35 protein-coding genes and 1 pseudogene are annotated in these 48646 nt (G+C 74.5%); 23 read left to right on the top strand and 13 right to left on the bottom strand.

The annotated features are described in order from the left end of the window. Positions 1-27: 27 nt before the first annotated feature. Together ACFRAR_RS14100 and ACFRAR_RS14095 are read right to left on the bottom strand one after the other, a co-directional pair. Positions 28-702 (bottom strand): Crp/Fnr family transcriptional regulator, encoded by a 675-nt coding sequence (locus ACFRAR_RS14100; RefSeq protein WP_030288117.1) that lies wholly within the window; start codon positions 700-702, stop codon positions 28-30. A 284-nt stretch (positions 703-986) separates the two neighbouring features. Then, positions 987-1775, bottom strand: a complete 789-nt coding sequence (locus ACFRAR_RS14095) for an alpha/beta fold hydrolase (RefSeq protein WP_380698176.1) — start codon at positions 1773-1775, stop codon at positions 987-989. A 282-nt stretch (positions 1776-2057) separates the two neighbouring features. Here ACFRAR_RS14095 and ACFRAR_RS14090 point away from each other — a divergent pair, with 282 nt between their 5' ends. Further along, on the top strand, positions 2058-3242 hold the full coding sequence (locus ACFRAR_RS14090; protein WP_380698174.1) for a sensor histidine kinase: 1185 nt from the start codon (positions 2058-2060) through the stop codon (positions 3240-3242). Between the two features lie 69 nt (positions 3243-3311). Here the strand turns inward: ACFRAR_RS14090 and ACFRAR_RS14085 are convergent, their stop codons facing one another. Both ACFRAR_RS14085 and ACFRAR_RS14080 read right to left on the bottom strand, forming a co-directional pair. Next, the gene (locus tag ACFRAR_RS14085) at positions 3312-5840 is read right to left on the bottom strand and encodes an ABC transporter permease (protein WP_380698186.1); all 2529 of its coding nucleotides are present in this window, start codon (positions 5838-5840) and stop codon (positions 3312-3314) included. A 171-nt stretch (positions 5841-6011) separates the two neighbouring features. Further along, on the bottom strand, positions 6012-6626 hold the full coding sequence (locus tag ACFRAR_RS14080; protein ID WP_380698172.1) for a response regulator: 615 nt from the start codon (positions 6624-6626) through the stop codon (positions 6012-6014). 123 nt (positions 6627-6749) lie between these two features. On the opposite strand from ACFRAR_RS14080, the gene nth reads away from it, so the two are divergent. The 4 genes from nth to ACFRAR_RS14060 all read left to right on the top strand — a co-directional run bounded on the left by nth (position 6750) and on the right by ACFRAR_RS14060 (position 10530). Continuing rightward, the gene (gene nth / locus ACFRAR_RS14075) at positions 6750-7628 is read left to right on the top strand and encodes an endonuclease III (protein WP_380698170.1); all 879 of its coding nucleotides are present in this window, start codon (positions 6750-6752) and stop codon (positions 7626-7628) included. Beyond that, entirely contained in the window at positions 7625-8371 is a 747-nt protein-coding gene (locus ACFRAR_RS14070; RefSeq protein ID WP_380698168.1) for an NUDIX hydrolase, read from the top strand. The genes nth and ACFRAR_RS14070 overlap by 4 nt, the downstream gene beginning before the upstream one ends. A 46-nt stretch (positions 8372-8417) precedes the next feature. Then, the gene (locus tag ACFRAR_RS14065; RefSeq protein ID WP_380698166.1) at positions 8418-9605 is read left to right on the top strand and encodes a MarP family serine protease; all 1188 of its coding nucleotides are present in this window, start codon (positions 8418-8420) and stop codon (positions 9603-9605) included. Between the two features lie 223 nt (positions 9606-9828). Further along, a complete protein-coding gene (locus tag ACFRAR_RS14060) occupies positions 9829-10530 on the top strand; it encodes a metal-dependent hydrolase (RefSeq protein ID WP_380698164.1) in 702 nt (233 codons plus the stop codon). A gap of 150 nt (positions 10531-10680) precedes the next feature. On the opposite strand, the gene ACFRAR_RS14055 is transcribed toward ACFRAR_RS14060, so the two are convergent. The 7 genes from ACFRAR_RS14055 to ACFRAR_RS14025 form a co-directional block, all read right to left on the bottom strand. Continuing rightward, positions 10681-10890 carry a hypothetical protein gene (locus ACFRAR_RS14055; protein ID WP_380698162.1) on the bottom strand — a complete coding sequence of 70 codons (210 nt, stop codon included), beginning with the start codon at positions 10888-10890 and terminating at the stop codon, positions 10681-10683. Between the two features lie 176 nt (positions 10891-11066). Beyond that, on the bottom strand, positions 11067-12209 hold the full coding sequence (locus ACFRAR_RS14050) for an alpha/beta fold hydrolase (RefSeq protein WP_380698160.1): 1143 nt from the start codon (positions 12207-12209) through the stop codon (positions 11067-11069). Between the two features lie 136 nt (positions 12210-12345). Continuing rightward, the gene (locus tag ACFRAR_RS14045; RefSeq protein ID WP_380698158.1) at positions 12346-12822 is read right to left on the bottom strand and encodes a phage holin family protein; all 477 of its coding nucleotides are present in this window, start codon (positions 12820-12822) and stop codon (positions 12346-12348) included. A gap of 281 nt (positions 12823-13103) precedes the next feature. Further along, a complete protein-coding gene (nhaA, locus tag ACFRAR_RS14040; protein ID WP_380698156.1) occupies positions 13104-14501 on the bottom strand; it encodes a Na+/H+ antiporter NhaA in 1398 nt (465 codons plus the stop codon). Positions 14502-14872: 371 nt separating this feature from the next. After that, positions 14873-16831, bottom strand: a complete 1959-nt coding sequence (gene acs / locus ACFRAR_RS14035; protein ID WP_380698154.1) for an acetate--CoA ligase — start codon at positions 16829-16831, stop codon at positions 14873-14875. Positions 16832-17073: 242 nt separating this feature from the next. Continuing rightward, positions 17074-19506: a SulP family inorganic anion transporter gene (locus ACFRAR_RS14030; RefSeq protein WP_380698152.1), complete on the bottom strand. Its 2433-nt coding sequence runs from the start codon at positions 19504-19506 to the stop codon at positions 17074-17076. Between the two features lie 494 nt (positions 19507-20000). Beyond that, on the bottom strand, positions 20001-21008 hold the full coding sequence (locus ACFRAR_RS14025; protein ID WP_380698150.1) for an ATP-binding protein: 1008 nt from the start codon (positions 21006-21008) through the stop codon (positions 20001-20003). A 221-nt stretch (positions 21009-21229) separates the two neighbouring features. On the opposite strand from ACFRAR_RS14025, the gene ACFRAR_RS14020 reads away from it, so the two are divergent. Then, on the top strand, positions 21230-22120 hold the full coding sequence (locus ACFRAR_RS14020; protein ID WP_380698148.1) for an oxidoreductase: 891 nt from the start codon (positions 21230-21232) through the stop codon (positions 22118-22120). 401 nt (positions 22121-22521) lie between these two features. Here ACFRAR_RS14020 and ACFRAR_RS14015 read toward each other — a convergent pair whose 3' ends face one another. Continuing rightward, positions 22522-23367 carry an HAD family hydrolase gene (locus ACFRAR_RS14015; RefSeq protein WP_380698184.1) on the bottom strand — a complete coding sequence of 282 codons (846 nt, stop codon included), beginning with the start codon at positions 23365-23367 and terminating at the stop codon, positions 22522-22524. Between the two features lie 779 nt (positions 23368-24146). Between ACFRAR_RS14015 and ssd the strand changes: the two genes are divergently transcribed. From ssd to ACFRAR_RS13980, 7 genes are all read left to right on the top strand, one after another. Next, a complete protein-coding gene (gene ssd / locus ACFRAR_RS14010) occupies positions 24147-25271 on the top strand; it encodes a septum site-determining protein Ssd (RefSeq protein ID WP_380698146.1) in 1125 nt (374 codons plus the stop codon). After that, entirely contained in the window at positions 25271-26608 is a 1338-nt protein-coding gene (locus tag ACFRAR_RS14005; RefSeq protein ID WP_380698144.1) for a TadA family conjugal transfer-associated ATPase, read from the top strand. The genes ssd and ACFRAR_RS14005 overlap by 1 nt, the downstream gene beginning before the upstream one ends. Before the next feature lie 148 nt (positions 26609-26756). Next, the gene (locus ACFRAR_RS14000) at positions 26757-27800 is read left to right on the top strand and encodes a type II secretion system F family protein (RefSeq protein WP_380698142.1); all 1044 of its coding nucleotides are present in this window, start codon (positions 26757-26759) and stop codon (positions 27798-27800) included. A 140-nt stretch (positions 27801-27940) separates the two neighbouring features. Next, positions 27941-28573: a type II secretion system F family protein gene (locus ACFRAR_RS13995; protein ID WP_380698140.1), complete on the top strand. Its 633-nt coding sequence runs from the start codon at positions 27941-27943 to the stop codon at positions 28571-28573. A gap of 41 nt (positions 28574-28614) precedes the next feature. Continuing rightward, on the top strand, positions 28615-28887 hold the full coding sequence (locus tag ACFRAR_RS13990; RefSeq protein WP_380698138.1) for a DUF4244 domain-containing protein: 273 nt from the start codon (positions 28615-28617) through the stop codon (positions 28885-28887). A gap of 160 nt (positions 28888-29047) precedes the next feature. Next, on the top strand, positions 29048-29410 hold the full coding sequence (locus ACFRAR_RS13985) for a TadE family type IV pilus minor pilin (protein ID WP_380698136.1): 363 nt from the start codon (positions 29048-29050) through the stop codon (positions 29408-29410). Next, positions 29398-29955 carry an Rv3654c family TadE-like protein gene (locus tag ACFRAR_RS13980; RefSeq protein ID WP_380698134.1) on the top strand — a complete coding sequence of 186 codons (558 nt, stop codon included), beginning with the start codon at positions 29398-29400 and terminating at the stop codon, positions 29953-29955. The genes ACFRAR_RS13985 and ACFRAR_RS13980 overlap by 13 nt, the downstream gene beginning before the upstream one ends. A gap of 54 nt (positions 29956-30009) precedes the next feature. Here ACFRAR_RS13980 and ACFRAR_RS13975 read toward each other — a convergent pair whose 3' ends face one another. Further along, a complete protein-coding gene (locus ACFRAR_RS13975; RefSeq protein WP_380698132.1) occupies positions 30010-32424 on the bottom strand; it encodes a DEAD/DEAH box helicase in 2415 nt (804 codons plus the stop codon). A gap of 222 nt (positions 32425-32646) precedes the next feature. Between ACFRAR_RS13975 and bldG the strand changes: the two genes are divergently transcribed. The 10 genes and pseudogenes from bldG to ACFRAR_RS13925 form a co-directional block, all read left to right on the top strand. Further along, positions 32647-32988 carry an anti-sigma factor antagonist BldG gene (bldG, locus tag ACFRAR_RS13970; RefSeq protein WP_030240921.1) on the top strand — a complete coding sequence of 114 codons (342 nt, stop codon included), beginning with the start codon at positions 32647-32649 and terminating at the stop codon, positions 32986-32988. Positions 32989-33147: 159 nt separating this feature from the next. After that, positions 33148-33567 (top strand): ATP-binding protein, encoded by a 420-nt coding sequence (locus ACFRAR_RS13965; protein WP_380698130.1) that lies wholly within the window; start codon positions 33148-33150, stop codon positions 33565-33567. Between the two features lie 390 nt (positions 33568-33957). Then, positions 33958-34743, top strand: a complete 786-nt coding sequence (locus ACFRAR_RS13960) for a small secreted protein (RefSeq protein ID WP_380698128.1) — start codon at positions 33958-33960, stop codon at positions 34741-34743. Positions 34744-35404: 661 nt separating this feature from the next. Beyond that, positions 35405-36937 carry a methyltransferase gene (locus tag ACFRAR_RS13955; protein WP_380698126.1) on the top strand — a complete coding sequence of 511 codons (1533 nt, stop codon included), beginning with the start codon at positions 35405-35407 and terminating at the stop codon, positions 36935-36937. Positions 36938-37191: 254 nt separating this feature from the next. Beyond that, positions 37192-37650, top strand: coding sequence for a DUF3592 domain-containing protein (locus ACFRAR_RS13950; RefSeq protein WP_380698124.1), 459 nt, complete (start codon positions 37192-37194; stop codon positions 37648-37650). Between the two features lie 476 nt (positions 37651-38126). Next, positions 38127-40994: a type I DNA topoisomerase gene (gene topA / locus ACFRAR_RS13945; protein ID WP_380698122.1), complete on the top strand. Its 2868-nt coding sequence runs from the start codon at positions 38127-38129 to the stop codon at positions 40992-40994. Between the two features lie 192 nt (positions 40995-41186). After that, positions 41187-44744 (top strand): dTMP kinase, encoded by a 3558-nt coding sequence (gene tmk, locus ACFRAR_RS13940; protein WP_380698120.1) that lies wholly within the window; start codon positions 41187-41189, stop codon positions 44742-44744. A 241-nt stretch (positions 44745-44985) separates the two neighbouring features. Next, complete coding sequence (locus tag ACFRAR_RS13935; protein WP_380698182.1) at positions 44986-46197, top strand: DNA polymerase III subunit delta'; 1212 nt, start codon at positions 44986-44988, stop codon at positions 46195-46197. A gap of 318 nt (positions 46198-46515) precedes the next feature. Beyond that, complete coding sequence (locus ACFRAR_RS13930; protein WP_380698118.1) at positions 46516-47712, top strand: hypothetical protein; 1197 nt, start codon at positions 46516-46518, stop codon at positions 47710-47712. Between the two features lie 160 nt (positions 47713-47872). Then, positions 47873-48646 (top strand): annotated as a pseudogene (locus ACFRAR_RS13925) (hypothetical protein); the annotation flags it as partial.

Genomic DNA, 48646 nt, shown 5'->3' with positions numbered 1-48646 from the left:
GGACGGGCCCTTCGGCGTTCGCGGACGTCAGCGCGAGCGGCGCGACAGCCGCTCGACGTCCAGCAGGACCACCGCGCGTGCCTCCAGCTTCAGCCAGCCGCGGCCGGCGAAGTCGGCGAGCGCCTTGTTGACCGTCTCGCGGGAGGCGCCGACCAGCTGGGCCAGCTCCTCCTGGGTGAGGTCGTGGGCGACGTGGATGCCCTCCTCGGACTGCACGCCGAAGCGGCGGGAGAGGTCCAGCAGGGCCTTGGCGACGCGACCGGGCACGTCGGAGAAGACCAGGTCGGACATCACGTCGTTGGTCCGGCGCAGGCGGCGGGCGATGGCCCGCAGCAGTGCGATGGAGACCTCCGGGCGGGCGTGCAGCCAGGGCTGGAGGTCGCCGTGGCCGAGGCCGAGCAGCTTGACCTCGGTCAGCGCGCTGGCGGTCGCGGTGCGCGGGCCCGGGTCGAAGAGCGACAGTTCGCCGATCATCTCGCTGGGGCCGAGCACGGCCAGCATGTTCTCGCGGCCGTCCGGCGAGGCGCGGTGCAGCTTGACCTTGCCCTCCGCGACGACGTACAGCCGGTCGCCCGGGTCGCCCTCGTGGAACAGCGACTCCCCCCGGGCGAGGGTGACCTCGGTCATGGAAGCGCGCAGCTCGCCGGCCTGTTCGTCGTCGAGTGCCGCGAAGAGTGCGGCGCGCCGCAGAACGTCGTCCACGTGCTTCCTCCTTCTCGGCCGTTCGGCGGGTGGGCCGTCCGGCGCAAGTTCCGATCAGTGTTCTGCGTCACCAAGCATGGCGCATGTCGCTCCGATCATATGAGGAGGGGGTGTGTCGAGGTGTGCCGTGCGGGGCCATTCGTACCGGCGGGGCACCGGGCGGGGCCGGTGGCGGGAGGCCGTGACCGCCTACCGGTCGAACCCCTGTGCGTTCCGATCGAACGGGGAACCGCCCGCCGCGGTACGGGCGCGCGGGACGGTGTGGCGGTGCCCGTGGACGCCCGTCAGACGTAGAACTTCAGCAGCTCCGGGGCCAGCACCTCGGCCGCCACCTCGTGGGTCTGGCCGTCCAGCGTCCGGTACTCGGCGCCCGGCACGGCCGCCGCCACCGCGCGGGCCGGGGCCCGCAGGGTCTCCGGGCTGGCGCCGCCGTCCAGGACCAGGGTCGGCACCGCGACCGTGGCCAGCAGATCGACCGGGACGGCCGCGCCGGAACGGTCGCCGAGCGCCGCCGCGTCGTACGCCAGGGTCGGCGCGACCGCCTCGAACGCCGGCCACATCGGCGCGCCGCGCATCCCGGCCACCATCTCGGCCGGCGCCCCGGCGAACACCATGAGGGCGGCGACCGCGTCCCCGTGCCGCCCTTCGGCCAGCGCCGCCGTCAGCTCGGCGACGTACGCGTCGAAGCGCTCGCGCCGCGCCTCCCCGGTGCTGAACGGCACCTCGTAGACGGCGAGCCGGGAGATTCCGACGTTCGTGGCGGCGGCCCGCAGGGCGAGCGCGCCGCCCGAGGAGACGGCGAGGACGTGGGCCGAGCCGCCCGCGGCCGCGATGACCGCGGCCAGGTCCTCGATCTCGCGCTCCACCGCGAACGGCGCGGTGTCCCCGCTGCCGCCGCGCCCGCGCCGGTCGTAGGTCCACACGGTGTGGTGCGCCGCCAGCTGCTCGGCGATCGCGGCGCCCGGCCCCATGCCGCGGTGGCACAGTGCGCCGTCGACCAGGACGACCGCCGGGCCGGAGCCGGTCACGGAGCAGGCGAGGACGGTGCCGTCGGCGGAGACCACGGTGTTCATGGGTGTTCCTTTTGTCGTGCGAGCCGGTCACAGGGGTAGACCGGGGTTCGCCGCGGAACTCATCGCTCCGGCCGGAACGTCTTTCCCGGACCGCTGATGCCCGGACCGCTGATGCCCGGACCGCGGATGCCTGGATGCCCGGATGCCCGGATGCCCGGGGCGGAGGTGCGGGCGGAGCGTCAACAGGGCGTCCGCGAAGGGAAACTATGCTCATCGCACGGGTGTACGGGGGCGGCTCGCGCTCCGTGCGCCGCGGGCCGATTCGTCTACCGGGAGCTCCCCTTGGGCCACAGCGCGGACCGGACCGGCGGCGATCGCTCCCGCTCGAAGCGTTCGTCCGGTCCCGAGGACCCCCTCGCCCGGCTCACCAGGGGCATCGTGGTGACGGTCGCCGCCGCCTTCTTCGCCGCCTCGGTGGTGGCGACGGTACGCAACCACGACGGCCTGGCCTACCAACTGCCCGCCGTGGCCGTGCTGGTGGCCCTGCTCGGCTTCCAGATCGGGCATGCCGGCCCGTGGCGCCTGGCGCGGCGGTGGTGGCCGTGGAGCCTGGTGGCCCACGGGGTGCTCACCTACCTTCCGTTCCCACTCTTCGGCGGGGCCTGGGTGGGCCTCCCCGGCTCGTTCGCCGGATCGGTGCTGCTGACCGTCGCGCGGCCGCGCTCCTGGCTGCTGTCCGCCGTGCTGGTGGCCGTCCAGTACCCGCTCTGCGCGGCCCTGGGAGGGACCCCGGGCCAGTGCCTCAACGCGTCGGTGTCCACCGCCGTGGGCGCCGCCGTGGTCTACGGGGTGGCCCGACTCGCCGATCTGATCGCCGAGTTGAGGGCGGCCCGGACCGAGCTGGCCGAACTCGCGGTGGACCGGGAACGGCTGCGCTTCGCGCGCGACCTGCACGACCTGCTCGGCTACAGCCTCTCGGTGGCGGCGCTGAAGTGCCAGCTCGCCGAGCGGCTGGCCGGGGAGGATCCGGAGCTCGCGCGGGCCGAGATGGCCGAGGTGCACGCGCTGGTGCGGCAGGCGATGACGGACGCCCGCCGCGCCTCCAGCGGCGACCTCCGGATGTCCCTGGCGCGGGAGGCCCGTTCGGCGGTCTCGGCGCTGCGGGCGGCCGGGATCGGCGTCGAGGCCGAACTGGACTGCGGGGCGCTGCCGCCCGAGCTCGACGCGGTGCTGGCCACCGTGCTGCGCGAGGCGGTCGCCAACCTGCTGCGGCACAGCGCGGCCCGGCGCTGCGAAGTCCGGGTGAGCCGGGACGGCCTCGGCGCGGTGCGGCTGGTGGTCTCCAACGACGGTGCTCCGGAGGCTACTTCGCGCGAGCCGGACGGCGGGCGCGGCATCGGGAACCTCACCGGGCGACTGCGGGCCGTCGGCGGCCGGCTGACCGCCGAGCGGGACGAGGCCGGCTGGTTCCACCTGTGCGCCGTCGTCGGGCCCGGGGCCGCCCAGGAGGCCGCTCGCGCCGCCTGACCTGGCCGAGGGGTCGGGGTCGGAGGGCGGGGGCTGGGAGTCGGGGTCGGCCGAGGAGCCGGGGTCCGGCTACTCGGGCACCCCCATCGCCTCGACCGGGCTCCGCCGCAGCGCCAGCCGGGCGGTCAGCAGGACGGTGCCGACCCCCAGCAGCGCCGCCCCGCCCAGCACCGCCGCCACCCAGCTCCCGGGCGGCTCGGGCCAGGCCGTGCCGGTGAGCGCGATGCTGACCGGGACCAGGACGGCGGCGGTGACGGCCGTGCCGAGGGCGAGCGCCACCGCGACCGTGATCCCGCCCTCCCAGGCCGTCATCCGCAGCACCTGGCGGCGCGTGGTCCCCACCAGCCGCAGCAGCGCGAACTCGCGCAGCCGCTCGCCGGTGGCCATCACCAGCGTGTTGACCACGGCGATCGCGGTGAACAGGCTGATCACGCCGAGCAGCAGCCGGCCGACCTCGGTGGCCGCCTCCTGCCGGTGCCGGCGCGCCGTGTCGTAGCCGGCCCGGTCGCTGGTCCGGGCCATCGGGTAGGCCGAGGCGAGGCGGTGGAGTTCCCTGCCCACCTGCCGGGGGTCGGCGCCGGGTGCGGAGCGGACCAGGACGGTCGGCGCGAGCGGGTCCGGCGTGTGGCCGGCGGCGAAGGCCGCGGGCAGCAGCGCGTCCGCGAACCGCGCGTCGCGGTCGTACACGGCGGCCACCGTCGCGGTGCCGACGGTGCCGTCCTCCCAGCCGATCCGGACGGTGGCGCCGACACCGGTCCCGAGCGCGGCGGCCGTTCGCCCGCCCAGGGCGATGCCCGTGCCGCGCAGCCCGTCCAGCGAACCGGCCGTCACACCGGGGTCGACCAGCTCCGCCAGTCCCCGCGGGTCGACGATCAGGGCGCTCACCCCGTCCTGGGCGTCGCCGGTGGATACCAGGACGGTCGTGGAGACCAGGCCGGTGGCCGCCGAGACGCCGGGCAACTTCCTTACGGTGTCGGCGAATTCCGTCGGCAGTCCGATTCCGCCGGCCTGGACCACGTGGTCGGCCAGCAGCCGCCGGCCATCCTCGGCGACAGCGGCCCGCGCCTTGACGACCGGGACGAACAGGACCGTGCCGGTGAAGGCCACCGCCAGCACCAGCGGGGTGACGGCGGCGGCGAAGCGGCGGGGCTGGGCCCGCAGCGCGGCGGCGGCGAGGAACCCGGAGACCGGGAAGAGCCGGCCCACCGGCCCGCCGATCACCACGGCGGCGACCCGGCCGATCAGCGGCCCGAGCAGGGCCACCCCGAGCAGCAGCACCAGCACCATGCTCTCGGCCGTCCCCGCCCCGCGCCGGCCGTCCGTCGATCCGGCCAGCACCGCGCCGCACCCGGCGAGCGTCACCAGCCCGAGCCCGGTGCGGAGTCGGCCGATGCCGGGCGGCGGCGCCGAGGAGTCGCGCAGCGCCCGGGTGGGCTCGATCCGGGAGGCCCGGCGCGCGGCGGCCCAGACGGCGAGCTGTGCGGTGACGAGGACGCCGCCGAGGACGACCAGCGGGGCGGTCGGCCCGACGCGCAGCGGCACGTTCGGGTCGACCACCCCGCGGCCGACCAGTTCGCCCCGCAGCAGGGCGGCGAAGCCGATCCCGGCGGGGAGGCCCACGACGGCGGCCGCGACGGTCAGCACCAGCGTCTCCAGCGCGATCATCCGCCGCACCTGCCCGGTGGTGGCACCGACCGCCCGCAGCAGCGCCAGCTCGCGCAGCCGCTGCCGGACGGAGAGGGCGAGCGCTCCCGCCACCACGAAGAACGCGACGAGCAGCGACAGCACGCCCATCGTCCCGGCCAGCGAGGAGAGGCCGTCCCCGGGCCCGGGGACACCGGAGAACTCCAGCTCTCCCCGCTCGTCGCCGGTGTGCACCAGGGGGACGGACCGGTACCCGGCGCCGTCCTGCCGCGGGACCGCGGCCAGCGCCTGCCGGGCCCGCTCGGCCAGCGTCCGGGGGTCGGCCCCCTCCTTGGCGGTGATGCCGATCGCGTCCGCGCCGGTCGTCGACCCGGCGAGCCCGGCGGCCTGCTCGGGGGCGAAGAAGAGCGCGCTCTGCCGGGCCAACTCCCGTGCCGGCTCGGCCAGTCCGGAGACGGTGTAGTCGCGCGGCGGTTCGGTGGTGGCCAGCCGTACGGTGGCGCCGGCGGTGGCTCCGGCGCGGGCGGCCGTCGCGACGTCGAGGACCACTTCGTCGGGCCCGGCCGGGGCGCGGCCGGACACCAGCCGGAACGGGGTGAGCGGGGCACTCGTCCAGGAGTGCCCGAGCGAGGGGCCGCCCCGAGGCCCGGACAGGACCTCTCCGGCGGCGGTGACCACGGCCGCCGGGAAGGAGACCTCCGGGACGGCGGCCTCAGTGCCGGGCAGCCCGGCGAGTTCGGCGGCCAGCGCTCCGGCGTCCGGGACGCGGACGCTGCCGCTGCCGATCACCACCGGGGCCGCGGCGTAGCGCTCGGTGGGGGTGCCCGTACGCAGGGCGGACTCCAGCAGCACCCCGCAGGCGACGGTCAGGACCAGGGCGCAGACGAGCGCGGTGAAGGCGCCGGCGAAGCCCGCCTTCCGTCCTCGCACCGTTCGCCAGGCCAGCTTCAACACGCGGCTCAACCCCCCGGTGGTGTGCCCTCGACGACATCGCGAGCCTAGCTCCGGGCGCACCGGCCGGAATTCACTTCGTCAGCGAAGGAAGGCCGGGACAGGCCTCGCCATGGACCGTCCACGGCCGGATCCATGCGAAACGCACGGTCCGCTCCGGGCGTCGCGCGGGCCTCAGGGTGTCGGCAGCCAGCCCATCTCCCTAGCGATCCGGATCGCGTCGACCCGGCCGCGGCCGCCGGTCTTGGCCACCGCGGCGGCCAAGTGGTTGCGCGCGGTGCCCGTCGAGACGAACAGCCGACCGGCGATCTCACTGACGGAGTCCCCCTCGGCCGCGAGCCGCAGGACCTCCGACTCCCGGGGCGTCAGCGGGTTCTCCCGGGTGTCCAGCGCGGCCAGCGCCAGCTCCGGGTCGACGACGCGCTCGCCGGCGGCCACCTTCCGGATCGCGGCGGCCAGTTCCCGGGCCGGGGCGTCCTTGCCGAGGAAGCCGAGCGCACGGGCCGAGAAGGCGGCGCGCAGGTGGGCCGGTCGCACCAGTCCGGTGAGGACCAGCGTCCGGCACCCGGGGAGTTTCGCGTACAGGTCGGCCGTCGCCCGCAGCCCGTCCAGCCCGGGCAGGTCGATGTCGATCACCGCGACGTCCGGACGGACCTCCAGGGCGGTCGGCACCACCAGGTCACCGCGTTCGACGTCGGCGACGACCTCCAGGTCCTCCTCGTACGCGAGCAGGGCCATCAGCGCGCCGCGCACCATGCTCATGTCCTCGGCCAGCAGGACCCTGATCATCCGCACTCTCCCCCTGTCCGGTGATGGTCACGGGCGGACCTCATTAGACAACAGGCCCTGCCCGCGCCGGTTTCCGTGCTTGATCGGCCCCGAGTGGTCCGCCGGTCGGCGTAGCCTTCGTGCATGGCACAGAGCAAGGTCCGGAAGGCCGCGGCGGAGCAGCCGGTGGCGAAGAAGGCGGCGGTGAAGCCGAGGAAGCCGGAATCGCACCTGGCGATGGTGCGGCGGGCCAGGCGGATCAACCGCGAGCTGGCGGAGCTGTACCCGTACGCGCATCCGGAGCTGGACTTCGAGAACCCCTTCCAACTGCTGGTGGCCACCGTGCTGTCGGCGCAGACCACCGACCTGCGGGTGAACCAGACCACCCCGGCGCTGTTCGCGAAGTACCCGACGCCGGAGGACATGGCGGCGGCGAACCCGGAGGAGCTGGAGGAGGTCATCCGGCCGACCGGCTTCTTCCGGAACAAGGCGAAGTCGCTGATCGGCCTCTCGATAGCGCTGCGCGACGAGTTCGACGGTGAGGTCCCCGGCAGGCTCGACGACCTGGTGACCCTGCCCGGCGTCGGCCGAAAGACCGCCAACGTCGTCCTCGGCAACGCCTTCGGAGTCCCCGGCATCACGGTGGACACCCACTTCGGGCGGCTGGCCCGGCGGTTCGGCTGGACCACCGAGGAGGACCCGGTGAAGGTCGAGGCGGTCGTCACCGAGATCTTCCCGAAGTCGGAGTGGACGATGCTCTCGCACCGGGTGGTCTTCCACGGCCGCCGGATCTGCCACTCCCGCAAGCCCGCCTGCGGCGCCTGCCCGATCGCGCCGCTCTGCCCCTCGTACGGCGAGGGGGAGACCGATCCGGAGAAGGCACGCAAGCTGTTGAAGTACGAGATGGGCGGTCAGCCCGGACAGCGGCTGCGGCCGCCCGCCGACTTCCCCGGCGAGGCCGCCGCCCGCGCGGACGCCGAAGCCCACCAGGGGCGGGTCGCGGACCTGGCGGTGGGCGCATGAGCGAGTCGAGCGTGGCCCGGGGCATCGAGCTGGACGGCCTGCCGGGCTGGCTGGAACCGGTCCGGGTGGCGGCCGAGCGGGTGCTGCCGGAACAGCTGAGCCGTTTCCTGCCACCGGCCGAGGGCGGTCGTCCGGCCGCCGTGCTGATGCTGTTCGGCGAGGGGCCGGACGGGCCGGACCTGCTGCTGATCGAGCGGGCCCGCTCGCTGCGCTCGCACGCCGGTCAGCCGTCCTTCCCGGGCGGTGCGCTGGACCCGGAGGACGGCGACCCGAAGGGCCCGGGCCCGATCGCGGCGGCGCTGCGCGAGGCCGAGGAGGAGACCGGTCTGGACCCGGCCGGGGTGCAGGTCTTCGCGGAGCTGCCCCGGCTGTACATCCCGGTGAGCCGCTTCGTGGTGACCCCGGTCCTCGGCTGGTGGCGCGAGGAGTCGCCGGTGCACCCGGTGGACGAGGGCGAGACCGGCGCGGTGTTCCGGGTCCCCATCGCGGAGCTGGCCGACCCGGAGAACCGGGTGCGGCTGCGCCAGCCGTCCGGGCTCCTCGGACCGGCCTTCTGGGTCGCCGGGCGGCTGGTCTGGGGTTTCACCGCCGGGGTGATCGACCGGGTGCTGCACCACAGCGGACTGGAACTGCCCTGGGACCAGACCCGGATCGTCGACCTCCCGGAGGACGCGCTGGCCCTGGTCCAGGGCGACCTCGAACACTCCCGGGCCCTACCGGGCGCGGACGCCGGCACTTCGTGACCGATCGTCGGCGCGTCCGGCCCGCGGCGCGTGGGAGGGTGTCCGAGTGAACGTCCTGGATGTGCTGCTGATCGCCGCGGCCGTGGCATTCGCCGTGTCGGGCTACCGGCAGGGCTTCGTGGTCGGAGTGCTCTCGCTGGTCGGCTTCCTCGGCGGCGGCCTGCTGGCCGTCGAGCTGCTGCCGCTGCTGCTGCTCGACCACATCGGCCCCGGCACCACGGCCTCGGTGATCGCCGTCGTGGTGGTGATCGTCCTGGCCGCGATCGGCCAGGCGATCACCGCGCACTTCGGCTGGAAGCTGCGCGGGCACATCGGGCGCCGTCCGGCCCGGGTGCTGGACGCGACCGGCGGCGCCGTGGTGAACGTCGTCTCGATGCTGCTGGTGGCCTGGCTGATCGGTTCGGCACTGGCCGGGGCCTCGCTCCCGACGGTCTCCCGGCAGGTCCGCTCCTCGTCGGTCCTCGGCGGGGTGCAGAACGCGTTGCCCAGCGACGCGCCGAACTGGTTCTCGGACTTCTCCAAGGTGCTCGCCCGCAACGGCTTCCCGCAGGTCTTCAACCCCTTCGAGCACGAGCCGATCACCCAGGTCGACAGCCCCGACCCGGCACTGGCGGCCAGCCCGGCGGTGGCGCGGGCCCGCCAGAGCCTGGTCAAGGTGGTCGGCACGGCGACCTCCTGCGGGAAGACCCTGGAGGGCAGCGGCTTCGTCTTCGCCCCGCACCGGGTGATGACCAACGCCCACGTCGTCGGCGGGGTCAGCGAGCCCACCGTGCAGATCGGCGGCGTCGGCCAGCTGTACGACGCGACGGTGGTCCGCTACGACTGGCAGCGCGACATCGCCGTCCTGGACGTGCCCAAGCTGAACGCGCCCGCGCTCTCCTTCGCGGGCGAGGCGAGGACCAACGACAGCGCGATCGTGGCCGGCTTCCCGGAGAACGGCGCCTTCAACGTCCAGCCGGCCCGCATCCGCGGCCGGATCCAGGCCAACGGTCCGGACATCTACCACCGCGGCCAGGTGGTCCGGGACGTCTACTCGGTGCGTTCGCTGGTCCGCCAGGGCAACAGCGGCGGCCCGCTGCTCACCCCGGAGGGCGAGGTGTACGGCGTGGTCTTCGCCAAGTCCCTGGACAGCGCGGACACCGGCTACGTGCTGACCGCGGCCGAGGTGCGCGAGGACGTGGAGCGGGGTGGGGCGGCTACCGGCCGGGTGGACACCCAGGGCTGCGCGCTCTGACGTCGGACCTGGGTGCGGCGGGGGCTGGCAGAGGGTGCGGCGGGGGCCTGGCGGAAGGTGCGGCGGGGGACGCGCGGGAGGCTGGTCGTCGGGCCGCGCCGGGCCGGGGCGCACGAGATCCGTCGAACCGTCAGGCCGCCCTGGTAGCCTCGGCCGCGCTCACCCGTTCGGCTCAATCGGGCGCCGTCCCGGAGTGAGCCCGACGGGAGGTCGTGGCAGTCCGATGATGGGTCACTCGCACGCGGTGAGCGGGGCGATGCTGTACGCGGCCTCGGCTCCCTTTCTGCCCCCGCTGCTGCTGCACACCACCCTGCAGCCGGCGGACATACTGATGGGCACGGTGCTGTGCGCGGGCGCGGCCCTGCTGCCGGACCTCGACCACCACGACGGCTCGATCGCCAACTTCCTCGGGCCGGTCTCCAAGGCGCTCTGCCGCTTCGTGGCCTGGGCCTCCGGCGGCCACCGGCACGCCACCCACTCGCTGCTGTTCGTCGCGCTGATGGGCGGCGGCACCTGGGCGGGCGTCACGTTCCTGGGCCGCAACTTCACCCTAGGGCTGACCTTCTTCCTGCTGGCGCTCGCGATCCGGGCCCTGCGGCTCTGCCCGCCGGGCGACGGCCCGGAGGCGTGGATCACCGTCATCGGCCTGGCCGCACTCGGCACCTTCGGCATGAACACCTGGATGCCCAACTCGCCCGGCTGGCTGCCGTACGCGGTGGGTCTGGGCACGCTGGCGCACCTGCTCGGTGACTGCCTGACCAAGAAGGGCGCGCCGCTGCTCTGGCCGCACAAGGAGCGCTACGAGATCGTGGTGATCAAGCGCAGCGGCAACAACGTCGAGACCAAGGTGCTGGTGCCGATCATGTCGGTCGCGACCTTCGTCCTGCTCTGGTTCACGGCACTGTCGCCGACGATCGTGAACTGAGCGGCCGGTGAACCGGGCGGTCGGTGAACCGGGCGGTCGGTGAGCGCCGAGTCGGTGAGTGGACCGGGTCGGTGAGCGCCGAGTCGGTGAGTGGACCGGGCCAGTGAAGACGAGCCGGCCGGAGTTCACGAGGGGATGCGGCGCGAGGCCTCAGGTCTCGCGCCGCAGTCGTGCGCCCACCCAGCGGGCGCGCCGGCCGAGGATGCGCGGGATGCCGAGGTGCCGCCGCTCCGGGTGCTGACGGCCGTCCGGTCCGTCGAAGCCGAGGTCGTCCGCCCGGTCGGGGCGGTGGGCGGAACGCTGAGGGCTGTTGTGGCGTCGGCCGCGCGGGGCGCCGCCGCTTTCGGGCATCCAACTCATACCGGAATGGATGCCCCTGGGCCGGTGGAGGTAACCGCCCGGGGCGCGCCGAAATTGGCCTATGCGGTTGTCATATGAGTTTAGTGTCAAGGGAGTTGGGACCAAAGGCCCATCCCGACGGGTCGCACGTCCGGCTCCGGGCGGCTCCCGGCGGCCCGGGGCGGCCCCGGGGTGGGTCACTCCTTGTGACGGCCGACCCAGTCCAGCAGCTCGGCGGTGAACTCCTCCGGCGCCTCCTCGTGCGGGAAGTGCCCGACCCCCGGCAGCAGCCGCCAGCGGTACGGCGCCGCCACGTACTCGCCGCCGCCGAGCGCGGTGTGCGACAGCAGCACCGGATCCGCCGCCCCCTGGACGTGCAGCGTCGGCGCGGTGATCGGCTTCTTCATCCGCCGGGCGAACTGGATGCCGTCCGGCCGGGCCAGCGAGCGCAGCAGCCAGCGGTACGGCTCGATCGAGCAGTGCGCCGTGCTGGGGATCTGGATCGCCTGCCGGTACGCGTGCACCGCGGCCTCGTCCAGGCCGTTCGGACCGGTCCAGGAGGCCAGGTAGCGGCCGACCAGCTCGGCGTCGCCGGCCACCAGCCGGCGTTCCGGTATCCACGGCCGCTGGAAGCCCAGCACGTGCTCGAAGGCGGCGAACTGCCGGCGGTCGGTCAGCAGCGCCCGGCGCAGGTCCCTCGGGTGCGCGGCGGAGACCACGGTCAGGCTCTGGATGACGGACGGGCGCATCACCGCCGCGACCCAGGCCAGTGTGCCGCCGGAGGCGTGCCCGACCAGGTGGGCCCGGCGCTCGCCGAGCGAGCGGATCACACCGGTGATGTCCAGGGCGAGGTTGCCCGGGTCGTACCCGCGCGGGGTGCGGTCGCTGCCGCCGATGCCGCGCAGGTCGAGGGCCACCGCGCGGTAGCCGGCGTCGGCGAGCGCGGTCAGCTGGTGGCGCCAGGCCCACCAGTACTCGGGCCAGCCGTGCACCAGCAGCACCAACGGGCCGGAGCCCAGCTCGGCGATGTGGAAGCGGGCGCCGTTGGCCGCGAGGTCGCGGTGCGTCCACGGGCCGGGCTGCCGGACGTCCCAGGCCTCGTCGCCCTCCGCCGGGGCTCCGCCGGAGGCCGCTTCGAGGGGTTCCCGCTCCTGGCCCTGCCCGGGCTTCCGCTCGGGTTCCCGATCAGGCTCCCGTCCGGGGGCCAGGTCGGTGCCCTCGGGGGCGGTGCCGGGGCCTTCAGGGGCGGTGCCGGGGCCTTCGGGGGTCAGACCGGCGCCGGAGTCGGGGCCGGAGGCGGCGGACGGCTGCACGGGCACGGGCTTCTGGTCGAGCGGCATACCGAGAGCGTGTCACATTCGCGCGCCGGACATGTGCCCGGCACTCGTTGTCGGCGGGTCCCCGCGCCCGCCGACGCGGGGCCGCCCGGTACGGCTGCCCGATGGCTGGCCCGGTACGGCGCCGCCGGCGTCCTGTTTACGGGATGCGGCCGAAGGCCCGGTCGATCTCCTCCTGGGTGGCCGGGCGCGGCCGGGCGTTCTTCAGCACGTCGGCCGTCTTCTGGGCGCCCTCGATGGTGCGGACCGGCTTCTCGATCTTCTTGAACGAACGCCAGGCCAGCATTCCGAGCAGCACCGCGAGCAGCAGGTAGGCACCGGCCACGATCAGGAAGGACCAGCCCAGCGACAGGCCCAGCGCGTGGATGCCGAAGGCCGCCGCGGCGCTCAGCATCGGGATGGAGAACAGCGCCACCACGCCGGCGACGATCAGCGAGATGCCGCCGGAGACGCCGCGCTTGACGTCCGCCCGGATCTCGGCCTTGGCGAGCGCGATCTCGTCGTGGACCAGCGCGGACAGGTCGGAGGTGGCCGCCGCGAACAGCTGCCCCACCGAACGCTCGCCCTCGTAGGGCGCCCGGCCGTTGCTGGACGGGTCTGCGGCTCCTGCGGGCATCAGCGGTTCTCCTCTGCGGCGGTACGGCGTGACGCCACCGCGGCTGTGCGGTTCCGGGGGCCGGTGGGGGTTCCGGAGGCGTCTGTGGGTTGTCGACAGCTCAGAATCATGCCCTTACCGGTCAGTCGGACACCACTCCGGGGCCCCGCCGGAGGGACGTGTCCCGGCAGCCGAGGTCCGCCGGCAGCCCCTCCGCGAGCTCGTCGGGAACTCGCCGGAAACCCGCGAGGACCCGGCCCGGGGCCCTCGGGCGGGCCTTCGGGCGGGGTCTGCGGGGTGGCTCAGGCGTCCCGTCCGGACCGGCGGGGGCCGGGCTCCCGGTCGGCCTCGGGGCCGGGGTGCCGGTCCTCGCCGACCTTCGCCCGCCAGGCCGGGTCGTCCGCCTGGTAGACGTCCGGGACGCCGTCCCCGTCCACGTCCCGGTCCTCCTCCTCGCACAGCGCACGGTAGTGCCGGTTGCGCAGCTTCAGCAGCACGGTGGCGACCGTCGCACATATCAGCGAGCCGAGCAGGACGGCGGTCTTGGCCCGACCGGCCAGCGTCGGGTCGTCCGGGAAGGCCAGCTCGCTGATCAGCAGCGAGACGGTGAAGCCGATGCCGGCCAGCACCGAGACGGCGACCATGTCCGCCCACTTGAGCTGCGGGTTCAGCTCGGCCCTGGTGTACCGGGCGGTCAGCCAGGTGCCGCCGAACACGCCCACCGACTTGCCGACCAGCAGTCCGATCACGATGCCGATCGGGGTGGCCTGGGTGAACACCTCGCGCAGGGTCGGACCGGATATCGCCACCCCGGCCGAGAACAGCGCGAACAGCGGGACGGCCAGGCCGGCCGAGAACGGGCGGACCAGGTGCTCGATGTGCTCGCCGGGGGAGTGCTGCTCGTCGCCCTCCCGGTGGCAGCGCAGCATCAGACCCATCGCGACACCCGCCACCGTGGCGTGGATGCCGCTCTCGTGCATCAGTGCCCAGGTGACGACGGCCAGCGGCACGAAGACGTACCACCCGTGGACGCCGCGCCGGTGCAGGAACCAGAACAGCACCAGGCCGGCGAAGGCCAGACCGAGCGCCCAGAACTTGATGCCGTGGCTGTAGAAGATCGCGATGATCAGGATCGCGATCAGGTCGTCGACCACCGCCAGGGTGAGCAGGAAGGCGCGCAGCGCTGACGGCAGGTGGCTGCCGACCACGGCCAGCACGCCGAGCGCGAAGGCGATGTCGGTGGCGGTCGGGATCGCCCAGCCGCTGGGGTGTCCGCCGCTGCCGGAGTTCACCAGGGCGAACAGGATCGCGGGCAGCGCGACCCCGCAGACGGCGGCGACCACGGGCAGCAGCGCGGCACTGGGTGTGCGCAGCTCACCCGCGACGAACTCGCGTTTGAGTTCGATCCCGGCGACGAAGAAGAAGACCGCCAGGAGGCCGTCCTTGGCCCAGGTGGCCAGGGAGAGGTCGAGGTGCAGGGGGGCGGAGGGGCCGACGGTGTAGTCGAGCACGCTCCGGTACGCGTCCGGCCAGACGTTGGCCCAGATCAGCGCGATGGCGGCGGCGCCCAGCAGCAGCATGCCGCCGACCGTCTCGGTGCGCAGGGCGTCGGTGATGAAGGTGCGCTCGGGCACGGACAGCCGGCCGAGGAATTGCCGGCGGCGGGTCGTCGGCTCGTGGACGGGCGGCTGGTCGGTCACGTGGACCTCCTGGGGCTGGGAGCGGCAACGGATGCACGGGTGGTGCAGTTGCCGACCAGACTTCCCGGCGCGCCCTGTGACGCCCGCGGTCCCTGTCAAGGGATCTTGATGCGTCCCTAACAGTCTAGCGGGAGTTCGGGTGACATCCGGATTGTCCTAATAAAGGACTTAAACCCTGCGGGCTGGTACTGCACCTCGGAGGAGCAGTGCCTTGGTGCCCGAACGGAGTCCGGTGCCCGGACGGTGCCTCGTGCCCGGACGGTGCCTCGTGCCCGGACGGTCTCTGGTGTCGGTGTCCGGATGGAGCCGAGGAGACGGCTGTGCCCCGGACGGTGACCACCGTCCGGGGCACAGCCGCTGTCTCAGCGGGTTCAGCCGTTGCCGTTGTCCGAGGACGGCAGCTGGGCCTGGATCTGGCTCATCACCGTGCTGTCGGCCAGCGTGGTGGTGTCACCGACCTCGCGGCCCTCGGCGATGTCGCGCAGCAGACGGCGCATGATCTTGCCGGAGCGGGTCTTCGGCAGCTCGCCGACCACCTTGATCTGCTTCGGCTTGGCGATCGGGCCGAGCGTGCGGCCGACGTGCGCCCGCAGCTCATCGACCAGCTCGGGGGTCTCGACGGCCCCTCCGCGCAGGATCACGAAGGCGACGATGGCCTGGCCGGTGGTGGCGTCGGTGGCGCCGACCACCGCGGACTCGGCCACTGACGGGTGGCCGACCAGGGCCGACTCCACCTCGGTGGTGGAGATGTTGTGGCCCGAGACGAGCATGACGTCGTCCACCCGGCCGAGCAGCCAGATGTCCCCGTCCTCGTCCTTCTTGGCACCGTCACCGGCGAAGTAACGGCCCTCGAAGCGCGACCAGTAGGTGTCGATGTAGCGCTGGTCGTCGCCCCAGATGGTGCGGAGCATGGACGGCCACGGCTCGGTGAGCACCAGGTAGCCGCCGGAGCCGTTCGGCACCTCGTTGCCCTCGTCGTCCATCACGGTGGCCGCGATGCCGGGCAGGGCGCGCTGGGCCGAGCCCGGCTTGGTCTCGGTGACGCCCGGCAGCGGGCTGATCATCATGGCGCCGGTCTCGGTCTGCCACCAGGTGTCCACGATCGGGCAGGTGCCGGCGCCGATGTGCTCGCGATACCAGATCCAGGCCTCGGGGTTGATCGGCTCGCCGACGCTGCCCAGCACCCGCAGCGAGGACAGGTCGAACTTCGCGGGGATGTCGTCGCCCCACTTCATGAAGGTGCGGATCGCGGTCGGCGCGGTGTAGAGGATGGTCACGCCGTACTTCTGGACGATCTCCCAGAACCGGCCCTGGTGCGGGGTGTCCGGGGTGCCCTCGTAGATGACCTGGGTGGCGCCGTTGGCGAGCGGGCCGTAGACGATGTACGAGTGTCCGGTGACCCAGCCGATGTCGGCGGTGCACCAGTAGACGTCGGTCTCCGGCTTGAGGTCGAAGACGGCGTGGTGGGTGTAGCTGGCCTGGGTGAGGTAGCCGCCCGAGGTGTGCAGGATGCCCTTGGGCTTACCGGTGGTGCCCGAGGTGTAGAGGATGAACAGCGGGTGCTCGGCGTCGTGCGCCTCGGGGGCGTGCTCGGTGGACTGGCGCGCGGTGATCTCGTGCCACCAGACGTCGCGGCCCTCGCTCCACGGGATGTCCTGCCCGGTACGGCGGATCACCAGGACGTGCTCGACGCCGTCCACCTTGGTGAGCGCCTCGTCGATGGCCGGCTTCAGGGCCGAGGGCTTGCCGCGGCGGTAGCCGCCGTCGGCGGTGATGACGAGCTTGGCCTGGGCGTCCTGGATGCGGGAGGCGACGGCGTCGGAGGAGAAGCCGCCGAAGACCACCGAGTGGGTGGCACCGATCCGGGCGCAGGCGAGCATCGCGACGACCGCCTCGGCGATCATCGGCAGGTAGACGGCGACCCGGTCGCCCTTGCGCACGCCGAGCTCCAGCAGCGCGTTGGCGGCCTGCGAGACCTCGTCCTTGAGCTGGGCGTAGGTGATCGAGCGGCCGTCGCCGGGCTCGCCCTCGAAGTGGATGGCGACCCGGTCGCCCAGGCCGTTCTCCACGTGGCGGTCGACGCAGTTGTACGCGACGTTGAGCTTGCCGTCGGCGAACCACTTGGCGAAGGGAGGGTTGGACCAGTCGAGGGTCTCGGTCGGCTCGACGGCCCAGGTGAGGCGACGGGCCTGCTCGGCCCAGAAGCCCAGACGGTCCTCGGAGGCCTGCGCGTACGCGGCCGCGGTGACGTTGGCGGCTGCGGCGAGCTCTGCCGGCGGGGCGAAGCGCCGCTCCTCCTTGAGCAGGTTGGCCAGGCTCTCGTTGCTCAACGCGCACTCCTCATCGAGTCATGATCGGGGGCGATCCCGTGCGTGGGGATTGTCCCGTGTGTCCCAGCGCACAGCTCACCAGGCGAACGGGGCAGTTGACAAGAGGCTCCTGTGAATTGGTGTAGACCTTTGACCGATGGCCGGTCGCCGGTCGGCATGTTCCGCCGCCGCGGACCGGAAGACCGCGCGAGGGTGGGTGGGCCCGTGCCCCGGCCCGCCTGACGGGGACACGGGCCCGGCTCTCAGGCGGCCAGCAGAGGGTCCTCCTCGCCACCCTCGACCGGCACCCGTTCGTCCTCATTCACCCGTTCGGCCGACACCCGGCCCGGCCGGGCGTCGGGGCCGGTCCCGTCGGGGGCGTCGGCGTTGTGTTCGGTTTTGTCGATGCGCTTCCCGCTGCGGGCCTCGACCGGGCTGAACGTCCCGGCGGCCCGGTCCAGGACGTAGGCCTGCGCCGTCGCGAAGTCGAAGTACATCCCGACCAGCCGCAGCGTGCCCGCCTCGACCCGGCGTTCCACCGCCGGGTTCGCCATCAGCTGGTCCAGCTGCTGGACCACGTTGGTGATGCAGAGTTGCTCCGCGACGTCCGCCACGGGCCGGCCGACGAACTCCGCCGGGACCCGTCGGAGCCGGTCCAGCGAGCCGCGGCCGTTGCGCAGCCAGCGGGCCAGCGGGGTGGGCGGACCGGGGAGCTCGTGCACTCCGTCCAGCAGGGCCTTCATCGCACCGCAGCCGGAGTGGCCGCAGACCGTGATCGAGCGCACCTCCAGCACCTCGACCGCGTACTGCACCGCGGCGGCCACCGAGTCGTCCGCCGCGCCGGGTTCGTGCGGCGCCGGCACCAGGTTGCCCACGTTGCGCACCGTGAACAGGTCCCCCGGGCCGCTGTTGGTGATCATGCTGGTGACCATCCTGGAGTCCGCGCAGGTCAGGAAGAGCTGGGAGGGCGCCTGCCCCTCCCGTGCCAGCCGGGCGAGCTCCGGCCTGATCAGCGGGGCGGTGTGCTGCTGGAACACCCGGACGCCGTCCAGCAGTCGGCCGTGCGGGTCCTCCTGCTGCTCGATGCAGTGGTGGCCGACCCAGGGCGTCCAGGCCCGGCAGCGGTGCGGGCCCGGTGAACTGCCCGCGCGCACCGTGCCGTCCGGGTCGAGCACCTCGTCGTCCTGGCGCCGCGTCACCATCGAGACCCGGCCGCCCGCGCCCTGGTGTCCGGCCCGCCAGGTGTACAGGGTCTCGTACGCGGCGTGGTCCAGGAAGGCGCCGTCGTGGACCACGGTGACCTCGGCCCCGGCCGGGATGCCGGCGAGTGCCCGGCCGAGCCGCGGCACGGTGGTGAAGGTGAGCGGGCCGTGCGTCCGGACGGTGACCGTGCCGTCGGGGCCGGTCGAGACGTCCACATGGGCGCGGGTCAGCCGGTAGAGGGCGAGCAGCGCGGCGGTCCCGGCGCCGATCACGACGCCCCACAGCACGCCGGCGGCCACCACGCCGAGCACGGTGATCAGGTAGACGGGGAACTCGCGGTGCCGGTGCACCTTGCGAATGTGCGCGAAGCTCACCATGTGCAGCCCGACGACCAGCACCAGTGCGGCGAGCGCGGCCAGCGGGATCCGGCGCAGTCCGCCGGTCAGCGCGAGTGCGGCCGCCAGCACCCAGACACCGTGCAGTACCGAGGCCCACCTGGTCTGGCCGCCGGCCCGCACGTTGGCGGTGCTGCGCACCGCGCCACCGGCGACCGGCAGCCCACCGACCAGCCCGCTCACCAGGTTGGCGAGGCCCTGGCCGCGCAGTTCGCGGTCGAGGTCGCCGGTCCGGCGGGACATCCGGTCGACCGCGACGGCGGACAGCAGCGACTCCACACTCGCGACGGCGGTGACGGTGAGGACGGCCGCCAGCAGTCCGAGGACCGGGCCGTGCGGAAGGGCCGGCAGAAAGGCCTGCGGCCGCCAGGCCGGCAGTTCGACGCGGGCCGGCCGCAGGTCCAGGGCGAGCACGAGGGCGGTGGCCAGTGCGACGCCGGCCAGCGGGCCCGGCACCGTGGCCAGCCGGGCGCCGAACTCGCCCGCGCGGCCCGGCAGCCGGCCCAGTCGGGGCCAGCCGATCAGGACGGCCACCGTCACCGCGCCGGCCAGCAGCGCGGGTGGGTGCGGACCGGCCAACTGCCCTGGCAGGGAAATGAGGTTGGCGATCGCTGAGCTCTGCGGCGAGCCGCCGAGGACGATGTGGAGCTGCGCGATGGCGATGGTGAGCCCGACCCCGGCCAGCATGCCGTGCACGATCGCGGGTGAGACGGCGAGTGCGGTCCGGGCCACCCGGCGTGCGCCGAGCAGGAGTTGGAACAGGCCGGCGGCGGCGGTGATGGCGCAGGTGGCCTGCCAGCCGTACTGGGCGATCAGTCCGGCGGTGACCACCGTCAGCGCTGCCGAGGGGCCGCTGACCTGGAGCGGCGTTCCGCCGAACAGCCCGACCACGATCCCGCCCACGGCCGCGGCGGCCAGACCGGCGGTGAGCGGGGCGCCGGTGGCGAGCGCGATGCCGAGGGAGAACGGTACGGCGATCAGGAAAACCACGAGGGAGGAGGAGAGGTCCTGGACCCAGCGGATCCGGTGGCCCGGGCCGGGCGGTGCGTGGTCAGTGGTGTCGGAGGCGATGGGGGCGCTGGAGATGTCGAGGGGCATTTGTCTTCCCGTCTGTCCGGGGTGGGGGCGAACGCAGTCAGGTCCGGTGGTGAGTCCGGAGGGGGCTCCGGGCGGATCGGCTGTGGCGGGGGCGCGACGGTGTGGCGGGGTGGCGTGGGCGCGGCGGGGAGTGCGGGTGTCACCGGCCGGCGTGGACCATCGGGCCCGCCGGGGCTTTGGGCGAGGTGCGGGACGTCTCGCTGAGGGCCGCCGGACGAACCATCAAGACTCGGTAAACCGAGGGTAATGAAAGCTTTGCACAGCGTGGTTGCGGGAGGGAAGTGAAAAACCCCCCGGTTCACTCCATTGGGTGGTGGCCGAACCATCGGGAATCTGCTGCCGCTCGACGGGAGGGCCGGCCCGGGCCGGCCGTCGAGCGACGGGGCCGGGCGCGGCGAACGGGCCGCGGCCTCCCCGGAATTGGGAGAGGTCGCGGCCCGTTCGGGTGCGGGGTGCGGGGTGCGGGGTGCGGGGTGCGGGGTGCGGGGTGGGGGTCAGGCGCGGGCGCCGGCCGGGGCCGCGTGCTCGCCGCCGTCCGCGAAGTCGCCCAGGACGAACTCCTCGTCCACCTGGGTCGCGAGGTCGATGCCGACCTTGGCGTTGGCCCAACTCTCCGCGTTGCGGCGGTGGAAGAGCACGGCCTGCTCGGTGTAGCGGCGTGCGTCCCGTCGTCCGTAGGAGGCGTCGGCCTCGATCCGCAGCTCCTCCAGTACGGCCCGGTTGGCCGGCTCCAGGGACCTCAGTGGCGGCTCGGCCCCCTGCTCCAGGCGGCGCACCCAGTCCGACTGGCCGAAGGTGGTGAGCAGGTCGTCGCCGACCTCGCGCCGGAGGAAGGCCAGGTCGTCCGGGCCCTGCACCTTGTTGCCGACCACGCGCAGCCGCACGCCGAAGTCGCCGGCGTAGTCCTTGTACTGGCGGTAGACGGAGACGCCCTTGCGGGTCGGTTCGGCCACCAGGAAGGTCAGGTCGAAGCGGGTGAACAGGCCGGAGGCGAAGGAGTCCGAGCCCGCGGTCATGTCGGTCACGAAGTACTCGCCGGGGCCGTCCAGCAGGTGGTTGAGCAGCAGCTCGACCGCGCCGACCTTGGAGTGGAAGCAGGCCACCCCGAGGTCCTCCTCGGTGAACGCGCCGGTCGCCAGCAGCCGGACCGAGCCCTCGTCCAGTGCGATCGGACGGGCGCAGGAGGCGTAGACCGGGTTCTCCTCGACGATCCGCAGCAGTCGCGAACCGCGGCCGGGCGGCGTGGTTTTGATCATCTCCTCGGAGGAGCGGATCAGTGGATTGCTGCCGCGCAGGTACTCCTTGATCTTCGACAGGTGTCCACCCATCGGGACCAGCTCGGCGGCCTGAGCATCGGTCAGGCCGAGGGCGGGGCCGAGGTGCTGGTTGATGTCGGCGTCCACGGCGATGACTGGCCGGCCCGAGGCTGCCAGGTGGCGGATGAACAGGGCGGACAGCGTGGTCTTCCCGCTGCCGCCCTTGCCGACGAAGGCGATCTTCATCTGGGGACTCCGACTCTCGCTCAGGGCCCTCGCTGCGGGGCCTCCTGCCCAGGGGCCGTGTGCGACGGAGGGGCCCCAGTTGGAAATCGTTATCGTCTCCGATAGTGGTCATGCTAGCCGGGGTTTGGGTTCTATCGGCGGAGGGAAATGAGGATTGCCTCTAACGGGTGATGCGGGGTTGCTGTTCCGGGAGGGGCGACCTGTTCATTACTCTCGGGTAGGTGAGCACTGGAACTGATCCCCTCGCCCCGCTGGCCCAGCTCCCCGGGGTGCCCGACGCGGTGGCCGAGGTGCGCAAGGCCGTCGACCGGCTCTACGGCCACCGGGTGATGCGCCGCCGAGCGGCCGAGGTCACCTCCGAGTCGGCACTGCGCGGCGCCCGCGCGTCGGCGGCCCTGGCCGGGGCCGACTGGCCGCTGGAGGAGGTGCGCCGCCGCACCGACTTCGGCGCCGACCCCGAATCGCGGACGGTCGGTGCGGCGCTGCGGATCGCCGCCGAGGCCGGCCAGCTGCTCAGCATCTGGCGGCACTCGCCGCTCCAGGTGCTGGCCCGGCTGCACCTGCTCGCGGTCGGCGACGGCGATCCGGCCGCCGGGCGCCCGCGGCGGGCGGGGGAGGGCGCCGAGGCGCTGTTCCCGCTGGAGCTGGAGCCGGTGGAGAGCGTCGAGGTCGACGCCGTGGACGGGCCGCTGCCCGTGCTGCCGCCCGCTCCGGGTGCGGAGGAGGTCGCGGCCCGGCTCGATCAGCTCTCCCGGCTGCTGGTGGCGCGCGCGGAGGGCCAGGGCGTGGGCACGCCGGCCCTCGTGGTGGCCTCGGTGGTGCACGGCGAACTGCTCGCGCTGCGGCCGTTCGGCACCCACAACGGGGTGATCGCACGGGCCGCCCAGCGGATCGTGCTGATCGCCGAGGGGCTCGACCCGAAGTCGATCTGCCCGGCCGAGGTCGGCCTGGCGGAGCTCGGCACCGCCACCTACCGCCGGGCCCTCGCCGGCTACCTGGCCGGCACCCCCGAGGGGATGGCGGCGTGGATCGCGCACTGCGGCCGGGCGCTGCGGCTCGGCGCGCGGGAGAGCACGGCGGTCTGCGAGGCGATGCAGCGCGGGATGGTCTGAGCGGCGGCCCGGCCCTTCCGCGCAAGCGGCCCGGACCCCTCCGCGAGGGGGCGGGCGGGCGCCGCGGACACGCGGATGCGGCGGCACCTGATCCTGCTGGGTGCCGCCGCTGGTGCAGATACCGGGTGACCATGCATGCACCGGAAGTGCCGATCAGACGGGGATCCTGCCCGTTCGTCTGGTCCGGCGGCCCGACAGCGGGTCGGCTGCATGTGGGTGCTCGGATATCTGTACGTGCGGTCCGTGGGGCCTGAACTGCGTTGTCGGTTTGACCTCTTCGGTCCTGACCGGGTCTCGCGGGCCGTGCTTCATTTGTATCGCGTTTCGGGCGAAAGGGGAACCCGAAATGAGAAGTACACGTCGATTGCCCGTTTTGGCCTGAACTGCGGCGTTGCCCGGCCTCAGGCGGCGGGGCGCCGCCGACGGGCCAGGTACCAGATCACCCCGGCGGTCAGAGCGGCCGTCCCGACCGCCACGGCGGTCAGCACCGAACCGCTCGGAGCGGAGAACTCGGGCAGTCGGCGCCGCAGTTCCACCGGCTTCTCGAAGACCAGCACCGGCCACTCCCGGGCCTGCGCCTCCTTCCGCAGCGCCCGGTCGGGGTTGACGGCCGACGGGTGGCCGACCGCCTCCAGCAGCGGCAGGTCGGTGGAGGAGTCGCTGTAGGCGTAGGACTCGGCCAGGTCGTAGCCCTCGGTCGCGGCCAACTCCCGGATGGCGGCGGCCTTGTTCTCGGCGTAGGCGTAGTACTCGATCTCGCCGGTGTAGCAGCCGTCCTCGACCTGGAGGCGGGTGGCGATCACGTGGTCCGCGCCGAGCAGCCGGCCGATCGGCTCGACCACCTCGGAGCCGGAGCTGCTGACGATCACGACGTCCCGGCCGGCCGCGTGGTGCTGCTCGATCAGCGAGGCCGCCTCGTCGTAGATGATCGGGTCGATCAGGTTGTGCAGGGTCTCGGCGACGATCTCCCGGACCTGCTGGACGTTCCAGCCCCGGGTCAGCGCGGAGAGGTACTCGCGCATCTTCTCCATCTGGTCGTGGTCCGCGCCGCCGACCAGGAAGACGAACTGGGCGTACGCGCTGCGCAGTACGGCCCGACGGTTGATCAGTCCGCCCTGGTAGAACGGGCGGCTGAAGGCCAGCGCGCTCGACTTGGCGATGATGGTCTTGTCGAGGTCGAAGAAGGCCGCTGTGCGCGGCCCGCCCGGGCGGGGGCGAACGGGGGGGCGGAGCTCGTCGGGAGCGATGGTGCCGCCCGGGGACCCGTCGGCGTGGTCGTCGGCGTTCTCGGTGGTGTCCACGGGAACCGAGGATAGAGGGAGCCGCAAAACAGCCCGCCATTCGGCGTACTCGCGGGCGTGCGGGTTTGTGTTTCTGGCCGCTCGGGTACACCATGGAAGTCACGGATCGTTCGCGACCGTGCTAACCCGGTCCGGCTCCTCCCCCCCGAGTCGGGCTGTGGATAGACGACCCCCGCTCTCCCCCCCGGCGGGGGTCGTCGCATGTCCGGGGCCATTTTCAGGGCTTGAACGCCTCTCGCGCCGGATTCGGCGCCGCCGCGTCGGCGGCTTACAGGGGGTGGCGGCATCTCGGTCACATGTTCGACATTCGTCACTCTGTGTCGCCATTCGCTCATGTCCGTCAAGGGTCGGACGGCTGGTTCCGATCGGTGGTGCGGACCCGTCCGGAAGTGCCGTCCGGACGATCGCGGGCGGCCGTCGGGAGGCCGACGGATCAGGGCGCGAGGAGTCGCCGGTTCATCTCGGTGACCCTCTTTCGTCAATTCTTCGCCGATTAGCCCCCCGCCCGGGTGAACGTTTTCGTCCACAGCCCCGAGTTATCCACAGGCAATCGGAACCCGGATGACGAAATCCGGATCTCCCCCCACCGTGATGACCGGCGGCGGTCGCCGGGCAGGGCCTCATCCCCTTCCACTCCGAGAGGTCTGTCGGGCGGCCGTCCGCCGCAACCGTCCGACGTGCGCTGCAGATCACCCCGGTGATCCGCGGCGCGGAGGGGAGACACCATGTCGACGCCGATCGCCGACCACATCACCGCCGAGGGCCCCGCGATCGCCGGGCCGCTCGTCGTCACCGAGGACGAGGGCCTCGCCGAGCACCTGCTGCGGATCTGCGCGGCGGCGGGCACCGAGCCGAGACTGGTCCGGGCCGGGCCACCGGCGCGGGAGCTCTGGGAAGGCGCCTCGCTGGTCCTGGTCGGGGACGACCAGGCCGTCCGGTGCTCCGGGCTGGGGCGGCGCGGCGGGGTGCTGCTGCTGGGGCTGGACCTCGACGACCCCGGGGTCTGGGTCAGAGCCGTCCAACTCGGGGCCGAGCACGTGCTGTTCCTGCCCGACGCCGAAGCCTGGCTGCTCGACCGGATCGCCGACGCGGCCGAGGGCGTCGGCTGCCCGGCGGTCACCGTCGCTGTGCTCGGCGGCTCCGGCGGGTCCGGAGCCTCGACGCTGGCCTGCGCGCTGGCGGTCACGGCCGCCCGGGCGGGCCGGCGGACGATGCTCATCGACGGCGACCCACTGGGCGGAGGCCTCGACATCCTGCTCGGCGGCGAGCGGGTCAGCGGGCTGCGCTGGCCGGAGCTGGCCGGCTCTCGCGGAAGGGTCAGCGGGGCCGAGCTGGCCCGGGCGCTGCCGGCGCTCAAACGGCTCTCCACGCTGTCCTGCCTGTCCTGGGACCGCGGCGACACCCTGACGGTGCCGCCGGAGGCCATGCGCAGCGTGCTGGCCGCCTCCAGGCGGCGCGGAGGGCTGGTGGTGGTCGACGTGCCCCGCCACCTCGACGCGGCCGCCGGGCAGGCGCTGGAACAGTCCGACCTGGCGCTGTTGGTGGTGGCGGCCGAGCTGCGCGCGGTGGCCGCCGCCGACCGGGTCGCGGCGGCGGCCCGGATGCGGCTCGGGGACGTCCGGGTCGTGGTGCGGCCGGTGCGGGCCGGCGGGCTCCCGGCCCGGCAGATCGTCCGCGGGCTGCGGCTGCCGCTGGCGGGTGAGCTGGATCGGGAGCCGGGCCTCGCTCCGGACGTCGTGAAGGGCGTTCCGCCCGGCAGCCGGGAGAACGGTCCGCTCGCGCGCTTCTGCGCGACCTTCCTGAACGAAGTGCTGCCGCCGGTGCCGGTGGTCGGAGGAGGTGTGTACTGATGGTCCGTCTGCGCAGAACAGTCCTCCGGGGCGGCCAGCCCGGTCCGGGCACCGGTGCCCGGGAGCAGCGGCCACTGCGGAGCGTGCCGCCGTCCGGCGGGCCGCCGAAGGCCGAGCACGGGCCCTGTCCGTACGGCCGTACGGCCCGCGAGCAGCGGTCGGCGGCCCTGGTGGACGCGGTCCGGCTGCGGCTGGCCGAGTCGGGGGCCGCCCCGACGGCCGGCTCGGTCGCGGCCGCGCTGCGGGCCACCCGCCCGCCGCTCGGCGGGGACGAGGTCCTGGACACCGTGCGCTCGCTGCGCGCCGAACTGGTGGGTGCGGGCCCGCTGGACCGGCTGCTGGCGGAGCCCGACGTCACGGACGTCCTGGTGAACGGTCCGGACGAGGTGTGGGTCGACCGTGGCGGCGGCCTGCACCGAGCCACCGGGGTCCGGTTCGCCGACGCCGGGGCGGTGCGGCGGCTGGCCCACCGGCTGGCCACCGCGGCCGGCCGGCGGTTGGACGACGCCCGACCGTGGGTGGACGCCCGGCTGCCGGACGGGACCCGGCTGCACGCCGTGCTGCCGCCGATCGCGGCCGGCTGCACGCACATCTCGCTGCGGGTGTGCCGGCCCCGGCCGTTCACGCTCGACGAGCTGGTGGCGGGCGGCGCCCTGCCACCGCAGGGTGCGGCCCTGCTCGCGGGCATCGTGAGGGCCCGGCTGTCGCTGCTCGTGTCCGGTGGGACGGGCTCGGGGAAGACGACGCTCCTGTCGGCACTTCTCGGCCTGGTCGGGCCGGAGGAGCGGATCGTGGTCGCCGAGGACTCGGCCGAGCTGCAACCGGCCCATCCGCACGTGGTCAGGCTGCAGAGCCGCCCGCCCAACCAGGAGGGGCTGGGCGAACTCACCCTGCGGGACCTCGTCCGCCAGGCACTGCGGATGCGTCCGGACCGACTGGTGATCGGCGAGGTCCGCGGGGCAGAGGTGTCGGACCTGCTGGCCGCGTTGAACACCGGGCACGAGGGTGGCTGCGGGACGGTCCATGCCAACACGGCGGCGGACGTGCCGGTCCGGCTGGAGGCCCTGGGCTCGCTCGCCGGCCTCGACCGACCGGCGTTGCACAGCCAACTGCGGGCCGCGCTCGACGTGGTGGTGCACCTGGTCCGTGATCCGGGCTCGGGGCTGCGTCGGGTGGCGGAGGTCCACACGATGGCCGGGGACCGCGACGGGCTGGCCGTGACCACGCCCGCGGTGGCCTTCCCGGCGTCCGGAGGCCTGTGTCCCGGTGCGGGCTGGGAGCGGCTGGTCGGGTTGCTGGCGGCACGCGGGGTGTCGCTCGGGTCGGGGCGGCCGTGATCGCGGTGGCGGTGGCCGGGTCGGTGGGCGCGGACGTGTGGATGGTGGAGCTGGCTTTCGTCCTGCTGCTGGGCGGGTGCGCGGCGGGAGCCCTGGTACTGCTCGGAGGCTCGGCCAGGACAGGCCGACGACAACGGAGGTGGCGTGCATGACGCAAGGTCAACTCGCGCTCTGCTGGGTGCTCGTGCTGTGCCTGGTCGCCATCGCGGCGTGGCGCGCGGTGCAGGATCAGCTGCCGGGCGGGCGGCGCTCCAGGCTGGTGTTGGCGGGAAGCGGTCCACCCGCGCGGGGGCCGAGTCCGGGTGTCGAGGCGTGGGACCGGGGGCGCCCGCCGGAGTTCCTGGCACCCGAACTGCTGCTCCTGCCGGTCGGGTTGGCGGCCGGGCGGGCCACCGCCTCGCTGGTGCCGGTGCTCGCGGCCGCGGTGGCCGTCCTGCCGCTGCGCCGGTGGCGGCTGCGGCGACGGCTGGCGGCAGAGGCCCGGCACCGGGCCGCGGCCGTGGTGGAGCTCTGCGCCGGGCTGGCGGGCGAGCTGCGGGGCGGGGCGACGCCGGAGCAGGCGCTGCACCTGGTCACCGCACGGCTCGCCGCGGATCCGGAGGGGCTGCGCAGGCTCGGTGAGGAGCCGGTGGCCCGACTAGCCGCCGGCCGCTACGGCGGGGACGTGCCCGCCGCGCTGCACCTGTTGGCCGGACTTCCGGGCGGCAGCGGCGCCGCGGCGATCGCGGCCTGTTGGCGGGTGGCGGCGGACAGCGGATCGGGGCTGGCCGCCGCGCTGGACCGGGTCGCGGAGGCGCTGCGCGGCGAGCGCGCACTCGCGGAGGAGATCGCCGGGGAGTTGGCCGGGCCGCGGACGACGATCGCCGTGCTGGCCGCGCTGCCGGGTGTCGGGCTGTTCGTCGGCTCGGCGCTGGGGGCCCGCCCGCTGGACGTCCTGCTGCACACACCGGCTGGGTTGGGCTGCCTGGCGGCGGGGGTGGCCCTGGAGGGGCTGGGCGTGCTCTGGACGGCGCGCATCGTCCGGGCGGCCGCCCGAGGTGCGCTGGAGGCGCCCGGGGGACGGGGCGAGCGGCGGTGGACGTCCGTCCGTGGGGTGTCCGCTCCTGGGTGGCGTGGGCGGAGCCGCAGCCTGTCACGGATGCGTGCTCGGGCGCTCGGCGCGGAGGCGGGAACGGGGGCGAGGGCGGGGTGACGCGGGGTGTCGAGTGGGTGGCGGCCGTCCTCCTGATGGCTGCGTCCACCGCGGTGTGGAGGTCGGTGTGCGGCCGGGTGAGGCGGCGGCGGGCATTCGCCCGGGCCTGGAAGGCGGAGGGAGGAGGCGGGCGAACGTGGATGGTGACCTTCGGTGTCGGGCGCCGACGACGGATGGTGACGGCGGTCGTCGGCGGGCTCGCGGCGGTGATGCTGGTCGGCGGTGGCACCGGGCTCGTTGTCGGGGCGCTGCTGGCAGTCGGTATCCACCGGTGGTCGGCCCGGGAGCGTTCGCCGCTGGATCGCCGGGCGGCTCGGGAGGAGGAGCTCCTGACCAGGCAACTTCCCCTGAGTGCCGAGCTGTTGGCAGCCTGCCTCGGTTCGGCGGCCTTGCCCTCGGAGGCGGTGTCGGCGGTGGGCCGCAGCGTGGGCGCGCCGATGGGGCCCCGACTGGTGGCGATCGGGGCCGAACTGGCCCTGGGCGCACCGCCGGAGCTCTGCTGGAGTCGACTGGGGGAGCAGCACCCGACGTTGGCGCCGCTGGCGCGCTGCCTGGAGCGCAGCAGCCTCGGCGGCGTCCCGGTCGCCGACCCGCTGATCGGGCTCGCGCAGGGACAGCGCGCGGCGGCCGCCCGCGCGGCGCACGCCCGGGTCCGTCGGGCGGCGGTGATCGCCACCGCGCCGCTGGGGCTCTGCTTCCTTCCGGCCTTCGTGCTGATCGGCGTGGTGCCGGTGGTCATCGGGCTCGCCAGCCGGTTCGCCCAGTCCATGTGAATGAGTGTCGGTTTCACGAACATCAGAAAGAGGAGAGATCCATGACCGCAGTGATCGTGATCAGGCCCGGTGACGGGCATCCGCTCCGGCCGCTCGCCACGGCCTGGCGCCGGAAGAGTCGTCGGGCGGCCCTCCGGGTGCGCACGGTGGCTCGGCGCCGGGGCCGCTCGGACGCCGGGATGGTCTCGGCGGAGTACGCCGTCGGGACTCTGGGAGCGTGTGCCTTCGCGTTCGCGCTGTACAAGGTGGTGACCAGCGACGGCATCACGACGGCGCTGACCGACATGCTGGTGCGGGCGCTCCATGGGACGTAGGACCGGTCGTCGGCCTCCCGGATCCGCCGCCTCGCGCGTCGTCCGTCCCGCGGTTCGGGCGGACGCGGGGCGCCCGGGGCCCGGCCCTGGTTGGGTGGTGTCGCGCGGGGCCGGCCGGGCGTGGTCGCTGCGGCCGGGTCGGCGCGGTGACGCGGGCTTCGTGACGGCGGAGACGGCGGTGGCGCTGCCGGCGCTCCTGCTGCTCGCGGCGATGCTGATCTGGGGCGTGCTCGCGGCCGCCGCGCAGATCCGTTGCGTGGACGCCGCCCGGGTCGGCGCCAGGGCAGCCGCGCGCGGGGAGCCGGATGCCGCCGAACTCGCGCGCTCGGCGGCCCCACCGGGCGCGCAGGTCCGGGTGGTGCTGGCGGCCGACACGGTGCGGGTGGACGTGGACGCGCCGTGCGCGGGGCCGGGAAGGCTCGGCGGAGTGCTCGCCGTACGGCTCGGTGCGGCGGCCGTGGCGGCGCGGGAGGACGTCCTGACGGCGGCCGTGGACGGAGGTGGTGGTCCATGGCCGTCCTGACCGGGCCGAGGGAAGCGGCGGCGCGGGTGGCGTACGCCCGTGCGGCCCGAGCGGCGGCGGGCGGGCGAGGGCCGGACGCCGGCTCGGCGACGGTCTGGCTGCTCGCCCTGGCGATGCTGGGCACGTCGGTCTTCGGTGCGACGGTCGTGGTCCGCTCGGTGGTCGCCGCCCGGCACCGGGCCGAGTCGGCGGCCGACCTCGCGGCCCTTGCCGGGGCGGGCCGGATGCTGCTGGACCTGGACGGCGGCTGCGCGCGGGCGGCCGGACTCGCCGCCGCTCAGGGTGCCGGGCTGGTGTCCTGCACGGTCGACCGGTCGGCGGACGCCGTCGAGGTGGTGGCCGAGGTGGCGGTCCGGGGGCTCCCGGCGCGTCTGCCGGTCGGCCCGGCGCGGGCGAGGGCCCGGGCCGGGCCGGTACGGGCCCCGGTCACCGGGGCCGAGGACGCCCCGGGCGGAGGGGCGGCTGATCGGGCGGGCGGCGGGCCCGGCGATGTCCCCGGCCGGGCCTCGAACGGAGCGGTGAGTGGTGCGGCGGTGGCCTCATGAGGCGGCCGGGGCTCAACCGCCCGGTCCCGAGGCCACCTCCGGCCCGCCCGATGCTTAGGGTTCGTCCGGCCTGTCCGGCCTGTCCGGCCTGTCCGGCCTGTCCGGCCTGTCCGGCCCGTCCGGTGCTTCTGGGGCCTCCGGTTCGTCCGAGGCCCCGGGCACCCCGGCCAGCAGGACGTCCAGGAGCCGGACGGCGGCGGCCTTGTCCAGCGGGTCGTTCCCATTGCCGCACTTGGGCGACTGCACACAGGACGGGCAGCCGCGCTCGCACTCGCAGGAGGCGATCGCCGTCCGGGTGGCGGTCAGCCACTGGACCGCCCGCTGGAAGCCGCGTTCGGCGAAGCCGGCCCCGCCCGGGTGGCCGTCGTAGACGAACACGGTCGGGAGCCCGGTGTCCGGGTGCAGCGGGACGGAGACACCGCCGATGTCCCACCGGTCGCAGGTGGCGAACAGCGGCAGCAGGCCGATCGAGGCGTGCTCGGCGGCGTGGGCGGCGCCGGGCAACTGGTCGAGCGGGATGTCCGCGTCGAACAACTGGTCCTCGGTGACGGTCCACCAGACCGCGCGGGTGCGCAGCGTACGGGGCGGCAGGTCGAGCTTGGTCTCACCCATGATCTCCCCGGTGGAGATCCGCTTCCGGAGGTAGCCGACCACCTGGTTGACCACCTCCACCGAGCCGAAGCAGAGCCGGCCGTCGCCCCAGTCCACGGTGGTGTCGGTGTCGAGGACGGAGATGGAGGTGATGTCCCGGGCGGCCGTGGTGTACGGCGGGTCGGCCGGTTCGACCAGGGCGACCGAGTTCTCCAGGTCGAACTCCCGGACCAGGTAGGTGCGGCCCTGGTGCAGGTGGACGGCCCCGGTGTGGACGGTGGTGTGCGCGGCAGCGGCATCCACCGTGCCGAGCAGTCGGCCGGTGTCGGCCTCGACGATCTGCACCGGGCTGCCGCCGCTTCCGCGCAGGTCCACGGCGTCGGCCGCGCGCTCGCGACGGGTCCAGTACCAGGAGCCGTCGCTGCGCCGGCGCAGCAGGCCACGCCGCTCCAGGACCGGCAGCAGTGGCGCGGTGGAGGGTCCGAACAGCTCCAGGTCGGTGTCGGTGAGCGGGAGTTCGGCGGCGGCCGCGCACAGGTGCGGGGCGAGCACGTGGGGGTTGTCGGGGTCGAGCACGGTGGCTTCGACGGGGGCCGCGAACAGCGCCTCGGGGTGGTGCACCAGGTAGGTGTCCAGCGGGTCGTCCCGGGCGATCAGGACGGCCAGCGCACCCTGGGCCTCCCGGCCCGCCCGGCCCGCCTGCTGCCAGAGCGAGGCCCGGGTGCCGGGGTACCCGGCCATCAGGACGGCGTCGAGGCCGGAGATGTCGACGCCGAGTTCGAGAGCGGAGGTGGAGGCGAGACCGAGGAGCCGACCGGTGTGCAAGTCGCGTTCCAACGCCCGGCGTTCGTCGGCGAGGTAGCCGCCGCGGTAGGCGGCCACCCGACCGGAGAGCGGTCGGCCGAGCTGGTCCTGGGCCTGGAGCGCGACGAGTTCGGCGGCCCGGCGGGAGCGGACGAAGACGACGGTGCGGGTCTCCCGTTCGACCAGGTCGGTCAGCAGGTGCGCGGCTTCGGCGGTCGCGGTGCGGCGCACGGGCGCGCCGTGCTCGCCGACGTTCTCGGTCAGCGGCGGCTCCCAGAGGCCGAAGACCATCGGTCCGCGCGGCGAGGCGTCCTCGGTGACGGCCACGGCGGGCAGACCGGTCAGTCGCCGGGCGGTCGCGGCCGGGTCGGAGGTGGTGGCGGAGGCCAGCAGGAAGGTGGGCGACGAGCCGTAGCGCGCGCAGACGCGGCGCAGCCGCCGCAGTACCTGGGCGACGTGCGAGCCGAACACGCCTCGGTAGCTGTGGCACTCGTCGACCACCACGTAACGCAGGGCCTTGAGGAAGGAGGACCAGCGGGCATGGCCGGGCAGGATGCCCCGGTGCAGCATGTCCGGGTTGGTGAGCACGTAGGAGGCGTACTGGCGGACCCACTCGCGCTCCTCGGGCGGGGTGTCGCCGTCGTACAGGGCGGCGCGGACCCGTGGTGGGGCGAGTTCGGCGGCCCGGCGGCGCTGGTCGGCGGCCAGCGCCTTGGTCGGGGCCAGGTAGAGCGCGGTGGCGCCGCGGCCGTTGCGGGCCTCGGTGCCGTCCAGCAGGTCGCTGAGCACCGGGGCGAGGTAGCCCAGCGACTTGCCCGAGGCGGTGCCTGTGGCGATCACCACAGTCTGGCCGCTTTTGGCCAGGTTCATCGCTTCTGCCTGGTGCGCCCAGGGCTGTTCCACCCCGACGGCGAGCGCCGCGGCCACGACCTCCGGACGGATCGAGTCCGGCCACGGTGAATAACGCGCAGCTCGGGCGGGAAGGTGCTCCGTATGGGTGAGCCGGTCGGCCCGCCCCCGACCGGTGGCCAGGGTTGCGAGCAGTGCCTCGGGCGGGCTGTGTCGGGGCGGCATGGGGACCCAGTGTGTCACCGGCGTGACGGAGAATCGTCGTAAGCCATCGTGCGGGCATGGTCGCAGGTGGTTGAATGTGGCCGTGACGGCCGTATGGCCGTGGGTCGCAGCGCTGAGGCTTGCCACGTGCTGGCTGGGCGCGCCCGGGCTCGCGACCATGCGGTGGCGGCCGTCCGGCCGAGGATCGCACATGACGTAGCAAGGCAAGGTGCTGGAGGTTCCGTGGACCTGTCCCTGTCGACCCGTTCAGTCGGCGATCGTACGGTCGTCGAGGTTGGCGGCGAGATCGATGTGTACACCGCCCCGAAGCTGCGGGAGCAGCTCGTCGAGCTCGTCAACGACGGCAAGTACCACCTCGTCGTCGACATGGAGGGCGTTGACTTCCTCGACTCGACCGGCCTCGGTGTGCTGGTGGGCGGTCTGAAGAGGGTGCGCGCCCACGAGGGCTCGCTGCGCCTCGTCTGCAACCAGGAGCGCATCCTGAAGATCTTCCGCATCACCGGCCTGACCAAGGTCTTCCCGATCCACACCTCGGTGGACGACGCGGTCAGCGCGACCGACTGACGCGGACGGGCCGACCCGTTCGGTCGGCCCGGCCCGTACTTTGCGTCCGGGCGCCCGGGCCCGTGTGGCCCGGCGCGTCCCCGGGCGTCTCTGGGCCGGTTCCGCCGGCCCGCAGGGGCCGGACCTCCGGCCCCGGTCGGAGCACCCCGAGGGGGAGAGATGGCAACCGTCGAACTTCGCTTCAGCGCGCTTCCCGAACACGTGCGGACGGCCCGGTTGGTCGCCGCGGCCGTCGCTAGACGGGCCGGGGTCGACGAGTCGGTGCTCGACGAGGTCCGGCTCGCGGTCGGTGAGGCCTGCTCCCGCGCGGTCGGACTGCATCAGCGCGGCGGCATCGGCGGCGCCGTCCGGGTCGCGCTGACCGACCAGGAGAAGCGTTTCCTCATCGAGGTCGAGGACGAGGCCGGCCCTGCCACCGTCCCGGCCTCCGGCGCCGCCGAGAGCGGCGAGCCGGACGAGGACACCCTCGGCCTCGCCGTGATCACCGGCCTGGTCGAGGACCTGGAGGTCACCAACGGCACCGACGGTGGCCTGATCAGGATGAGCTGGCCGGTCTCGGCCGCCTCCGTCGCGCTCTGAGACGACGCCGCTTCCGCGCTTGTCCGGGGCTGGAGTCGGGGCTGCCATTCGGCCCCGGCCGGGCGTGTGGTGACGAACATTGATTCCGGCGGTCCGCCGCTTCGGGCGGGAACGGGCCTGGGCGGGAACGGGCCTGGGCCCCGATCGGACGTCGGCACGGCGAGTCGGACGTCGTCATGGCGAGGGCGTTCCCGTGGACTGGCATCCGGCGGTCTGCCGGGCAGGCCTCGTTGCGTGGGTGGTCCCCGGGGAACCGAAGCGCTCCAGGGAGGGGCGGTCGGGGGTTCGGACGACGGGTTCGGGCAGGGGCGGGGAACCGGGAACCGGGGGACGGACACCGGCCGTGTAGGTTCGACGACCGATGACGACCGAACCGAAAGGCTTTTCCCGGTGAACAAGCGACTGCTGGCCGTACCCGCTCTCGGCGTGCTGCTCGCGTTCGGCGCCGTCGGCTGCGGCGGCGACGACGGCAACAGCAAGCAGCTGGAGTCCTGGGCGTCCAACGTCTGCGGCGCGGCCAAGGACCCGATCGCCCAGGCGCAGGCCGCGCTCGCCGACACCGGCCAGGTGAAGACCGGCGAGGCCCCTGCCGACCTCCAGAAGCGGCTCTCCACCGACATCGGGCGGCTGGCGAAGACCAACCAGGACATAGCGGCGGCCATCGACACGGCTGGGGCGCCCAAGGTGAAGGACGGCGCGCTCCTTCAGAAGGACACCGTCGACGAGCTGAAGAAGGCGGCCGGCGGCTACGTGGAGGTCCAGAAGAAGCTGGACGCGCTGCCCAACGACGATCAGGCCAAGTTCGCCGACGGGCTGCGCAGCGTGGCCGACCAGGTGCAGCAGCTGGCCTCGCTCTCCACCCAGGCGCAGAGCAAGCTCCAGAGCGGCGAACTCGGCGTGGCGATGGCCAAGCAGGAGGGCTGCAAGCCGTCCCCGACCACCGCCCCGGGTGCCCCGGCCGCCCCGACCGGTGCGGCGACCGGCGGCGCGAGCGCCCCGGCCGCGGGCGGCGCGAGCACGGCCCCGACCCCGGGAGCCACCGACACCGCGGGCGCCCCGGGGGCCACCCCGGCGCCCGGCACGACCGGGGGCACGAGCCCGGCCGCTGCCGGCGGTACCTCCGCTCCGGCCGACCCGGCCGCCACCCCGGCGACCCCCGCCCCCAGCGCGAGCTGAGCCCGGGCGGACCGCATGAGCCGAGACGCGCCCGCCCCCGGGCCGCTCTGGCCCTGTCGGGCTTCGTAGCGGCGGTTCTCTGGGGTTGTCGCCCCGAGCGTCGGCGTGCCCGGATGGTCGGTCGTGGGGCGACCTGGTGTCCCGGCCGGGTGGTGCGTCGGTACATGGGTGGTGCGTCGGTACGGCGGATGGCGGCGCCCGGGGAGTCGGTGCGCCCCTAGGGGGTTACCGCCCCGGGCGCGTGTGCCGGATGGTCGCCGCCGGGCGGCGCGGGCCGTGGGCCTGGGTGGCGGGTCGGTCGCAGCGCGGCGTTGCTCGGCCCGGGAGGAACCGCATCGGCCTCGGGGCCGCTGCTCCGAGCGGCGGCGTGCACTGTGGGCCGCGGCCGGGCGGCTCGGTGTCACGGGGATTCGGTGTTCTCGGGGCTGTCGTCCCTGCGGGGTGCGGTCTTCGTCAACGGCTGATCCTGCACGCCCTGCACGCCCTGCACGCCCTGCTCGCCCCGCCCGCCCTGCCCTGCGCCCGCCGTCGGGTGACTCGGCGGTCCGCGTGGGGAGGCGTGTGGCGGCTTTCGGGGGCGCGCGGGGTGGTGTGGGCTTCCGGTCGGCGAGCGCGGGGCGCAACGGCGGCCGGGAGGTGGGCGGCGGGGGACAATGGCGAGGTGATCAGTAGCCCCGTTCTCGACCCGACCCGCCTCGCCAAGTTCCGCGAGGCGCTGCTCGCCGCCTCGTTCACCGCCGACGGGTGCCTGGACCTGCTCGGGCCCACCGGCTATGCGGCCCTGGCCCGCAGCGAGGCGGTCCCGGCGCTGCGCGCGACCCGCGGTGGCAGCCCGCTGGAGACGCTGGTGCGGCTGTTCCTGCTCCAGCAGCCGGTCCCGTACCGGGCCGCCGCCGCCGCGCTGCCGGTGGAGGACTGCCTGGCGGACGGCTGGCTGCGCTCCGACGGCGATCTGGTGCGTGCCACGGTCGACGTCCGTCCGTACGCCAACGAGGTGGCCGGGATGCCGAGTTCGGATGCCTGGGTGGTTTCCGACCTGGGCTGCGCGGTGGGTGGCGCGGGTGGCATCGGCTCCGGTGAGACCGCGCACGGGGTGGCCCGCAAGGACCTGGTGCTGGGGGTCGGCGGTGCCTCGACGACGCTGGCGAACATCACCGTGCGTCGCCCGGTCCGGGCCGCGCTGGACCTCGGTTCGGGCTCCGGCGTGCAGGCGTTGCACGCGGCCCGGCACGCCGGGACCGTCACCGCCACCGACCTCAACCAGCGTGCCCTGCGCTTCAGCGAGTTGACCCTGGCGCTGTCCGGTTTCGACAACACCGAGGTGTCCGCCGGGAGCCTCTTCGAGCCGGTCGGGGAGCGGAAGTTCGACCTGATCGTCTCCAACCCGCCGTTCGTCATCTCGCCGTCCGGCCGGTTCACGTACCGCGACGGCGGCATGGCCGGCGACGACCTGTGCCGCAGCCTGGTCCGCTCGGCGGCCGACCACCTGGAGCCCGGCGGCTACTGTCAGTTGCTCGCCAACTGGCAGCACGTCAAGGGCGAGGACTGGCAGGAGCGGCTGGCCGGCTGGGTCGAGGGGACCGGGCTGGACGCCTGGATCGTCCAGCGCGAGGTCCAGGACGTGGCCCAGTACGCCGAGTTGTGGCTGCGTGATGGCGGTGACCACCGCGGACCCGGCGGCGACTACCAGGCCCGTTACGGCGAGTGGCTGGACGCCTTCGAGGCGGGCCGGGTCGAGGGCATCGGCATGGGCTGGATCACCCTGCGGGCGGGCGGCGCCGAGCGCCCGACCGTCCGGGTGGAGGAGTGGCCGCACCCGGTGGAGCAGCCGCTCGGTCCGCACATCGAAGCCTGGTTCGACCGGCAGGACTTCCTCCGCTCGCACGACGACGCCGGCCTGCTCGCGGCCCGCTACGTGCTGGCCGACGAGGTGGTCCAGGAGCAGGTCGGCGCACCGGGCGCGGAGGACCCGGAGCACGTGATCCTGCGGCACAACCGCGGCATGCGCCGGGCCACCAAGGTGGACACGGTGGGCGCGGGCTTCGTCGGGGTCTGCGACGGGACGCTGTCGGCGGGCGAGATCGTGGACGCCATCGCGCAGTTGCTCGGCGAGGACCGGGTGGTCCTGCGGGACCGGGTGCCGGAGTCGCTGCGGCTGCTGACCGAGCAGGGGTTCATCGACCCGGTCCGCTGAACCCGGAGCCCGGTCCGCTGGGCCCGGCCCGCTGAACCCGGAGCCCGGTCCGCTGAACCTGATCCGCTGGGTTCGGCCCGTTGAACCCGGTTCCCTGAGTCCGCCTCTCCGGGCCCGTCCCCGGCCGGGCCCGGTTCATTCGCCCGTACCTCCCGGTTCGTCCGGCCGCCGCCGGAGGGCTTCCTCCCGTTGGTCCTTCGCTGTGAGGCTCTGTCCACAGGCTGTGGACAGAGTCAGGAAGCCGGGGGCCAGGGGTGGACACGACGACGGCGATGGTGGGCGGGCTGGTACTCGCCCTCTTCGGTGGCGTGCTGCTGCTCTGGTGCGCCGCCGAAGTGCGCCTGCGCCTGCGGGTGCGCCGCCGGGGTGTGCCGGCGGTGGCCACCGTGATGGCCGAGGACGACCTGCACGGCCGGCTGGACAGTGCGCCGCTGCTCTCCTTCTCGGTGCCGCCCTCGGCCGGCGGTACCGGCATGTGCGGGATCGCGGGGCTCGTGGTCACCCGCCCGCGCGGGCACACCCCGCTGCGCCGTCCGGACCGTTTCGCGCCGGGTGCCTCGGTACGGGTCTGTTACGACCCGCAGCGCCCGAGCCGGGTGGTGCTGGCGGCGGGGGAGGCCGGTCGGCCGGCCGTCGCCGACCTGCTGTGGAGCACCCTGGGCGTGGGCTGCCTGGCGGCGGGCGCCGGCCTGCTGGCCGCGGTCGGCGGCTGAGCCCCGCGCCCCCACGGGCAGCCACCCCGACGGCGTCCGCGCCATCCCGGCAGGCCTGGCCGCCCGCCCGTGGCGGCCTTCCCGGCAGCCCACGGCGGCCCTCCCCGGGCGCCCTCCTCGGGCGCCCTCCCGGGCCGACGGGAACGCGTGCCGGAAACGCGTGCCGGGAACGCGCGCCGTCGATTCCCCGTTGACAGATCTTGAAATCCGTCATTCCATCCTTCGGAACCTGCCGAAGGCCCCCTCCGCGCGGCGCGGACCTCCGTCATCGGGTTACCGTTCGAGTGGCGTCGGTGAGCCCGGCAAGTGAAAAAGCGGGATCCGTCCGTTTGACAAGGGTGGCCGGGGTACGGTCACACTCCGCTGGTGGGGGTGCCGTGTGGCGGCAGCCCCGGGACGGTGGAGGGGTCGGGCGGAGCGCAGCCCGTGCTGCCGGCGCCGACCAGCCACATACGGACCGGGAGAGAAGAGCGAAGGTGTCCCCGAGCAGCGAGACCGCGCACGGACAGCGACTCGTCATTGTCGAGTCGCCGGCCAAGGCGAAGACGATCAAGGGCTACCTGGGCCCCGGCTACATCGTCGAGGCGAGCGTCGGGCACATCCGCGACCTGCCCAGCACCGCGGCCGAGGTGCCGGACAAGTACACCGGCGAGGTGCGCCGCCTCGGGGTGGACGTCGACCACGACTTCGCGCCGATCTACGTGGTCAACGCGGACAAGAAGTCCCAGGTCAGCAAGTTGAAGTCGCTGCTGGCGGAGTCCGACGAGCTCTTCCTCGCCACCGATGAGGACCGCGAGGGCGAGGCCATCGCGTGGCACCTCCAGCAGGTGCTCAAGCCCAAGGTGCCGGTGCACCGCATGGTGTTCCACGAGATCACCAAGTCGGCGATCCAGGAGGCCGTGGCCAACCCGCGCGAGCTCAACCAGCGCCTGGTCGACGCCCAGGAGACCCGCCGCATCCTCGACCGCCTCTACGGCTTCGAGGTCTCGCCGGTGCTGTGGAAGAAGGTCATGCCGAAGCTGTCGGCGGGCCGCGTGCAGTCCGTCGCCACCCGTCTGGTGGTCGAGCGCGAGCGGGAGCGGATGGCCTTCCGCACCGCCTCGTACTGGGACCTGGTCGGCACCTTCGGCACCGGCCGCACCCCGGCCGACGCCGCCAACCCGGAGACCTTCGGCGCCCGGCTGTCCGCCGTCGACGGCAAGCGGATCGCCAGCGGCCGCGACTTCGGCCCGGACGGCCGGCTGAAGGCCGGCAGCACGAACACCCTGCACCTGGACGAGCAGGCGGCCCGTCAGCTGGCCGCCGCCCTGGAGCAGACCGCGTTCGGCGTCCGCAGCGTCGAGTCCAAGCCCTACCGCCGCTCGCCGTACGCGCCGTTCCGCACCACCACGCTCCAGCAGGAGGCCAGCCGCAAGCTGGGCTTCGGCGCCAAGCGGACCATGCAGGTGGCCCAGAAGCTGTACGAGAACGGCTTCATCACCTATATGCGTACCGACTCCACCACGCTGTCGGACACCGCGATCGCGGCCGCCCGCGCCCAGGTCACCCAGCTGTACGGCGCGGACTACCTGCCGGACGCGCCGCGCACGTACGCCAGCAAGGTCAAGAACGCGCAGGAGGCGCACGAGGCCGTCCGCCCCTCCGGCGACCGCTTCCGCACCCCCGCCGAGACCGGTCTGACCGGTGACGACTTCAAGCTGTACGAGCTGATCTGGATGCGCACCGTCGCCTCCCAGATGAAGGACGCGGTCGGCCAGTCCGTCACCGTCAAGGTCGGCGGCACCTCCGCGGACGGCCGGGACGTCGAGTTCTCCGCCTCCGGCAAGATCATCACCTTCCACGGCTTCCTCAAGGCCTACGTCGAGGGCGCCGACGACCCGAACGCCGAGCTCGACGACCGCGAGCGCCGGCTGCCGCAGGTCGCCCAGGGCGACCCGCTGGCCGCCGAGCGGATCACCCCGGAGGGCCACGCCACCAAGCCGCCGGCCCGCTACACCGAGGCCTCGCTGGTCAAGGAGCTGGAGGACCGGGAGATCGGCCGCCCCTCCACCTACGCGTCGATCATCGACACGATCATCCAGCGCCGGTACGTCTTCAAGAAGGGGACGGCGCTCGTCCCGTCCTTCCTCTCCTTCGCCGTGGTCAACCTGCTGGAGAAGCACTTCGGCCGGCTGGTCGACTACGACTTCACCGCCAAGATGGAGGACGACCTCGACCGGATCGCCGCCGGCGAGGCGCAGTCCGTGCCGTGGCTGAAGCGCTTCTACTTCGGTGAGGGCGAGGGCCACATCGCGGGCGGTGCCGCCGAGGCCGGCAACGGCGACGGCGACCACCTGGGCGGCCTGAAGGAACTGGTCACCGACCTCGGCGCGATCGACGCCCGGGAGATCAGCTCCTTCAGGGTCAGCGACGACATCACCCTGCGGGTCGGCCGCTACGGCCCGTACGTCGAGCGCGCCTCGGCCGTCGAGGGCGAGCCCGGCCAGCGCGCCGACATCCCGGACGAGCTGCCGCCGGACGAGCTGACCGTCGAGCTGGCCGAGGAGCTGCTGGCCAAGCCCAGCGGCGACTTCGAGCTCGGCCCGGACCCGGTCGGCGGCAACACGCTGGTGGCCAAGGACGGCCGCTACGGCCCGTACGTCACCGAGATCCTGCCCGAGGGCACGCCGAAGACCGGCAAGAACGCGGTCAAGCCGCGCACCGCCTCCCTCTTCAAGACGATGTCGCTGGACACCGTCACGCTGGAGGACGCGCTGCGGCTGCTGTCGCTGCCGCGGGTGGTCGGCACCGACCCCGAGGGCGCGGAGATCACCGCGCAGAACGGCCGCTACGGTCCGTACCTCAAGCGCGGTACCGACTCCCGCTCGCTCACCAGCGAGGACCAGCTCTTCACGATCACCCTCGACGAGGCGCTGGCGATCTACGCCCAGCCCAAGCTGCGCGGCCGGGCCGCCGCCGCCCCGCCGCTCAAGGAGCTGGGCAACGACCCGGTCAGCGAGCGTCCCGTGGTGGTCAAGGACGGCCGCTTCGGCCCGTACGTGACCGACGGCGAGACCAACGCCACGCTGCGCAAGGACGACGAGGTCGAGACCATCACGCCGGAGCGCGGGTACGAGCTGCTCGCCGAGAAGCGGGCGCGCGGACCGGTGAAGAAGGTGGCCAAGAAGGCGCCGGCGAAGAAGGCCGCGGCCAAGAAGACGACCACGGCCAAGACCGCGGCGACCAAGACCGCGGCCGCGAAGAAGACCGCCGCCAAGAAGACCACCACCAAGACGGCGGTGGCGAAGAAGACGGCGGCCAAGAAGACCGCCGCGAGCAAGACCGCCGCCACCGAAGAGGGCTGATCGCGGGTCACCGCCGACGGGCCCGGGCCCCCGATCCCGGGGGTGCGGGCCCGAGGTCTGTCCGGTCCGTCCGGGGGGTGCGGGCCCGAGACCGGGGCGGTCCGTGCGGGGAACGTCACAACCCGGTGATGAGCGGGATCCGGAAGCCCGTTCGCCTCATTCCGGCCATGCGCCGCCCGCTACGCTGACCGTATGACGAGCGAGGAGCAGCCCACCCCCAGCGCCGCCCCGGCCGCCAGCGCCTGGGCGTCCGACCTGCCGGAGGTCGCGCCCGCCGGGACTCCGGCGGACCGGGCCCGGGCGCTGCTGCGGACACGTCCCTACCGGCGCCTGTGGACCACCCAGCTGATCGGCGGCACCGCCGACCGGCTCGGCCTGCTGGTGCTGCTCGCGCTCACCGTGATCGCCGTCGCCCAGGGCGGCCAGTTCGGCAGCCTGCCGCGCAGCCTCGCCTTCGCCCTGTCGGCGGTCCTCGCCGTCCGGGTGCTGGCCACCGGGCTGGTCGGGGCCGCGCTGCTCGGGCCGGTGCACCAGTTGGTCGCGGGCCGGCTGGACCGGCGCTGGACGCTGTTCGGCGCCGACGTGCTGCGCGCCCTGCTGATCGGCCTCGCGCCGTGGTGGAGCGTCTGGCTGGGCTCCGCCGCGAAGCCCTCCGGGGCCGCCACCTACGTCCTGCTCGGCACCGTCTTCGTGACCGGTGCCGCCGAGCGGGTCTGGGCGATTGCCAAGGACGCCGCCGTCCCGGCCCTGCTGCCGGCCGCCAACGCGCACCTCCCGGTCGCCGAGCGGCGCCCCGCCGCGGCCAACCTGGAGAGCGTCCGGAGCATCGACCGCTTCACCGGCTGGGTGACGGTGCCGCTCGGGGCCGTCGGCCTGGTGGCCCTCACCCTGCTCAACAACGTCGGCGCGGCGCTCGGCTCCGACTGGCTGCGCGCCCACCAGCTCACCGTCGCGGCGCTCGGCGCGGCCGGGCTGTTCGCCGCCGCGGCGGTCCGCGAGTACCTCCAGCAGCTGCCCGGCGGCCCGCTGTCCGTCGCCCCGGTCTCCCCGTTCCAGGGCCTGCGCGCCCCGACCGACGCGGCCCCCGGCCCCGCGCTGAGCAAGGGCCGCACCGGCAGCGCCCCGTACTTCACCTTCGCCGTCGCGGCCGGCTACGCCTCGATGGCGGGCATCGCCGCGCTCGCGCTGCTGACCGCCGCCGAACACCGCGCCGGGCCGATCGGCTACGGCCTGCTGGTGCTCGCCGCCGCCGGGGTGCCCGCCCTGGGCGCCCGGCTCACCCGGGCCACGCTGCCCTCGCTGTCCCGCCGCCGGCTGCTCGCGCTGGCGCTGCTCACCCAGGGCGTCGCGCTGATCCTGGCCGGGCTGGTGCTGGACTTCGTGCTGGTCCTGCTGCTGACCGCGCTGGCCGCGCTGGCCGCCGGGATCGCGGTCTCGGCCGGGCGCACCCTGCTCGCCCAGGAGGTCGAGGAGGCCCGGCTGCCGAAGGTCACCGAGCACCTGTTCGCGGTGCTCCGGGCCGTGGTCGCCGCCGCGCTGATCGGCGTCCCGCTGATCGCCGCCGGCTACGGGGACGTCGAGTACGGCACCGTCGAGCCCGGCTCCTTCACCTTCATCCACGGCGGCGCGGCCCTGGCCGTCGCCACCTCCGGGCTGCTCACGCTGGTGCTCGCCGCCGTCGTGCTGCTGCGCACCGACGACCGGCGCGGCACCTCGCCGTTCGTCCGGGACCTGGTGGACGCGGTGCGCGGCCCGGGCGGCCCGGTGCCGCACCGGGGCGCGGGCACCGGCTTCTTCATCGCCCTGGAGGGCGGCGACGGCGCCGGCAAGTCCACCCAGGCCCAGGCGCTCGCCGAGTGGATCCGCGGCAAGGGGCACGAGGTCGTGCTCACCCGTGAGCCCGGCGGCAGCCCGGTCGGCCAGCGGCTGCGCGGCCTCGTCCTGGACGTCGGCAACACCGGACTGTCGCACCGCGCCGAGGCGCTGATCTACGCGGCGGACCGTGCCGAGCACGTCGAGAACGTCATCCGGCCGGCCCTCGCCCGCGGCGCCGTGGTGATCACCGACCGGTACATGGACTCCTCCATCGCCTACCAGGGCGCCGGGCGCGACCTGGCCGCGACCGAGGTCTCCCGGATCTCCCGCTGGGCCACCGGCGGACTGCTGCCCGACCTGACCGTCGTCCTGGACGTCGACCCGACCAGGGCCCGCGAGCGCTTCACCGAGGCGCTGGACCGGCTGGAGTCCGAGCCGACCGAGTTCCACCAGCGGGTCCGGGCCGGCTTCCTCGCCCTCGCCGCCGCCGACCCGGCGCGCTACCTGGTCGTGGACGGCAGCCAGGCCCCCGGCTTCGTGACCACCGCCATCCGGCACCGGCTCGACCGCGAGCTGCCGCTCTCCGAGCAGGAGAAGGCCGCCCGCGCCGAGCGGGAGCGGCTGGAGAAGGAGGAGGCCGAGCGCCGCGCCGCCGAGGAGGCCCGCAGGAAGGCCGAGGAGGAGGCCGCCGAGCGCAAGCGGCAGGAGGTGCTGGCGCAGCTGCGGGCCGAGCAGGCGGAGCAGGAGCGGCTGGCCAAGGAGGAGGCCGAGCGGGCCGCCGCCGAGGCCCGGCGCAAGGCCGAGGAGGAGGCGCGCCGGCGGGCGGAGGCTGAAGCCGAGCGTCGCGCCGAGGAGGAGGCCAAGCTCCGCGCCGCCGAGGAGGCGCGACTGGCCGCGGAGGCCGCCGAGCGCAAGCGGATCGCCGACGAGGCGGCCGCCCAGGCCGAGCTCCAGCGGCAGCGCGAGCTCGCCCGCGAGGAGCAGCGCCGCCGGGCGGAGGAGGCGCTCCAGCGGGCCGAGGAGGCACGGCTGGCGCAGGCCGCCGCGCTCGCGGCGGCGGCCGCGGCGGCGGATTCGGCGGAGGGCCGGGCCGAGGGGCGGACGGGGACTGCGCCGGGGGCCGGGACGGGGCTCGGGGACGACGCGACCAGGGAGCTGCGGGCGGTCCGGGACATCTCGATGGACGCCTCGAAGGACACGTCGAAGGACGCCTCGGCCGGGGCCTCGAAGGGCGTCCCGACGGGTGCTCCGGAGGACGGTCCGCAGGACGAGGCACAGGGCTCGGCTTCGGCCGCGTCGGCCGCTTCGGGTGGGCTCGGGGACGAGGCGACGCGTGAGCTGTCGCCGCGGGACCGGCAGGCGGCGATCCGGGCGGCGGAGGCCATCGAGGCGCGCAGGGCCGCCGAGGCACGTCAGGCAGCCGGTGGCGCGGTGGACGAGACGGCCGTGCTGCCGGCGGTGCCGGGCCGGGCGGTCGACGAGACGGCCGTGCTGCCGAGGATCCCGGCGGAGGCCGACCGGACCGAGGTGCTGCCGCGGGTCGAGGCGGATCGCCCGGCGGGACGTACCGAGGGCCGACCCGCGCAGGGCGCGCGGCGCGCGGAGCCGGTGGACGGCACCCGCGAGCTGCCGGTGGTCGGCGCGGAGCCGGCCGCGGAGCCGCAGCTCGGCGGAGAGCGGCAGCCGGGCGCTGGGCGGCAGCGGCCGGAGTGGGCCGAGGAGACCCCGCTGGACGACCTGCCGAGCCTCACCGACACCCTGCTCGGCTCGCACGACGAGTGGGCGCGCTGGGAGCACGACGGCCCGGTCCAGGACGGTCCGGTCCAGGATGGTCCGCAGGCCGACCCGGGGCAGCGCGACGACCGTGGGGGCCACGACGGCGACGCCCGGGACAAGGGCAAGGCCAAGGGCCGCCGCTGGGGACGCCGGGGCTGACACACGCGTGGGCGGCGCCGTCGGGGCGGGTCCCCGGCGGCGCCGCCGCGTTCTGCCGGACCCGTTCCGCCGGACCGCCCGTTCGTGCGCCGGGGGCCCGGGCCTGGCCGTGACCCGGGTTGAGCCGTGACCCGGGCCGGGCCGTGACCCGGACGGAGCAGTGGGTGTCGGACCGGAGACGTATGCTCGACGGCGGGGAAGAGGCGCCACGAGCGCTGCCGTACGGAGCTTGGGAGCAGCAGTGGCCGTCTGGGACGACCTGGTGGGCCAGGATCGGGTGGTCGAGCAGCTGACCGCCGCGGCCCGGGCGGCCGGGGCGACGGTCGAGGCCGGTCGCGGGGCCGCCCCGGCGGAGGGCACGAACGCCTCCCTGATGACGCACGCCTGGCTGTTCACCGGTCCGCCCGGTGCCGGGCAGGTCACGGCCGCGCGCGCCTTCGCCGCCGCCCTCCAGTGCACCAGCCCCGACCTCGCGCTCGGCGGCACGCCGGGCTGCGGCTTCTGCGACGGCTGCCACACCGTGCTGGCCGGTAGCCACGCCGACGTGAAGTACGTCCGGACGGACGGTCTGTCGATCGGCGTCGGCGACATGCGCGACCTGGTGATGCGCGCCTCCAGCTACCCGACCGGCGGCCGCTGGTCGGTGATCCTGGTGGACGCCGCCCACCGGCTCACCGAGGCCGCCGCGAACGCGCTGCTCAAGGGCGTGGAGGAGCCCTCCCCGCGCACCGTCTGGCTGCTCTGCGCCCCCTCCGTCCAGGACGTGCTGCCGACCATCCGCTCGCGCTGCCGCCTGCTGGTGCTGCGCACCCCCTCGACCGAGGCGGTCGCCGACACCCTGGTCCGCCGTGACGGCGTCGACCCGGAGACCGCCCGGCTCGCCGCGCTCGCGGGCCAGGGCGACATCGAGCGCTCGCGCCGCCTCGCCGTCGACGACCAGGCCCGGACGCGCCGGGCGGAGGTGCTGCGCATCCCGCTGGAGGTCGGCGACATCGGAGGCTGCCTGACCGCCGCCCAGCGCCTGGTCGACACGGCCAAGGCCGATGCCGAGGCGCTCGCGGAGACCCAGGACGCCAAGGAGACCGACGACCTCAAGGCCGCCTACGGCGCCGCCGAGGGCAGTAAGGCGCCGCGCGGCATGGCCGGTGCGGTCAAGGAACTGGAGAAGCGGCAGAAGAGCCGCGCCACCCGCACCCGCCGGGAGACGCTCGGCGTCGCCCTGCTCGACCTGCTCGGCTTCTACCGGGACGTGCTCGCCATCCAGCTCGGCTCCACCGGCGTGCTCGCCAACGAGGACCAGCGGCAGGCGCTGAACCGGGTGGCCCAGGCCGGCCCGGCGGAGAGCACGCTGCGCCGGATCGAGGCGGTGCTGGCCTGCCGCACGGCGCTGGACCGCAACGTCGACCCGCTGCTCGCGGTCGAGGCGATGACGGTGGCGCTGCGCGCGGGCTGATCGTCGCCCGCCTCGTCCCGTGTTCGACCGGGCTGATCGCCGCCCGCCCCGCCTCGCCTTGTGTTCGACCGGGCTCGGTTCGCCCCGGGCTCGCTCCACCGGCGTAGCGGCGCCCCACCGGGCGACGCCCGTACGCCTCCCGGAGTCGGTGCGCCGTCCCACCTTCGAGTGAACGAGCGACACTCGCCGGGCACACCGTCGTGTGACGGTCCGCCCGTTGTGCACGCTGGGGGCCGACTGCGCCCGCTGCCGGGGCGGTCGCCTCCCGTTCGCGCCGACTTCCGGTTCGGCGCGGCCCCTCCAGAGGTGGTGCGTTCCGTGGTTCGTTCGCTCCTCGTCATCCCCCTGCTGGCCGCCGCCCTCGGCGGGATCTGGCTGGCCCGGGGCGCCCAACAGCGCTGGCGCGACCTGCGTGCCGCCCAGACCTACGAGCTGGCGGGCGACCGCTGGCCGATGCTGCTGCGGGCGGCCGGGGCGATGGTCTGCGGGGTGGGCGTCACCGCGCTGACGGTGCTCACCGCGCTCGGCGCCTTCGGCGGCCTCGGCCGGAACACCGGGGAGCCGGACCGGGCGGGGCAGGTCATGGACGCGACGGGCAGGCGCTCGGGCCCGGATTCGGATTCAGACTCGGGCTCGGGCTCGGGTGCCGGTTCGGGAACGGCGGGCCGGCAGCAGGCGGCGCCTCCCGCGGTCGCCGATCCGGCCGCCGCGGCGGCCGGTGCCGCCGGTGGCGCCGGCGCGGCTCCCGCCGTGATCAGCCATTTCGACAGCGTCGGTCACCCGGGCGGCGGCGAGCTGCTCCAGTCCGCCGTGCTCGGCCCCGACGGGCAGCCCCGCAACGTCCGGGTCTGGCTCCCGCCGCAGTACGCCATGGAGCCGAACGCCCGCTTCCCGGTCGTCGTGATGCACGCGTCGGCGCCCCGCAAGACCGCCGACGCCGAGGTCCCGGACGTCTTCGAGGGCATCGGCTCGGCCCTGCAGAGCGGCAAGGCCCGTCCGTTCGTCCTGGTCGCCCCCGAGGCGCCGAACGGCACCGGCTCCCCGTGCGAGCTGGTCGCCGCCGCCCCGGCCGCGGTCGCCGACGACATGACGCTGCGCACCACCATCGCGGCCACCTTCCGCACCCTGCCTCCCGGCCCGGCCTCCTGGGGCACCCTCGGGGTCGAGGACGGCGCGCCCTGCGCGGCCGCCGCCGGACTGGCCCGGCCCGATCTGTACGGCGCGGCCGCCGCGGTCTCCGGCCGGTACGACGCCGCCGCGCTCACCCTGACCGGCGCCGAGGCTCCGGCCGGCAGCTCGGCCAAGCTGCTGCTGGCCGCCGCCAAGGGTGACGCCGCCGGGCTGGACGCGGCCCGCAAGCTCCAGTCCGCGCTGAAGGCCGGCCCGGGCGCGGCGGGCAAGGCCGAGGTGCGGATCTCGGACAACGTGCAGGACTTCACCCCCGACCGGGAGCGGCTGCGGCTGGTCCGGCAGGCGGCGCAGTTCCTGGCGGAGGCGCTGTCCAAGGCGTCCTGAGCACGGCTCAGGTGGCGCTACGCTGCCCGGTGCCCGGGGGTGGGCACCGGGCAGCGGCGTGTCCACCGGCCGTTCCACCGGTCGTCCGGTCGTCCCTGTCGTCTCGCGTGCTGTCCGTTCGATCGTGGAGACGGCGGAGACGGCGGAGACTGTGGAGACTGTGGAGACCGCGGACATCACAGAGATCGCGGACATCGTGCAGAGGCGGGAGAGGCAGCGGATGAGGGCCTTCGGTCGGGTGCGGGTACTGGCCGGGGCGCTGGTCGTCGGGCTGCTGGCGGGCGGTTGCAGCTCCGGTCCGTCCGGGGATCCGGCGTCGTCCTCGGCGGGGCCGGCCTCGGTGGGGCCGGCCTCGGTGGGGCCGTCCTCCTCGGGGCCGGCCGTCGCGACGTCCGCGGCACCGGCCGCGGCCACCCCGCTGGAGCCGCTGCCCGTCGCCGTCCCGGCCGCGCTCGCGCCGTACTACGCGCAGCGGCCGGTCTGGCAGCCCTGCGACAGCGGGTTCGAGTGCACGACGTTCCGGGTGCCGCTGGACTACGACCACCCGGGGGACGGCGACCTCACCCTGGCGGCCGCCCGCGCGGCGGCGGAACCGGACGGCCCCGCCTCCGCCTCCCAGGGCACCCGGCTCGGTTCCCTGCTGCTCAACCCGGGCGGGCCCGGCGGCTCGGCGATCGAGTACCTGGAGGCCACCGCCCGCACGTACGACCGCGGGGTGCGCGCCCGGTACGACCTGGTCGGCCTCGACCCGCGCGGGGTGGGCCGCAGCAATCCCGTCAGCTGCCTGACCGGCGACCGGATGGACGCCTACACCAGCGTCGACCTGGCCCCCGGGGGCCCCCCCCCGCACGACCCCCGGGGGGCCCCCCCCAAACAGTTATGCCCGGGGGGCCCGCCCCCCGGGGGGCCCCCCGCCCCCCCGGCCCCGGACCCC

It is taken from the genome of Kitasatospora sp. NPDC056651, assembly GCF_042792155.1.
In the GTDB taxonomy this organism is placed as follows: domain Bacteria; phylum Actinomycetota; class Actinomycetes; order Streptomycetales; family Streptomycetaceae; genus Kitasatospora.
The sequence above is the reverse complement of the archived record's forward strand: the minus strand, read 5'-3'. Positions and strand labels throughout refer to the sequence as shown.

Excerpts from the sequence above, each read along its gene's own strand:
- ACFRAR_RS14095 (WP_380698176.1), bottom strand. The coding sequence starts at position 1,775 with ATGAACACCGTGGTCTCCGCCGACGGCACCGTCCTCGCCTGCTCCGTG.
- ACFRAR_RS14080 (WP_380698172.1), bottom strand. The coding sequence starts at position 6,626 with ATGATCAGGGTCCTGCTGGCCGAGGACATGAGCATGGTGCGCGGCGCG.
- nth (WP_380698170.1), top strand. The coding sequence starts at position 6,750 with ATGGCACAGAGCAAGGTCCGGAAGGCCGCGGCGGAGCAGCCGGTGGCG.
- ACFRAR_RS14070 (WP_380698168.1), top strand. The coding sequence starts at position 7,625 with ATGAGCGAGTCGAGCGTGGCCCGGGGCATCGAGCTGGACGGCCTGCCG.
- ACFRAR_RS14060 (WP_380698164.1), top strand. The coding sequence starts at position 9,829 with ATGATGGGTCACTCGCACGCGGTGAGCGGGGCGATGCTGTACGCGGCC.
- ACFRAR_RS14055 (WP_380698162.1), bottom strand. The coding sequence starts at position 10,890 with ATGAGTTGGATGCCCGAAAGCGGCGGCGCCCCGCGCGGCCGACGCCAC.
- ACFRAR_RS14050 (WP_380698160.1), bottom strand. The coding sequence starts at position 12,209 with ATGCCGCTCGACCAGAAGCCCGTGCCCGTGCAGCCGTCCGCCGCCTCC.
- ACFRAR_RS14045 (WP_380698158.1), bottom strand. The coding sequence starts at position 12,822 with ATGCCCGCAGGAGCCGCAGACCCGTCCAGCAACGGCCGGGCGCCCTAC.
- ACFRAR_RS14030 (WP_380698152.1), bottom strand. The coding sequence starts at position 19,506 with ATGCCCCTCGACATCTCCAGCGCCCCCATCGCCTCCGACACCACTGAC.
- ACFRAR_RS14025 (WP_380698150.1), bottom strand. The coding sequence starts at position 21,008 with ATGAAGATCGCCTTCGTCGGCAAGGGCGGCAGCGGGAAGACCACGCTG.
- ssd (WP_380698146.1), top strand. The coding sequence starts at position 24,147 with ATGTCGACGCCGATCGCCGACCACATCACCGCCGAGGGCCCCGCGATC.
- ACFRAR_RS14005 (WP_380698144.1), top strand. The coding sequence starts at position 25,271 with ATGGTCCGTCTGCGCAGAACAGTCCTCCGGGGCGGCCAGCCCGGTCCG.
- ACFRAR_RS14000 (WP_380698142.1), top strand. The coding sequence starts at position 26,757 with ATGACGCAAGGTCAACTCGCGCTCTGCTGGGTGCTCGTGCTGTGCCTG.
- ACFRAR_RS13995 (WP_380698140.1), top strand. The coding sequence starts at position 27,941 with ATGGTGACCTTCGGTGTCGGGCGCCGACGACGGATGGTGACGGCGGTC.
- ACFRAR_RS13990 (WP_380698138.1), top strand. The coding sequence starts at position 28,615 with ATGACCGCAGTGATCGTGATCAGGCCCGGTGACGGGCATCCGCTCCGG.
- ACFRAR_RS13980 (WP_380698134.1), top strand. The coding sequence starts at position 29,398 with ATGGCCGTCCTGACCGGGCCGAGGGAAGCGGCGGCGCGGGTGGCGTAC.
- ACFRAR_RS13975 (WP_380698132.1), bottom strand. The coding sequence starts at position 32,424 with ATGCCGCCCCGACACAGCCCGCCCGAGGCACTGCTCGCAACCCTGGCC.
- ACFRAR_RS13965 (WP_380698130.1), top strand. The coding sequence starts at position 33,148 with ATGGCAACCGTCGAACTTCGCTTCAGCGCGCTTCCCGAACACGTGCGG.
- tmk (WP_380698120.1), top strand. The coding sequence starts at position 41,187 with ATGACGAGCGAGGAGCAGCCCACCCCCAGCGCCGCCCCGGCCGCCAGC.